The 56,225-nt window shown below is 71.7% G+C and carries 51 protein-coding genes and 2 pseudogenes (2 of these 53 cut by a window edge); 24 read left to right on the top strand and 29 right to left on the bottom strand.

Annotated elements, in window-relative coordinates; translation table 11 throughout:
* The 4 genes from ABZ342_RS18965 to ABZ342_RS18950 all read left to right on the top strand — a co-directional run.
* Positions 1-691, top strand: partial view of an amino acid permease gene (locus tag ABZ342_RS18965; RefSeq protein WP_155541838.1) — the 3' end only. 701 nt of this gene lie to the left of the window's left edge; only the last 691 of its 1,392 coding nucleotides appear in the window; its start codon lies beyond the left edge, outside the window; the stop codon is at positions 689-691.
* Positions 688-1,443, top strand: a complete 756-nt coding sequence (locus tag ABZ342_RS18960; RefSeq protein WP_155541837.1) for a carbon-nitrogen hydrolase family protein — start codon at positions 688-690, stop codon at positions 1,441-1,443. Before ABZ342_RS18965 ends, ABZ342_RS18960 begins: the two co-directional genes overlap by 4 nt.
* The gene (locus ABZ342_RS18955) at positions 1,440-3,131 is read left to right on the top strand and encodes an NAD(P)/FAD-dependent oxidoreductase (protein ID WP_360474407.1); all 1,692 of its coding nucleotides are present in this window, start codon (positions 1,440-1,442) and stop codon (positions 3,129-3,131) included. Before ABZ342_RS18960 ends, ABZ342_RS18955 begins: the two co-directional genes overlap by 4 nt.
* Before the next feature lie 68 nt (positions 3,132-3,199).
* On the top strand, positions 3,200-3,835 hold the full coding sequence (locus tag ABZ342_RS18950) for a TetR/AcrR family transcriptional regulator (RefSeq protein WP_155541835.1): 636 nt from the start codon (positions 3,200-3,202) through the stop codon (positions 3,833-3,835).
* Between the two features lie 97 nt (positions 3,836-3,932).
* Here the strand turns inward: ABZ342_RS18950 and ABZ342_RS18945 are convergent, their stop codons facing one another.
* Positions 3,933-4,676 carry a TetR family transcriptional regulator gene (locus tag ABZ342_RS18945; RefSeq protein WP_155541834.1) on the bottom strand — a complete coding sequence of 248 codons (744 nt, stop codon included), beginning with the start codon at positions 4,674-4,676 and terminating at the stop codon, positions 3,933-3,935.
* Between the two features lie 67 nt (positions 4,677-4,743).
* On the opposite strand from ABZ342_RS18945, the gene ABZ342_RS18940 reads away from it, so the two are divergent.
* Positions 4,744-5,610 (top strand): alpha/beta hydrolase, encoded by an 867-nt coding sequence (locus tag ABZ342_RS18940; protein WP_360474405.1) that lies wholly within the window; start codon positions 4,744-4,746, stop codon positions 5,608-5,610.
* A 46-nt stretch (positions 5,611-5,656) separates the two neighbouring features.
* Positions 5,657-6,082: a hypothetical protein gene (locus tag ABZ342_RS18935; RefSeq protein ID WP_360474403.1), complete on the top strand. Its 426-nt coding sequence runs from the start codon at positions 5,657-5,659 to the stop codon at positions 6,080-6,082.
* A gap of 158 nt (positions 6,083-6,240) precedes the next feature.
* Here the strand turns inward: ABZ342_RS18935 and ABZ342_RS18930 are convergent, their stop codons facing one another.
* Entirely contained in the window at positions 6,241-7,482 is a 1,242-nt protein-coding gene (locus ABZ342_RS18930) for a helix-turn-helix domain-containing protein (protein WP_360474401.1), read from the bottom strand.
* A 111-nt stretch (positions 7,483-7,593) separates the two neighbouring features.
* Between ABZ342_RS18930 and ABZ342_RS18925 the strand changes: the two genes are divergently transcribed.
* Positions 7,594-8,436, top strand: a complete 843-nt coding sequence (locus tag ABZ342_RS18925; RefSeq protein ID WP_360474483.1) for an SGNH/GDSL hydrolase family protein — start codon at positions 7,594-7,596, stop codon at positions 8,434-8,436.
* Here ABZ342_RS18925 and ABZ342_RS18920 read toward each other — a convergent pair.
* Genes ABZ342_RS18920 through ABZ342_RS18900 form a run of 5 tightly spaced genes read right to left on the bottom strand, consistent with a single transcriptional unit; the run spans position 8,426 to position 14,285 of the window.
* Positions 8,426-8,944, bottom strand: coding sequence for a pyridoxamine 5'-phosphate oxidase family protein (locus tag ABZ342_RS18920; protein WP_360474399.1), 519 nt, complete (start codon positions 8,942-8,944; stop codon positions 8,426-8,428). The two genes, ABZ342_RS18925 and ABZ342_RS18920, sit on opposite strands and share 11 nt — an antisense overlap.
* Positions 8,945-8,946: 2 nt before the next feature.
* Positions 8,947-9,930: an LLM class F420-dependent oxidoreductase gene (locus tag ABZ342_RS18915; protein WP_360474397.1), complete on the bottom strand. Its 984-nt coding sequence runs from the start codon at positions 9,928-9,930 to the stop codon at positions 8,947-8,949.
* Complete coding sequence (locus ABZ342_RS18910) at positions 9,927-11,114, bottom strand: acetyl-CoA acetyltransferase (protein WP_360474395.1); 1,188 nt, start codon at positions 11,112-11,114, stop codon at positions 9,927-9,929. The genes ABZ342_RS18915 and ABZ342_RS18910 overlap by 4 nt, the downstream gene beginning before the upstream one ends.
* Positions 11,115-11,118: 4 nt before the next feature.
* On the bottom strand, positions 11,119-12,816 hold the full coding sequence (locus tag ABZ342_RS18905; protein ID WP_360474393.1) for a class I adenylate-forming enzyme family protein: 1,698 nt from the start codon (positions 12,814-12,816) through the stop codon (positions 11,119-11,121).
* Positions 12,813-14,285: a carotenoid oxygenase family protein gene (locus ABZ342_RS18900; RefSeq protein ID WP_360474391.1), complete on the bottom strand. Its 1,473-nt coding sequence runs from the start codon at positions 14,283-14,285 to the stop codon at positions 12,813-12,815. The genes ABZ342_RS18905 and ABZ342_RS18900 overlap by 4 nt, the downstream gene beginning before the upstream one ends.
* A 214-nt stretch (positions 14,286-14,499) precedes the next feature.
* Here ABZ342_RS18900 and ABZ342_RS18895 point away from each other — a divergent pair, with 214 nt between their 5' ends.
* A complete protein-coding gene (locus ABZ342_RS18895; RefSeq protein ID WP_360474389.1) occupies positions 14,500-15,444 on the top strand; it encodes a winged helix-turn-helix transcriptional regulator in 945 nt (314 codons plus the stop codon).
* An 82-nt stretch (positions 15,445-15,526) separates the two neighbouring features.
* Positions 15,527-15,712, top strand: a complete 186-nt coding sequence (locus tag ABZ342_RS18890; protein ID WP_004559232.1) for a DUF5302 domain-containing protein — start codon at positions 15,527-15,529, stop codon at positions 15,710-15,712.
* A gap of 191 nt (positions 15,713-15,903) precedes the next feature.
* Here the strand turns inward: ABZ342_RS18890 and ABZ342_RS18885 are convergent, their stop codons facing one another.
* On the bottom strand, positions 15,904-16,845 hold the full coding sequence (locus tag ABZ342_RS18885) for an MBL fold metallo-hydrolase (RefSeq protein WP_360474387.1): 942 nt from the start codon (positions 16,843-16,845) through the stop codon (positions 15,904-15,906).
* An 84-nt stretch (positions 16,846-16,929) separates the two neighbouring features.
* Here ABZ342_RS18885 and ABZ342_RS18880 point away from each other — a divergent pair, with 84 nt between their 5' ends.
* Positions 16,930-17,877 (top strand): LysR substrate-binding domain-containing protein, encoded by a 948-nt coding sequence (locus tag ABZ342_RS18880; protein WP_360474385.1) that lies wholly within the window; start codon positions 16,930-16,932, stop codon positions 17,875-17,877.
* 76 nt (positions 17,878-17,953) lie between these two features.
* Here ABZ342_RS18880 and ABZ342_RS18875 read toward each other — a convergent pair whose 3' ends face one another.
* The 5 genes from ABZ342_RS18875 to ABZ342_RS18855 form a co-directional block, all read right to left on the bottom strand.
* Positions 17,954-18,757, bottom strand: coding sequence for a serine hydrolase (locus ABZ342_RS18875; RefSeq protein ID WP_360474383.1), 804 nt, complete (start codon positions 18,755-18,757; stop codon positions 17,954-17,956).
* On the bottom strand, positions 18,754-19,827 hold the full coding sequence (locus ABZ342_RS18870; protein ID WP_360474381.1) for a Glu/Leu/Phe/Val dehydrogenase dimerization domain-containing protein: 1,074 nt from the start codon (positions 19,825-19,827) through the stop codon (positions 18,754-18,756). The genes ABZ342_RS18875 and ABZ342_RS18870 overlap by 4 nt, the downstream gene beginning before the upstream one ends.
* A gap of 166 nt (positions 19,828-19,993) precedes the next feature.
* Positions 19,994-21,187, bottom strand: coding sequence for a kynureninase (locus ABZ342_RS18865; protein ID WP_360474379.1), 1,194 nt, complete (start codon positions 21,185-21,187; stop codon positions 19,994-19,996).
* Positions 21,184-21,978: a tryptophan 2,3-dioxygenase family protein gene (locus tag ABZ342_RS18860; protein WP_155541819.1), complete on the bottom strand. Its 795-nt coding sequence runs from the start codon at positions 21,976-21,978 to the stop codon at positions 21,184-21,186. The genes ABZ342_RS18865 and ABZ342_RS18860 overlap by 4 nt, the downstream gene beginning before the upstream one ends.
* Entirely contained in the window at positions 21,975-22,790 is an 816-nt protein-coding gene (locus ABZ342_RS18855; protein ID WP_155541818.1) for a PaaX family transcriptional regulator C-terminal domain-containing protein, read from the bottom strand. The genes ABZ342_RS18860 and ABZ342_RS18855 overlap by 4 nt, the downstream gene beginning before the upstream one ends.
* Positions 22,791-22,837: 47 nt before the next feature.
* On the opposite strand from ABZ342_RS18855, the gene ABZ342_RS18850 reads away from it, so the two are divergent.
* From ABZ342_RS18850 to ABZ342_RS18825, 6 genes and pseudogenes are all read left to right on the top strand, one after another.
* On the top strand, positions 22,838-23,590 hold the full coding sequence (locus ABZ342_RS18850) for a creatininase family protein (RefSeq protein WP_155541817.1): 753 nt from the start codon (positions 22,838-22,840) through the stop codon (positions 23,588-23,590).
* The gene (locus tag ABZ342_RS18845; protein WP_360474376.1) at positions 23,583-25,094 is read left to right on the top strand and encodes a benzoate-CoA ligase family protein; all 1,512 of its coding nucleotides are present in this window, start codon (positions 23,583-23,585) and stop codon (positions 25,092-25,094) included. Before ABZ342_RS18850 ends, ABZ342_RS18845 begins: the two co-directional genes overlap by 8 nt.
* Positions 25,091-25,783, top strand: coding sequence for an SDR family oxidoreductase (locus tag ABZ342_RS18840; protein WP_360474374.1), 693 nt, complete (start codon positions 25,091-25,093; stop codon positions 25,781-25,783). The genes ABZ342_RS18845 and ABZ342_RS18840 overlap by 4 nt, the downstream gene beginning before the upstream one ends.
* Positions 25,780-26,607 (top strand): enoyl-CoA hydratase family protein, encoded by an 828-nt coding sequence (locus ABZ342_RS18835; protein WP_360474372.1) that lies wholly within the window; start codon positions 25,780-25,782, stop codon positions 26,605-26,607. The genes ABZ342_RS18840 and ABZ342_RS18835 overlap by 4 nt, the downstream gene beginning before the upstream one ends.
* Before the next feature lie 47 nt (positions 26,608-26,654).
* Positions 26,655-26,765: pseudogene (locus tag ABZ342_RS18830) on the top strand (transposase); the annotation flags it as partial.
* Between the two features lie 117 nt (positions 26,766-26,882).
* Positions 26,883-26,993: pseudogene (locus tag ABZ342_RS18825) on the top strand (IS5/IS1182 family transposase); the annotation flags it as partial.
* A 185-nt stretch (positions 26,994-27,178) separates the two neighbouring features.
* On the opposite strand, the gene ABZ342_RS18820 reads toward ABZ342_RS18825, so the two are convergent.
* Genes ABZ342_RS18820 through ABZ342_RS18800 form a run of 5 tightly spaced genes read right to left on the bottom strand, consistent with a single transcriptional unit; the run spans position 27,179 to position 30,954 of the window.
* A complete protein-coding gene (locus ABZ342_RS18820) occupies positions 27,179-27,562 on the bottom strand; it encodes a VOC family protein (protein ID WP_196425212.1) in 384 nt (127 codons plus the stop codon).
* On the bottom strand, positions 27,562-28,482 hold the full coding sequence (locus ABZ342_RS18815; RefSeq protein WP_360474370.1) for an SMP-30/gluconolactonase/LRE family protein: 921 nt from the start codon (positions 28,480-28,482) through the stop codon (positions 27,562-27,564). Before ABZ342_RS18815 ends, ABZ342_RS18820 begins: the two co-directional genes overlap by 1 nt.
* Positions 28,483-28,492: 10 nt before the next feature.
* A complete protein-coding gene (locus ABZ342_RS18810) occupies positions 28,493-29,149 on the bottom strand; it encodes a histidine phosphatase family protein (RefSeq protein WP_360474368.1) in 657 nt (218 codons plus the stop codon).
* Positions 29,150-30,205 carry a phosphotransferase family protein gene (locus ABZ342_RS18805; protein WP_360474366.1) on the bottom strand — a complete coding sequence of 352 codons (1,056 nt, stop codon included), beginning with the start codon at positions 30,203-30,205 and terminating at the stop codon, positions 29,150-29,152.
* Positions 30,202-30,954, bottom strand: coding sequence for an SDR family oxidoreductase (locus ABZ342_RS18800; protein WP_360474364.1), 753 nt, complete (start codon positions 30,952-30,954; stop codon positions 30,202-30,204). The genes ABZ342_RS18805 and ABZ342_RS18800 overlap by 4 nt, the downstream gene beginning before the upstream one ends.
* Before the next feature lie 445 nt (positions 30,955-31,399).
* Here ABZ342_RS18800 and ABZ342_RS18795 point away from each other — a divergent pair, with 445 nt between their 5' ends.
* A complete protein-coding gene (locus ABZ342_RS18795) occupies positions 31,400-32,326 on the top strand; it encodes a hypothetical protein (RefSeq protein WP_360474362.1) in 927 nt (308 codons plus the stop codon).
* Between the two features lie 23 nt (positions 32,327-32,349).
* Here ABZ342_RS18795 and ABZ342_RS18790 read toward each other — a convergent pair whose 3' ends face one another.
* A complete protein-coding gene (locus ABZ342_RS18790) occupies positions 32,350-35,310 on the bottom strand; it encodes a LuxR C-terminal-related transcriptional regulator (protein ID WP_360474360.1) in 2,961 nt (986 codons plus the stop codon).
* A 75-nt stretch (positions 35,311-35,385) separates the two neighbouring features.
* On the opposite strand from ABZ342_RS18790, the gene ABZ342_RS18785 reads away from it, so the two are divergent.
* Positions 35,386-35,676, top strand: a complete 291-nt coding sequence (locus tag ABZ342_RS18785) for a nuclear transport factor 2 family protein (protein ID WP_155544312.1) — start codon at positions 35,386-35,388, stop codon at positions 35,674-35,676.
* A 39-nt stretch (positions 35,677-35,715) separates the two neighbouring features.
* Here ABZ342_RS18785 and ABZ342_RS18780 read toward each other — a convergent pair whose 3' ends face one another.
* Positions 35,716-37,350, bottom strand: coding sequence for an acyl-CoA synthetase (locus ABZ342_RS18780; protein WP_155541806.1), 1,635 nt, complete (start codon positions 37,348-37,350; stop codon positions 35,716-35,718).
* Positions 37,351-37,503: 153 nt separating this feature from the next.
* Between ABZ342_RS18780 and ABZ342_RS18775 the strand changes: the two genes are divergently transcribed.
* Complete coding sequence (locus ABZ342_RS18775; protein ID WP_360474358.1) at positions 37,504-39,192, top strand: bifunctional 3'-5' exonuclease/DNA polymerase; 1,689 nt, start codon at positions 37,504-37,506, stop codon at positions 39,190-39,192.
* Between the two features lie 160 nt (positions 39,193-39,352).
* Here ABZ342_RS18775 and ABZ342_RS18770 read toward each other — a convergent pair whose 3' ends face one another.
* The 6 genes from ABZ342_RS18770 to ABZ342_RS18745 all read right to left on the bottom strand — a co-directional run bounded on the left by ABZ342_RS18770 (position 39,353) and on the right by ABZ342_RS18745 (position 48,943).
* Positions 39,353-41,122, bottom strand: coding sequence for a sialidase family protein (locus tag ABZ342_RS18770; protein WP_360474356.1), 1,770 nt, complete (start codon positions 41,120-41,122; stop codon positions 39,353-39,355).
* 112 nt (positions 41,123-41,234) lie between these two features.
* Entirely contained in the window at positions 41,235-45,128 is a 3,894-nt protein-coding gene (gene hrpA, locus ABZ342_RS18765; RefSeq protein WP_360474354.1) for an ATP-dependent RNA helicase HrpA, read from the bottom strand.
* Between the two features lie 117 nt (positions 45,129-45,245).
* A complete protein-coding gene (locus tag ABZ342_RS18760) occupies positions 45,246-45,593 on the bottom strand; it encodes a hypothetical protein (protein WP_230862389.1) in 348 nt (115 codons plus the stop codon).
* Between the two features lie 115 nt (positions 45,594-45,708).
* Complete coding sequence (locus tag ABZ342_RS18755; protein ID WP_360474352.1) at positions 45,709-46,872, bottom strand: lactate 2-monooxygenase; 1,164 nt, start codon at positions 46,870-46,872, stop codon at positions 45,709-45,711.
* 47 nt (positions 46,873-46,919) lie between these two features.
* The gene (locus ABZ342_RS18750; protein ID WP_360474350.1) at positions 46,920-47,483 is read right to left on the bottom strand and encodes a GNAT family N-acetyltransferase; all 564 of its coding nucleotides are present in this window, start codon (positions 47,481-47,483) and stop codon (positions 46,920-46,922) included.
* Entirely contained in the window at positions 47,480-48,943 is a 1,464-nt protein-coding gene (locus tag ABZ342_RS18745) for an APC family permease (RefSeq protein ID WP_360474348.1), read from the bottom strand. The genes ABZ342_RS18750 and ABZ342_RS18745 overlap by 4 nt, the downstream gene beginning before the upstream one ends.
* A gap of 173 nt (positions 48,944-49,116) precedes the next feature.
* On the opposite strand from ABZ342_RS18745, the gene ABZ342_RS18740 reads away from it, so the two are divergent.
* Together ABZ342_RS18740 and ABZ342_RS18735 are read left to right on the top strand one after the other, a co-directional pair.
* Positions 49,117-49,755: a GPP34 family phosphoprotein gene (locus ABZ342_RS18740; RefSeq protein WP_155541800.1), complete on the top strand. Its 639-nt coding sequence runs from the start codon at positions 49,117-49,119 to the stop codon at positions 49,753-49,755.
* A gap of 93 nt (positions 49,756-49,848) precedes the next feature.
* Positions 49,849-51,009: a saccharopine dehydrogenase NADP-binding domain-containing protein gene (locus tag ABZ342_RS18735; RefSeq protein ID WP_360474346.1), complete on the top strand. Its 1,161-nt coding sequence runs from the start codon at positions 49,849-49,851 to the stop codon at positions 51,007-51,009.
* A gap of 36 nt (positions 51,010-51,045) precedes the next feature.
* On the opposite strand, the gene ABZ342_RS18730 is transcribed toward ABZ342_RS18735, so the two are convergent.
* Positions 51,046-52,518: an NAD(P)/FAD-dependent oxidoreductase gene (locus tag ABZ342_RS18730; RefSeq protein ID WP_360474344.1), complete on the bottom strand. Its 1,473-nt coding sequence runs from the start codon at positions 52,516-52,518 to the stop codon at positions 51,046-51,048.
* Between the two features lie 66 nt (positions 52,519-52,584).
* On the opposite strand from ABZ342_RS18730, the gene ABZ342_RS18725 reads away from it, so the two are divergent.
* The 3 genes from ABZ342_RS18725 (at position 52,585) to ABZ342_RS18715 (ending at position 54,973) form a co-directional block, all read left to right on the top strand.
* Entirely contained in the window at positions 52,585-53,175 is a 591-nt protein-coding gene (locus tag ABZ342_RS18725) for a TetR/AcrR family transcriptional regulator (RefSeq protein WP_155541797.1), read from the top strand.
* A 267-nt stretch (positions 53,176-53,442) separates the two neighbouring features.
* Positions 53,443-54,288, top strand: a complete 846-nt coding sequence (locus ABZ342_RS18720) for a chitosanase (RefSeq protein ID WP_155541796.1) — start codon at positions 53,443-53,445, stop codon at positions 54,286-54,288.
* Positions 54,289-54,328: 40 nt separating this feature from the next.
* Positions 54,329-54,973: a L,D-transpeptidase family protein gene (locus ABZ342_RS18715; RefSeq protein ID WP_360474342.1), complete on the top strand. Its 645-nt coding sequence runs from the start codon at positions 54,329-54,331 to the stop codon at positions 54,971-54,973.
* Here ABZ342_RS18715 and ABZ342_RS18710 read toward each other — a convergent pair.
* A complete protein-coding gene (locus ABZ342_RS18710; protein ID WP_360474340.1) occupies positions 54,966-55,949 on the bottom strand; it encodes a PHP domain-containing protein in 984 nt (327 codons plus the stop codon). The genes ABZ342_RS18715 and ABZ342_RS18710 overlap by 8 nt on opposite strands.
* Positions 55,950-55,958: 9 nt before the next feature.
* Positions 55,959-56,225: the 3' portion of a metallophosphoesterase gene (locus ABZ342_RS18705; protein WP_155541793.1), read on the bottom strand. It continues 225 nt past the right edge of the window; only the last 267 of its 492 coding nucleotides appear in the window; its start codon lies off the right edge, out of view; the stop codon is at positions 55,959-55,961.

The raw sequence follows: 56,225 nt of genomic DNA, 5'->3' as shown, positions 1-56,225 counted from the left end.
CGGGTTCGACGCCGCGTCGACCGCCGGCGAGGAGGCGAAGAACCCGCAGCGCGACCTGCCGCGCGCGATCCTGCTCTCGCTCGGGATCGTCACCGTGCTGTACTGCCTGGTCGCCGTGGCCGCCGTCGGCGCGCTGCCGTGGCAGGAGTTCGACGGCCAAGAGGCGGCGCTGTCGCACGTGCTGAGCGTCGTGTCGGGCAACCCGTTCTGGGCCGGCCTGCTCGCCGTCGGCGCGATCGTGGCCATCTCCAGCGTCGTGCTGACCGTCCTCTACGGACAGACGCGCATCCTGTTCGCGATGTCCCGCGACGGCCTGGTGCCTCCCGCGTTGTCCAAAGTGGATGAGAAGTCGGGCTCGCCGCGGATCAACACGCTGGTGGTCTCGGGCTTCGTCGCCGTGCTGGCCGCGTTCATCCCGCTCGGCAAGCTCGCCGACGCCACCAGCATCGGGACACTGTTCGCGTTCCTGCTGGTCAACATCGCCGTCCTGCTGCTGCGGCGGCGCCAGCCCGAGCGGCCACGCACGTTCCGCGTCCCGCTCTCACCGGTGACGCCGCTCCTGGGCGTGCTGTGCTGCGGCTACATGATGTTCAGCCTCGACGGCGCGACCTGGGTCGTCTTCGGCGCCTGGATGGCGCTGGGCCTGCTGATCTACTTCGGGTACGGGATCCGGCGGTCGAGGCTCGCATGAGGGTCGCGATCCACCAAGGTCCGTTCGACGCGCTGCCGGACGCGGTCCGGGCGTCCGGCGCCGACCTCGTCGTCACGGCGGAGATGAGCACGACCGGCTACCACATCGGCGCCCGGACGCACGAACTCGCCGAACCGGCCGACGGCCCGACCGCGGCACGGATGTCCGCGCTGGCCAGGGAAACCGGCGTCGCGCTGGCGTACGGCTACCCGGAGGCGGACGCTGGGACCGTCCACAACAGCGTCCAGCTCGTCGACGCGGCCGGGCGGCGCCGGGCGAACTACCGCAAGACGCACCTGTTCGGCGACCTCGACAAGGCGTGGTTCACCCCGGGTGACGAGCCGGTCGTGCAGGCCGACGTCGCCGGGATCCGGGTCGGGCTGCTGATCTGCTACGACGTCGAGTTCCCCGAGCTGGTCCGGGCGCACGCGCTGGCCGGCACGGAACTGCTGGTCGTGCCGACGGCCTTGATGAGCCCGTACGAGCTGGTCGCCGACACGCTGGTGCCGGCGCGGGCCTACGAGAGCCAGCTGTTCGTTGCCTACGCCAACCGTTGTGACGTCGAACAGGAGCTGACCTACTGCGGACGCTCCTGCGTGGTCGCCCCGACCGGCGAGGTACTGGCCCGCGCCGGAGCGGGACCCGCGCTGATCACCGCTGAAGTCACCCGGGACGCGCTCGCCGCGTCCCGGCTGGAGAACACCCACCTGGCCGACCGGCGGCCCGAACTGTACCGAGGAACCACCGCATGACCTCCGCTGTCCCGACCGCGATCCATCACGACGAACCCGCGGGCCGCCCGATCACGATGTTCGGCCCCGACTTCCCGTTCGCCTACGACGACTACCTCGCCCACCCCGCCGGGCTGGGCTCGGTGCCCGCTCACCGGCACGGCACCGAGGTGGCGGTGATCGGCGGCGGCCCCTCCGGCATCGTCACCGCGTACGAGCTGATGAAGCTCGGCTTGCGGCCGGTGGTGTACGAGATCGCCGAAATCGGCGGACGGCTGCGCACCGTGCGGTTCCCCGGCTGCCCGGACGACGTCGTCGCCGAGATGGGCGCGATGCGCTTCCCGCCCGCGTCGACCGCGTTGTTCCACTACATCGACAAGGTCGGGCTCGACACGGCGCCGTTCCCGAACCCGCTGGCCCCGGAGACGCCGAGCACGGTCGTCGACCTCAAGGGACAGAGCCACTACGCGCGGACGCCGGCCGAGCTGCCCGCGGTGTTCGCCGACGTCGCCGCCGCGTGGGACCGGACCCTGGCCGAGCACGCGTCGTTCGCCGAGATGCAGACGGCGATCCGCGACCGCGACGCGAAGACGATCAAGCGGCTGTGGAACGAGCTCGTCCCGAAGCTGGACAACCAGACGTTCTACGGGTTCCTGTGCGACTCCCCCGCGTTCGCCTCCTTCCGCCACCGCGAGATCTTCGGGCAGGTCGGCTTCGGCACCGGTGGCTGGGACACCGACTTCCCCAACTCCATCCTCGAAATCCTGCGCGTGGTCTACACCGGAGCCGACGACGAGCACCGCAGCATCGTCGGCGGCAGCCGCCAGCTCCCGCTGCGGCTGTGGGAGCACGCGCCGTCGGACGTCGCTTTCTGGCCCGCCGGAACGTCGCTGGCTTCGCTGCACGAGGGCGGACCGCGTCCGGGCGTCACGCGGCTGCACCGCACGGCGCCGAACAACATCACGGTGACCGACGCGTCCGGGCACATCCGGACCTACCCGGCGGCGGTGTTCACCGCGCAGAGCTGGATGCTGCTGTCCAAGATCGAATGCGACGAAGCGCTGTTCCCGATCGACCACTGGACGGCGATCGAGCGCACGCACTACATGGAGTCGTCGAAGGTGTTCGTCCCCGTCGACCGCCCGTTCTGGCTCGACCCCGACCCGGCGACCGGCCGCGACACGATGAGCATGACGCTGACCGACCGGATGCCGCGCGGCACGTACCTGCTGGGGTCCACTCCCGACTCGCCCGCGGTGATCTGCCTGTCGTACACGTGGGCCGACGACTCGCTGAAGTGGCTGCCGCTGTCGGTGACCGAGCGCGTCGAAGTGATGCTGCAATCGTTGCGCGAGATCTACCCGGGCGTCGACGTCCGGCGGCACATCATCGGCGACCCGGTGACGGTCTCGTGGGAGGCGGAGCCGCACTTCATGGGCGCGTTCAAGGCGAACCTGCCCGGGCACTACCGCTACCAGCACCGGCTGTTCACGCATTTCATGCAGGACGTCTTGGCGGAGCGTCACCGAGGCTTGTTCCTGGCGGGTGACGACGTCTCGTGGACGGCGGGCTGGGCGGAGGGCGCGGTGCAGACGGCGCTGAACGCGGTTTGGGGCGTGCTGCACCACTTCGGTGGCGAGACGGACCCCGCGAACCCGGGTCCTGGGGACTGTTTCGAGGACCTCGCGCCGATCACGCTCCCGGACTGAGCGTGACCCGATCGTGGTACCCGGCAGACTGAGCTGCCCTGCTCAGCGGGCCATGCGACGATGGGACCATGAACACCGAGCCGGCGCCGAGATGGCGAAGACTGGAACCGGACGAACGGAAGGAACAGATCTTCGCTTGCGCGGCGCGGCTGTTCGGTGAACGTCCCTACTCCGAAGTGTCCACTTCGGACATCGCCGCGGCGGCCGGTGTCGCGCGGGGGTTGATCAACCACTACTTCGGCACCAAACGCGAGCTGTACCTGGAAATCATCCGCCGCGCGTTGACCGTGCCGCGCCTCGCTGTCGAAATCCTGCCGGAGGGGCCGCTCGATCTGCGGGCCGACGTCGCCATCGAGTGGTTCCTCGACATGGTCACCAGCCAGGAACGGATGTGGCTGGCCGCGATCGCGCCGGAGGGCATCGGGCGCGATCTCGAGGTCGAGCGCATTCTCGAAGAGGCCGACCGCGAGTCCGCCGATCGCGTGCTCGAAGCCGTCGGGCTGTCCAGCGAAAGCGAACACGGCCCCGAACTGAACGCGCTCGTGCGCGCGTTCGGCGGGATGGTGAAGTCCGCCGGCCGGGAATGGCTCGTGCGCGGGTCGCTGACCCGCGCCCAGGTGCACCTGCTGCTGTCCAAGTCGCTCGTCACGCTGGTCGGCGAGATCTTCCCGGCGATCCAGGCGGAACCGGGCGATCCCGCGTAGACCGAAGCCCCCGGCGCCACGAGGGGGAGGAGGGCGCCAGGGGCTCCGGGTCAGCGGACGAACCGCCGACGCACGCTCACGGTACGCCGGAGCGCTGTCAAGTCGCTGTCAACCCTTCGCCGCCCGATTCGCGAAGTTCTTCCAGCCGGTGGGCGAGCCCGTCGAGACAGCGCCGGACCGCGTAGTCGTACACCTGGGCGTAGTACCCGGCGGCGAGGTCGGGATCGCCCATCAGGTCGTGCATCGCGGCACCCAGCTCGGCCATCCCCGGCAGGTCCGCCCGCTCGCGGTAGGTGGCGTACTCCTCGGTGTTGTCGATCCGGATCGCGAGCGCGCCGTCGCGGTCGTCCTCCATCGCGACGAACTGGCACGCGGTCATCAGCAGCAGGTTGTAGGCCATCGGGCTCTCGCGGCCGAAGCCGGCCTTCAGCAAAACCCCGATGCCGGCGTCGATGCTGCGCGTGGCCGCCTTGACGGACGGGCCGAACAGCGCGAGCCGTCTCGCACAGCCCGGGTAGGACCGCAGGACCGCGCGCAGGCTCGCCAGCAGCTCGGTGAACCAGTCCTGCCACGGCAGTTCCGGGTCGGGCAGCTCCAGCAGGCCGACCACCCGGTCGACGACGGCGTTCACCACCGCGTCCCGGTCACCGACGTGGTGGTAGATCACCGCCGGATAGGCCTCGACCGCGCGGGCGAGCTCCCGCAGCGTCCAGTTGTCGAGGCCGCGTTCGCCGGTCAGCGTCGTCGCCGCGGTGATGATCCGGTCGGCCGTGAGCGCCGGCAGTCCCGCCGCGGCTCGCGACCGGGGGCGCTGTCCGGTACCCGAGGATGAGGTCGGCATGGGGCGTAACGGTAACCGCACGGGTGGGACCGGTGCCAGCGCCGCACGGGTACGGCAGGATCGGGACATGGCACGCGCACAGGCCGGCGATATCGAGCTCGAGTACGACACCTTCGGCGATCCGGACGGTCCGCCGCTGGTCCTGGTGATGGGCCTCGGTGCCCAGATGATCACCTGGGAGGACGGGTTCTGCGAGCTGCTCGCCGGCCGCGGGTTCTTCGTCGTGCGCTACGACAACCGGGACGTCGGGCTCTCCACCTGGCTCGACGAGCTGCCCGCGCCGGACCTCGCCGCGCTGGCCGCCGGCGACCTGACGACGGCGCCGTACCGCCTTTCGGACCTGGCCGACGACGCGATCGGGCTGTTCGACGCGCTCGGCATCGCACGCGCGCACGTCGTCGGCGCGTCGATGGGCGGGATGATCGTGCAGCAGCTGGCCATCGACCACCCGGACCGGCTGCTGTCGGTCACGTCGATCATGTCGACCACCGGGGACCCGTCGGTCGGGCGGGCCGAGCCGTGGGCGCTGGCGCTGCTGGCCCGGCCACCGGCGTCGACCCGCGAGCAGGCGCTGGCCGACAGCGTCGACGGCTACCGGCGGCTCGGCTCCCCCGGCTACCCGGACGACGAGGCGTTCCTGCTGGCCAAGGCGACGCTGCACTACGACCGTGCCCGCCACCCGGTGGGCACGCTGCGCCACGCGGCGGCGGTGCTGGCGTCCGGCGATCGGACGTCGGGTCTGCGGTCCGTGCGGCTGCCGGCCCTGGTCGTGCACGGCGACGCCGACCCGCTGATCGACGTCAGCGGCGGCAAGGCGACGGCGGAGGCGATCCCGGGCGCGGAACTGCTGGTGATCCCGGGCATGGGCCACAACCTGCCGCGCGCGGTGTGGCCGGTGGTCGTCGACGCGATCGGCCGCGTGACGGGTCAATAACGCGTCAAGATCCCGGGGCCGGGGCGTAGGGAATGTGTCCTGGCTCATGCTCCTGGCGCTCTCGCGGCGTTTCCTGGACGGCATGAGTGGTGGCTTCGGGTTCCCGTTCGGCTGTGTGTCCGCGGTGGGCGCGGTGCTGGTGGCGGAGCTGTGCGGGGCGACGGGTCATCCGTGGTACGCGCTGGTCACGCTGGGCGCGGTGGTGCTGCTGACCGCGTTCTGGAGTTCGGTTGCCGCCGCGATCGGGGTCGCGGCGGTGGCGTGGGCGCTGGACTCGGGGTTCGTGCTCGGCCGGGCCGGCGAACTCACCTTCACCCCGGCTGCCGCGGTGGCCGCCCTGGCCTTCGCCGCGCTCGTCGCCTCCGGCTCCCTCGCGCGGCTCATCTCCCGCACTCCGATGCCGGTCCGCATCCCGGCCCCGCGCCGTCCGGCCGAGGTCCCGGCTTCCCAGGCGACAACCGCGGCGAGCTGACCCGGGTCCGGGAGGCCCGCCGTCCGTGTCGTCCATCCAGGTACGCGAGTTCGCCGTTCCGGTACACGGACTCGCGTGCTCGGAAGGGCATCTCGCATGCTCGAACGGACGACACGCGTACCCCGGCGGACGACACGCGTACCTGGGTGGACGACACGTCAAACCGTGCGCGGGAGCGAAGCTCGGCGGGCCGCCAGGGCCGCGATGATGCGCGGGAGGCCGGCCGGGTGGAGCGGGTCGATGTCCGTCAGGTCGCGGACGCGGCGCAGGCGGTAGTCGACCGTGTTGGGGTGGACGTGCAGGCGGGCCGCCGTGCGGCGGCGGTTCGTGTCCAGCTCCAGGTACGTCGAGAGCGTCTCGACCAGCTCCGGGTGCGCGTCCAGCGGCGCGAGCACCGCCGCGAGCCGGTCTCGGGCCTCGCCCGGACGGGTCAGCTGGTACTCCACCAGGACGTCGTCGAGGCGGTACAGCCCCGGCGGGCGGCCGAACCACCGCAGCACGTCCAGCACCTCGCCGGTCCGCCCGGCCACCTCGCGAACCTCCGACGGCGCCGCCGTGTCGGCCGCGGCCAGGACGTCCACGCCCGCCGCGCGCCCGGCCGTGCCCAGCAGGGAACCCCACTCCCGGACCGCCGACAGCCGCCCGGCCAGCGGCAGCAGCACCAGCCCGCCCGGGCCGTCCAAGGAGGCGAGCACGCCATCGCCGCAGGAGTGTTCGAACGCCGCCAGGAACCGCCGCAGCTTCCGGCGGATCGCGATGTCGGCGTCGATGCCCGGGGTGGCCTCGTCGGCGTGCGGGCCGAGCTCGACGCTCAGCACCAGATATCGCGCCGGCAGTGCGATGCCGGCGCTGCGGGCGACGGCGTCGACGGGACCGCCGTCGGCCAGCACCGAAAGCAGCGTCCGGCGGGCGGTGTGCTCCTGCCCGATCTTCGTGCGCAGCTCCTCCAGATAGCCGCGCGTGACGGCGCCGGTGACGGTGCCGACGAACGCGAGCGTCCGGTCCGCGACCTCCAGCAGATCGGCGACGTCCGCACTGCCCGCGTCGGCCGAGCCGACGGCGAAGATCTCCCGCGTGCCGACGTGGTAGGCGGCCAGCACCGCCTCCAGCGGGAAGCCCTCTTCGGCCCGGCGCACCGCCGACGCGCCGATCTGCCGCAGCTCGGCGGCGTTGAGGTCGCGGTCCTCGCGCAGGCACCGGGCGAAGGCCCGCACGGTCTGCTGGGTGATCCGCGCGATGTCACCGGCCAGCTCCTCGACGGGGAGCCGCCGGTAGTCCGCGACCTCGGCCTGGATCCGCGCCAGCACCCGGGCGACCAGGTCGGGTTCCTCCCGCGTGAGCCGCTCGTGGACGCGCTGCCCGCCGAGGGTCAGGTCGCCACCCGGCTTGTGCTCCGTCACAACCGATCCCCTCGTTCTCTGCCCGGATTCCCAATCAATCCGGGCACCCTCGGTGCCGATGGTGTCACGGAGACCAACCATCGGCACAACGTCAAGGAGGACGGCGTGCGAGTGAGGACAACGGCGTTCATCACGATCTTGGTCGCGGCTCTGGCGACGACCGCGGGCACGGCCGAAGCGAGCGTCGCCGGCGAGTACGTGGCGCTCGGCGACTCGGCCGCGGCCGGCCCGCTGATCCTGCCCCCGGACCTCTCGTCCCCGGGCTGCCTCCGGTCGCTCGCGGACTACCCGCACGTCGCCGCGAAGCAGCTCGGCGTCCCGCTCGTGGACGTCACGTGCTCCGGGGCGACGACCGCGGACATGTACGCACCGCAGTCGACGGAGACCGGCGCGGTCCCGCCGCAGCTGGACGCGCTCGGCGCCTCCACGAAGACGGTCACGCTGACCATCGGCGGCAATGACGTCGGCCTGGTCGGCGCGGCGACCAGCTGCATCAACCTCCTGCCCGGCATCAACCCGGACTGCGTCGACCGCTACACCGCCGGTGGCCACGACCAGCTGGCCGAGAAGATCGCCGCGTTCGAGCCGACGTGGGGCGCGCTGCTGGACGCGATCCACGCGAAGGCGCCGAACGCGGCCGTGTTCGTGGCCGGTTACGGCACTTACCTGCCGCGCAAAGGGTGCTGGCCGATCGCGCCACTGACTCCCCGCGACGCGAACTACATCCAGGGCAGCGTCGACAAGACGAACGCCGCCCTGGCCCGGCAGGCCGCGGCGCACCACGCGCGGTACGTGGACGTCCGGACGGCCTCGATCGGGCACGACGTCTGCAAGCTGCCGGGAGTCAAGTGGTTCGAGAGCGTGATCCCGACCTCGGTCGCGGCGCCGCTGCACCCGAACGCCACCGGCATGCGCCACATCGGGGCGCTGGTGGCCGCGGCGATCAGCGGCTGAAGTCCCAGCGGCTCGCGCCGTACGGCTCGGCACCGGCGACGCCGATCGCCCGGGTGAGCAGGAGCCGGTACAGGAACCACGGCGCGGGTCCGGCGCTCGGCGCCATGAACGGCGCGGTGAACCCGCCGCTTTCCACCGTCGCGGGCCAGCCGCCCTCGCGGTAGACGGCGGCGACCCGGTCGAGGGTGGCGGGATCGGCGACCTGCTCGGCCTCGCCCTCCAAGGTGAGGTCGAGTCCGTTCAGGCGTACCGAGACGCTGCACGCCGGGTTCGCCGCGAGGTTGCGGGCCCGGCGCGTGCCGGGCCCGCTCACGAAGTACAGGGTGTCGTCGACCCAGATCGCGCCGACCCCGGCGGCGTGCGGCCGGCCGTCGGGACGGACGGTCCCGACGAAGAAGGTCAGGTTCTCCTTCGGGGTCTGGGTCGCGAGGAGGTCGCGCGCCCGGCTCCACGGCAGTGCCGGAAGCCCGTTCCGGTCGAGGTTCTTGGTCTTCGTCGGCTCGTTCATGCCTACGCGTCGAACGGGACGACCGCGGATCGACACGCGGCGAGAGTTTTCGCGCCGCCGGGGTCGTCGTCGCTGGTGGCGGGCACGATCGCCAGCTCGTCGATCCCGGCTTCCGCGTACTCCCGCGCCTTCGCGGCGACGTCCTCGCGCGAACCCAGCAGACCCACCGTCGCGATCGCCTCGACCGGCACCGCGGCCAGCAGCTCACGCGGGTGCGGACGGGTGCGCGCGAAGTCCACCAGGCCTCCGAACCCGGCCTCGCGGAACATTTCGCCGTATCCGGGCGCCGCCAGGTACCCGACGACACCGCGGCGCAGCTGCTCGATCTCCGCCGGACCCGGATCCACCGCGCCGACCACCCACGCAGCGACCGGCGGCGGCGCGACCTCCGCCCGCGCGGCCGCGTCCCGCAGCCCCCGCACCAGCGAAGCCGCGGCAGCGGGACTGACCAGGTTGACCACCATCCGGTCGGCGTGGCGCGCGGCGACGTCGAGGGCGCGCGGCCCGAACGCGGCGATCGTCACCGGCGACTTCGGGGCGGCCAACCGCAACCGGTAGCCCCGGGAGCCCACCACCGCGCCGTCCACAGTGGACTTCTCGCCGCAGATCAGCTGCCGCACGGCGATCGCCGACTCCTCCAGCGCCGTGGCGGCGCGGGCCCGGGACCGCCCGTGCCAGCCGCGCACCACGACGTCGCTGGACGTGCCGAGCGCGACCCCGGTCGGACGTCCGGTCAGCGCGGCGACCGACGCGACGCCCATCGCGATCGTCGCCGGGTCCCGGACCGTCACGGCCAGCGGTCCGAACGTCAGCGACAGCGAAGACGTCGCCGCGCCGATCGCGGTCCCCAAGGCGAACGCGTCCCACGTCGCCATCTCGCCGATCCACAGCTCCCGGTAACCCGCGGCCTCGGCGGCGCGCGCGGTTTCCAGCGCCTCCTCCGGCGGGCGGTCCTGCCAGAGCCCCAGCGACACCGAAAGCCTCATGCGGTGACCACCATCGTGACGACCGTGGTGAAGGAGCCGCCGACGTTGAGCGTCAACGCCGTGCGCGCGCCCTCCACCTGCGTCTCGCCCGCCGTCCCGGTCACCTGCCGGGCGACGTCGTGCAGCATCCGGACGCCGGTCGCGCCGACCGGGTGGCCGAGCCCGAGGAGGCCGCCGCCGGGGTTGATCCCGGCTGTGTCGAGGCCGCCGTCGGCGATGAACTCGCCGCCGTCGCCGGGCGGTGCGGCGCCGAGGTGCTCCAGTGCGACCAGCCCGGTGATCGTGAAGCAGTCGTGCAGCTCGACGACGTCGAGTGCGTCCGGCCCGGCCACGCCCGCGCGCTCGTAGGCGTCGACCACCGCGCCGCGCAGGTGCGGGAAGAGGTACTCGCCGCCGGACGCGAGCTTCTCCGCGAGGCCGATGTGGGAGGTGCGGTGCCCGAAGCCCGCGATGCGCGGGAAGCCGCCGCCGAGCCGCTGCGCGAACGCGGGCGAAGCCAGCAGGACCGCCGCGGCGCCGTCGGTGATCCGGCCGCAGTCCTGCTTGCGCAGGCGGCCTTCGATCACCGGGTTCAGCTCGTCGTCGGGCCCGAAAGCCCCGGCCGGGAACCGCCAGTCGCGGGCCTGGGCGAGGGGATTCCTTGCCGCGCGGTCGAAAGCGTGCGACGCGAACTGCCCGAGGTGCTCAGGGTCGAGTCCGTACCGCTCGTCATACGCGGAAGCGACGTCGGCGAAGAGCGCGGGCCACGGGAACTTCGCGGCGACGGCTTCGTGCCCGGCCCACGCGGCGGAGCCGAGGTGCTCGGCGGCCCGCTGCCCGTCGACGTTGCGCATCAGCTCGACCCCGACGACCAGCGCCAGGTCGTAGCGGCCCGCTTCGATGTCCGCGCACGCGGCGAGGACCGCGGTGCTGCCGGACGCGCAGGCGGCTTCGTGCCGGGTCGACGGCACCCCGTCCAGCTCCGGCACCGCCGCGACGAGCAGCCCGCCGAGCTGGGCCTGGCCGGTGAACAGCTCCGCGGCGAGGTTGCCGACGTGCGCGACCTCGACGTCGTCGGCCGAAACCCCGGCGTCCGCGAGGGCGGCGGGCACGACCTCGGCGAACAGCTCGAGGATCCCGCGCCCCTCCTTCGCGTAGTTGCGCGCGAAGTCGGTCTGCGCCCCGCCCAGCACGAACACGGTCATGGCCTCACTCCAGACTTTCCCGCAGCTGCCGCTTCAGGATCTTCCCCACCGGGTTCCGGGGCAAGGCGTCGGCGTACTCGAGCCGTTCCGGCAGCTTGAACGCGGCCACCTTCTTCTCGCGCAGGTACGCGACCAGCTCGTCGAGCGACGGCTTGCGCGCGCCCGGCACGACGACCGCGCACACCCGCTCGCCCATGACGTCGTCGGGCACGCCGACCACGCCGACGTCGGCGACGTCCGGGTGCCCGGCCAGCAGGCCCTCGACCTCGGCGGGCGAGATGTTCATGCCGCCGCGGATGACCAGGTCCTTCATCCGGTCGACGTACTTGAGGAACTCCCCGCGTTCGCCGGCGATCTCGAAGACGTCACCGGTGCGGAAGTGCCCGTCCTCGTCGAACGACGAAGTGTCCAGGGGTTCCCCCATCGACGTCAGGTAGCCGGCGAACACCGTCGGCCCGGCGATGTGCAGCTCGCCGGGGCGCCCGGGTTCGGTCACGTGCTCGCCGGTGACCGGGTCGTGCAGCCGCACCGACGTCCAGCCGGCGACGGGCGTCGACCACGTGACCTCGGAGGCGTAGTTCGGGAAGTAGCTCGCGCGCTGGTCCGGGTCCGGGATGTCGGCCGGGCCGGACAGCAGCGCGGTGCCTTCGTTGGAGCCGAAGAAGTTGATGATGTCGATGCCGTACCGCTCGGCCCAGGTGCGCACGAGCCACGGCGAGAGCGGCGCCGATCCGGACCCGATCTTGCGCACACTCGCGATGTCCACTCCGGACAGGATCTTTTCGTTGTGCAGCAGCATGGTCAGCAACGCCGGTGGCGCGAGCGTGTACGTCACGCGCTCGGCCGCGAGCTGCCCCAGGAACACCGGCAGGTCGAACGGGTGGTGCGGGACGAACACGGCGCCGGTCAGCAGCCACGGCAGGAACATCCCGCCGATGCCGGCCATGTTCGTCATCGGGAACGGCGACAGCAGGACGTCTTCGGGCGTCAGGCCGGCCGCCTGGGCGCACCCCGCGGCCGTCGCGAGCCAGTCGCCGTGGCAGCGCGGGACCGCCTTCGGCTCGGCTTCGGTGCCGGACGTCCAGCAGATCGTCACGCAGTCGTCGACGTCGGTGTCGAGTTCGGACAGATAGGCGTCCAGAGTGGATCGCTCCGCAGTGGACAGTGGATCTTCGGGCCAGGCCAGGGCGCCGGCCGGTTCGTCGTCCCCCCGGGCGACGACGAACCGGACCGACGGCGCCGCAGCGCCGATTAGCCCAAGGGCCGCCCCGGCGAGCTCGTGCTCGCCGTATCTGGATGCGGTCACCACCGCGACAGCCCCGGTGCGCCGGCACATCGGACCCATCTCGTGCTCCCGGTAGGACACCGGGAACGGGGTGACCACGGCACCGATCCGGACGATCGTGAGGAACGCCTGCACCAGGGCCGAGCAGTTCGGCAGCTGCACGGCCACGACGTCACCTGCTCGCACCCCTCTGGCGAGCAGGAACGCGGCCAGGACGTCGACGCGTTCGTCGAGCCGGTTCCAGGTCCACCGCACCGGGTCGCGTCCGACCAGTGCGGTGGTGTTCGGTGGATCGACCAGCGCGAGACCCTCCGGGTCGGCACTGACCCGCTCCTTCACGAGCCGGTCGATCGTCTCCGCACTCCACCATCCCCGCGCCCGGAAGTCCCGGGCGCGACCCTCTCGATGGCATCTCATGAACGGAGGTTTTCCAGCTGGTCCGCCCGGACCCAGGTCGCGTGAAAACCGAGCGGGACCCGCTGGGGCAACAGGACCCTGGCCACGGGTCCGGCAGCGAGATCGGCGGCGTCGAAGATGTCCAGTTCCGAGCGTCCCTCACGCTCGTCCTGCACGAACGTCACCAGGTAACCGTCCGCCGAATCGACGGATGCGCCATCGCGGGGTGCGAAGGGCGCCTCACTGCCCCACCGACCGGGACCGAACCGGTATTCGGTCTTGGAGCCGGCAAGATTGTCGTAGCGCACGAGCCCGTCGAACTTCAGCGTCGACTCGGGCGAGATGTGCACCGCGTAGGAGAACCGGTTCGCACGACCGACGCCTCGGGAGTCGACGGTCGGGAACTCGGTGTTGGCGTCGTCGAGCGGCGCCTCGTGGCACGCGCCGGTCCGCAGGTTGAAGCGGTAGCGGTGCAGCTGGGCGTCGAGCCGCAGGTAGGAGAGCATCTTCGCGAGCGGCGTGTGCGCATCCGGCCGAGGGGCCGGCTTCTGCACGCGGCAGACGTCGAGGATGACTTCGTCGCCTTCTTCCCAGGCGTTGACGACGTGGTAGATGTAGCACGGGCTCGCTTCGAACCACCTGATCTGGCTACCGTCTCCGTAGCGTGGCATCACGCCGAAGCGGCTCGGCATCGAGCGGTCGAAGTGCAGCTTGTGGCGGCCCTGCTTCGCCGCCTGCAGGTCCTGGACCAGCGGCAGGTCCATCAGCACCGCGTAGCGATCGGTGATGGCCATGTCGTGCGGCAGGCGCGGGCCCGGCAGCTCGATCTCGGTGGTGGTGACGACCCGGCCGTCCGCGCTGATGACGCCGTAGCGCAGGTAGGGCGGGCGCGGGCCGTAGTCGAACCAGAACAGCTCGCCCGTGGCCTCGTCGACCTTGGGGTGGGCCATCATGTCGCCGACCAGCGTGCCGAGGAAGTCTTCGGCGCCGAGCGTCTCCAGCGAGAGCGGGTCGACGCTGTACGGCGAGCCGCACAGGTACCAGGTCGCGAGGACGCGGCCGCGGTGGAAGATGACGTCGGTGTTGGCGTTGTCCTTGAGCCCGAGGCCGTGGTGGTTGCCGAACGGGTTGTCCGCCGGGTTCTCCATGACGCCGGTCCAGAGGCCCTTGCCGGCCGCGGACTCGGCCTCGAAGGCCTTCGTGCGGACCCAGCGGTTGCGGTAGCGCGCCTTGCCGTTCTCCAGGTGGACGGCGTGGATCATGCCGTCGCCGTCGAACCAGTGGTAGCGGCCTTCCGGGGCGAACCGCGGGTTGGGGCCGTTGCGCAGGTAGACGCCGTTGAGGTCCGTCGGGATTTCGCCGATGACCTGCAGGTCTTCCGCGTCGATCTCTTCTCCGACGGGGGCGTACACGCCGAGCAGGTAGGGGTTGGCCTCGCCGGTGTCCGCCGTCCGGGCCACCATCAGCGGCTGTTCGGAGGTGCTGGTCATCGGGCTTCTCCCTGGCTGTCGGGCTCACCGCGCTGGCTGATGGGGATGAGACTATGATTTGTGTAGTCAGGTGTCAATAGGCTTCTTTAGGTGTAGTCAGGTGTACGCTGAGGCCGTTACTTAGCAAGGGGGAAGTCCGGTGACCGAGGCGACGGCACAGTCATCTTTCGGGGGTTCCGGGTGGCAGAGCCCCCGGCCCGGGGCGGAGCCCCGGATGACAGAGCGCATCCGACCGGCGGGGGATCCGCTCCGGAGAGCGCTCGAGCTGGTCGGTGACCAGTGGACCCTGCTGATCCTGCAGGGCCTCTTCCTGCGCTTCCGGCGGTACGAAGAGCTGCGGCTGCGGCTGGGCATCTCGCCGACCGCGTTGTCCGGGCGCCTGCGGGACATGGTGGAGGCGGGCATGCTCACGCGCGTGCCCTACCGCGACGCGCGCCGCACGCGGCACGAGTACCGGCTCACCGAGCGCGGCCTGGAGCTGTGGCCGCTGCTGATCTCGATCTGGGCCTGGGAGCGCGAGTGGGTCGACGGCCGCCGCGAGGTGCTGCCGACGCTGATCCACCTCGACTGCGAGCTGGCTACATCAGCGCCGCTGGGCTGCGGGGCGTGCGGCCGCCGCGTCGACGCGCGCGACGTCCGGGCCACCCGGCTCGACACCACGGGCGTGGCGGCCGCGACGGCGTCCAAGCGGTTCCGCCGCAAGGACGCGGAGTCCCTGGCCAACGACCCGATGATGTTCTTCCCCGACACGATGGAGTTGCTGGGCGACCGCTGGTCGACCGGGCTCCTGGTGTCGGCGCTGCTCGGCTGCCGGCACTTCTCGGAGTTCGAGCGCGAGCTGGGGATCGGGCCGAGCGTGCTGTCGGCCCGGCTGAGCAAGCTGGTGGAGGTCGGCGTCCTGCGCACGGGCACGGCGGCCACGCGCACGGACGCGCGCGACTACCGGATGACGGCGAAGGGGCTGGCGTTCTTCCCGGCGCTGGCGTTCATCGCGGAGTGGTCGCGCGGCTTCGAGGTGGCGGGCCAGGAGCCGGACATCACGCTCCACCACGTCGAATGCGGCAACCGGCTGCAGCCGATCCTGCTGTGCGACCACTGCGGCCGCCCGCTGACCCGCAAGTCCGTGCAGTTCGGCGGGGTGCCGTCCCCCAAACGCTGATGACGTGACGTAATCGACTCGCCAAGTGGTTTGTCTGATGCCAGGCTGGAGCGGTCACACGTCGTCAGTTCCGGAGGTAAGCATGAGTGAACCGAATCCGTCGCCCAGCGGCGAGGAGGACGACGTCAAGCGCAAGTTCCGGGAAGCGCTGGAGCGCAAGCAGGCCCACGCCCGCTCGGGCGCGTCCCACGAGAACGGCGGCGGCAAGAACCAGCACGCCCACGGCCCCGCGGCCAACAAGCGGACTTTCCGCCGCAAGAGCGGCTGAGATCTGTTGTCGGCGAAGGCCCCCACTGCTCGCGGTGGGGGCATTCGGCGTTCCGGGGGCCGGACAGCTCCCCCGCCCTTCCCTTGGGGGGCGTCCCCGGTCCCAGTCTATCGGCGGTCAACGACGAAACCGCCCGGCGAGCCGCCGGGCGGTTTCGTTGTCCACAACGCAGTGGGGCTGTGGACAAGCCGCTATGGCACAAATGAACCCAGGTGGTCCAGCACCACGAACTCGCTCGCCGGCGAAGCCGCCGCCACCGCCTTCCGCAGTACCTCCAACCCCCCGTTGGGGTCGTGGGCCTGGCCCAGCGGCAGATCGAAGTCGTCCCAGTGGGTCGCTGCCACCATCCGCGGGTTGCCCAGCGTGCGCAGCAGCCTCGGCACGTACTGAGTCACCTTCGCTCCCCCCACCGGCAGGAGCACCACGTCCGGGCGCAACCCCGCCAGCTCGGACTCGACGTAGTTCGAGCCGCCGAAGTTCACCACGCTCGCTCCGCCGCCGGTGACGCAGTACGCCAGCGTGCCGCCTTCGAGCAGGTCCGAGATCACCCGGGGACGGTCCCGGCGGGACAGCGGCCGCGAACCCGGGAACGGCACCTGGGCTCGCGCGCCCACCGCCGAGTGCAAGGACCGCAAGATCCGGATCGAGTACCCGTCGAACGTCAGGTCCTCACCGCCGGACGCGATCGCCAGCTGGTCCTCCGGTGCGCCCAGCGCCGCCATGAGACTCAAATGGGTCTCGGTCCCGTAGACCGTCGCTCCCGTGCGTTGGGCCAGGTAGGGGACGTCGGTGAGGTGGTCGTAGTGGCCGTGGGTCACCAAGATGTGGTCGGCGTGGAGGAAGCCGCGGTCCAGGTAACCGTCGATCAGCTCCTTGTTCACCGACAGCGGCGTGCGCGGGTCGGCGCCCGCCGGGGTGTACGTGCCCGTCTTGAACCTCGTCAACCACGGGTCGATGAGGATCGTCTTGGTCCCGACGCGGATCTCCCACCCGTTGTTCCCCCACCACCGCAGCGTCATCTGCGACGTCCCCCGTGGCGCCGCCGACGCCGAAGCCGCCGGCACCCCGGCGAGGATCGTGGCCGCCGCCGCGCCCGCGCCGAACAGCCCGCGTCTGCTGAATCCTTCGCTCATGACGGGCACTCGACCACGAGCCCGGCCGCGCTGTCCAAGATCGAGACGTCGGCATGTCGATATGCGGACGGGTATCGTCGCAGCGTGGATCACCTCCGCTCGCTGCGCTACTTCCTCGTCGTCGCCGAGGAACTGCACTTCGGCCACGCCGCCGACCGGCTCGGCATCGCCCAGCCGCCGTTGAGCCAGCGCGTGAAACGGCTCGAAGCCGAGCTGGGCGCGAAGCTGTTCGACCGCGGCCGCCGCGTCACACTCACCGAAGCCGGCGAAGTGCTCCGCACCGAAGCCCGTGACCTCCTGAGCCGCTGGGACCGCATGACGGCGCTCGTCGCGAAGGCCGACCGCGGCGAGACGGACGCCCTGCGCGCGGGTGTGCCGCCGGAGCTGCCGGGACGGGTCCTCGCGGCGATCCTGACGAGGTTCGCCGGCGAGTGCCCCGCCGTCCGGCTCGACCTGCAGGAGCTGACCACCGCCGAGCAGACCCGGCTGCTCGCCGACCGGTCGCTGGACGCCGGGCTCCTCCAGCTGCCGGTCGACGTCATCGGGCTCGACCTCGGGCCCGCGATCGACACGCCGCTCGGCGTGCTCCTCCCCCGCGACTCGCCGCTGGCCCGCCACGCCGTCCTGACCTTGGCCGACCTCGCGGGCGAAGGCCTGGTGCACGCCCCGCGCGCGGCGGCCCCCGGCAGCTACGACGCCCTGCTGCGCACCTGCTGGGAGCACGGCTTCCGCCCGGCGGCCGTCCGGCACGCGCGCAACCCGGAGTTCGCGCTCGGCCTGGTCCTGGCCGGCCACGGCGTCGCGTTCGAGCCCGCAGCCCGCAAGGAACCGCGGGTGGTCTGGCGGCCAATCGACGGCGAGGTCCTGCACGCGCGGATGGCGTTCGCCTGGCCGTCGTCGAGTCCGCACCCGCAGGCGGCGAAGCTGGCGGAGATCGCGGCGGGTGTGCTGCGGGACGACGGCGTCTCGCGGCTGGTGCCGCCGGACCCGGGCGGCGCGCGGCCGTGGGACGTGTTCTACGAGCGCAGCTGAGGTGGTGGGGGCATCACGCGTGATGGGACAGGCATCAAGCGTGATCAGAGGGGCATCACGCGTGATCGGACGGGCATCACGAGCGGAGCTGATCGACCGCCGCGCGGGCCGCGTCGCCGATCGCGCGGTCGATGTCCGGGCGGCGCAACGTCTCCGCGCCGCCCACCGTGAACACCGCCACCGCGTACGCCGTCCCGTCCGGGTACGTCACGACGCCGATCTCGTTGCGGATGCCCGGCATCGTCCCCGTCTTGGCCGCCACCGCCACCTCCGGGGGAAACCCCGCGGTCAGCCGGTGCCAGCTGACCTGGGCCGACATCCACGCCAAGACCTGCGCACCCGGCCCGGGATCGCTCCACAGAGCCGAAAGCAGAGCCGTCATCTCCCGCGGCGTCGAAGCCGAGGTCCGCAAGGGATCCAAGGCACGCAACGGAAGTCCGGCGGCGGTGTCGTCGATGATCGTGCGCAGCAGATCCCGGGGCGCGCCGATGACGGAAGTCCGCGTCAGCCCCAGCTCCGCCAGCAGAGACCGGACGTTCGCCACGCCCACGCGGTCGAACAGCAGGTCCGCGGCCGTGTTGTCCGACACCGACAACGCCAGCAGCGCCGCGTCCCGCAGGCTGTACGAAACGTCGTCCGCGAAGCCCGCCGAGCCGCTGCCGCCCAGCCGGTCGGCCGCCGTCGCGTGCACCCGGTCCGTCGGGTCGAGCTGGCCCGCCGCCACCTGACGGGCGAACTCGTACGCCAGCGCCACCTTCACCACGGACGCCAGCACGACCGGCGAGTCCGCGTCGACATCGACGGATGCCGGAGAACCGAGACGGCGGGCGTGCAGGAACCCCCGCACGCCCGCCGCTTCGAAGATGTCCGAAAGGGTCACCCGGTCATGATGGACCGCAGCCGCCCGACCTCCGCCATCCGGCGCTCCGCGAGCCGGTCGGCCGCCGTCGCCGGGGGGACGCCGTCGGCGTCGGCCAGCGCGAACACGGCCTTCGTCGTGTCGTAGATCGCCGTCGTCTTGCGCTTGGCGCGCTCGAAGTTGAAGCCGTGCCTCTCGTCGTCCACCTGGATCACACCACCGGCGTTGACCAGGTAATCCGGCGCGTACAGGACGCCGCGGTCGGCCAACTGCTTGTCGATGCCGGCGTGCGCGAGCTGGTTGTTCGCCGCTCCGCACACGATGCGAGCGCCCAGCACCGGAACCGACGCGTCGTTCAACACGCCACCCAGTGCACACGGGGCGAAGACGTCCAGCTCGGCCCGCAGCAGGGTGTCCACATCGGACACGACCTGCACGCTCGGGTAGATCTCGAGCGTGCGCGAAATCGCCGGCGCGTAGACGTCGGTGATGGTCACCTGCGCGCCGGCGTCCACGAGGTGCCCGACGAGGATGTGCCCGACCTTGCCGACGCCCGCCACGCCGACGCGCTTGCCGGCCAGGTCCGGGCTGCCCCAGAGGTGCTCGGCCGAGGCGCGCATGCCCTGGAACACGCCGAACGCCGTCAGCACGGACGAGTCGCCGGCGCCGCCGTCCTCGGGCGAGCGGCCGGTGACGAAGTCGGATTCGCGGGCGACGATGTCCATGTCCTGCACGTACGTGCCGACGTCGCACGCCGTGATGTAGCGGCCGCCCAGGGACTGCACGAAGCGCCCGAACGCGCGCAGCAGCGCTTCGGACTTGAGCGTCTTCGGGTCGCCGAGGATGACGGCCTTGCCGCCGCCGAGGTCGAGCCCGGCCAGCGCGTTCTTGTACGCCATGCCCTTGGACAGCGCGAGCACGTCGTCGAGCGCGTCCGCTTCGGTGGCGTAGGGGTGGAAGCGCGTCCCGCCCAAAGCGGGTCCGAGCGCCGTGGAGTAGATGCCGATGATGGCCTTGAGGCCACTGGCCTGGTCGTGGCAGTACACGACCTGTTCGTGCCCGGTGCCCCGGGCGAACACTCCTTCGGTCACGGTGGTGACTCCTTTGTCTCCCGCGCCCGGTTCGTGGCCGGGACGCGCTTCACGTGGTCGGTGGGAGCCCGGCGCGCGGAGGTCGTCCGCCCGCGGGGTGCCCGGCACCAACCTAGATCCCCCTTGATCGCCGGACCAGTGGCGGTCCTGCGATACGGACCGGTAATCAGCCGCGGGCCACCTTGCCGAGAGCGTTCATCGCCGTCTCGAGCTGGGTGTCGGAGAGGTACGGCGCCGGGCCGAAGCGCAGGTACGGTCCCCGGCTGTCGGTGCGGACGCCCTGGGCGGCCAGTGCCGCCTGGAGCCCGGCCGCGTCGGCGCAGCGCAGCGAGAGGAACCCGCCGAGCCGGTCGAGCGGCGTCTCGCGATCCCGCGTCACGACGTCGCCGGGCAAGCCGAGCGAGTCGAACACCGACGCGAGCAGGCCCACCTGGTGCTGCGACACCTCGCGCAGGAACTCCGGCGTCAGGCCCTGCTCGGCGAAGAACCGCTGGACCCGGGCGCCGCGGTAGTGGCTGGCCGGGTCGTAGGTGGCGCCGGCGAACCGGTCGCCGCCGGTGGCGTAGGCGACCTTGCCCGGGTCGCGCTCGTCGGCGAGCGCCCCGAACTCGGCGTACCAGCCGGTGATCACCGGCCGCAGCTCCTGGGCGTGCGCGGGCAGCCGCAGGAAGCAGTTCCCCTCGCCGAGCTGCAGGTACTTGTAGCCGCCGCCGAGCACCCAGGCGTTGGTGAGCCCGAGGTCGTGCAGCGGGAACGGGACGACGCCGAGCGCGTGGTAGGCGTCGACGACCAGCTCGATCGACCGGTCACGGCACGAGTCGGCCAGGTGCGCGAGCCCCGGGACCAGCCGCGACGTCTCGAACAGCACGGCCGAGACGAGCACCGCGGCGGTGTTGTCGTCCACTTCGGCGGCGACGCGCTCGGCGAGCGTCGTCACCGGCTCCAGCGGCACCCGGATGACTTCGACGCCCTCCTCCTCGAGGCGGGCGAGCTGGCGGCGCAGGGTGTGGAACTCGCCGTCCGTGGTGACCAGGCGCGGTCTTCGCGGCAGCTCCATCGCCGAGAGGAACCGCAGCACCAGGTCGTGCGTGCTCGCGCCGAGCGCGTACTCGCCGTGCGGGTCGCCGAGCAGCAGGCGGAACCCCGCGCGCAGCTCGTCGGCCTTCGCGAACGCGCGCCCCCACTTCTCGTCGACGTCGCGGGCGGCGTCCGCGAAGGACTCCCGCAGGCCCTCCTCCGCGACGTCCGGCCACGCCTGGTGCGAGTGCCCGGACAGCAGCAGGCGCTCGGCGACGCCGAAGCGGGAGTAGTGCGGGGCGAGCGCGTTGTCGTCCGCGCGCAGGTCGTCCAAAGTGGTCACAGTCGGCTCCGTACGGCCCAGAGATCCGGGAACATCGGCTGGAAGAGCGTGGTACGCAGGTAGGTCGCGCCGGAAGATCCCCCCGTCCCGGTCTTGTCGCCGATGGTGCGTTCGACCATCTTCACGTGCCGGTAGCGCCACTCCTGCATCCCTTCATCGAGATCCACCAGACATTCCGCGACGACCGACGGTCCGCCGTCGTCGCTGTACACGTCCAGCAATATCGCCTGCAGGGCCGGGGACGGCTCCACCGGTCGAGTGACGTCTCGGTCACACTCGACCGCATAGCCAGAAACCTTGAGATACGTGAGAAAAGAGTCGAACAACGACGGCCGCGCCATCGCCTCGGCGATGCCTTTCCGCTGCTCGCCGCCTTCGGGGTAGTGGGCGAACACGCGCTCGTCGCGCCGCCCGAGCACGGCTTCCAGCTCCCGGAACTGGGCCGACTGGAAGCCGCTCGAAGCGTCCAAACGGGCGCGGAAGCTCGTGAACTGGCTGGGGGTCATGGTTTCCAGGACGTCGATCTGCGCGACGGCGACCTTGAGGATCGTCAGGATCCGGCGCAGGACCCGGATCGAGTGCGCGGTGTTCCCCTTTTCGAGGTTGCGCTGGAGGAACTCCGCCTCGTGGAGGATCTGCTTGAACCACAGCTCGTACACCTGGTGGATCACGATGAACAGCAGCTCGTCGTGCTCGTCGGACCGCGGGCGCTGGGCGTTCAGCACGTCGTCCAACGCCAGGTACGAGGTGTAGCTCAGGGCTTCCTGGGTCGCTTGGCTGGTTTCGGTCATCCCTTGGTCACCTCGTCGAAATGGCGCTGAGCGGCCGGAGCCAGCGCGGTGTACAGATCGTGGAACAACTCGACCGCCGCCGCTCGCCGATCCGGTGCGGGCACCAGGTCGGCGGGCAGTTCGGGGTCGAGCGACGGGAACGCCCGGAACGTGTGCACCAGGCGCGTGTGGACGGCGAAGGCTTCGACGTCCGGGGGGTCGGCCCCGGCGTAGCCGCCGAACTGCTCGACGAACGCCGTGTAGCGGGCGGTGAGGTCGTCGAGGTCCCAGGCCCGGCCGGCGAAGCGGCGGACGTCGAGCGCGGCCGACGGCCGCCCGAGCAGCAGCCCGGCGTGCTCGGTGACGTCCAGCTCGCCGAGCAGGGCGACGACCTCGGCCTCGCGGTCGTGCGGGGCGATCCAGGTGCCGTCCTGGTAGGGGCCGAACCCGAGGAACCGCAGCCGCCGCACCAGGCGTTCGCGGGCCTGGCGGCGGCTCTCCGGGATGCTCTGCCAGAGCACGGTCCACTCGCCGGCGGCGCGCTCGCGGCGGCCGAGGGAGAAGATCCGGTGGTCGCCGTCGGCGAGCAGGGCGATGGTGCGGCGGGTCAGCGAGTAGTGCACGGTGCGTCCCTCGCGGTGGCGCTGGAGGAGGCCGCGGCGCACCACGCGGGTGAGCGCGATCCGGGCCGCGCCGTCGGAGAAGCCCAGCTCGGCGAGCGCCGCGACCAGGCCGCCCGACCACACCCGCCGGGTTTCGCGCGGGTGCACGTAGCTGCCCAGCAACGTCACGACCAGCTCCTGCGGGCTGGCGTCGAAGGCATCTCCGGGCATGCGGCAACTCTATACACCTCAGGCCGCTGCGGTGTAGCTTGATTTGCGTGACGTACTTCGCGGACCTCAGCTCGCGGCAGGTCGCCTCGTTGCCGGACGACGGCCGCGTGCCGGTGCTGCTGCTCCCGCTGGGCGCGATCGAGCCGCACGGGCCGCACGCGCCGCTGGGCACCGACCCGCTGATCTCGCGCGGGATGTGCGAGCGCGCGGCTTCGCGCCTGGCCGCCGACGAGGACGTCCACGTGCTGGTGCTGCCCGAGGTGCCCTACGGCGTGACGCGGTTCGCGGCCGGGTTCGCCGGCGGCGTCCACATCGGCGAGGAAACGCTGCACTCGCTGCTCGTCGACATCGGGTCCGCGCTGATCGGGCAGCGGTTCAAGCGGATCTTGCTGGTCAACAACCACTTCGAGCCCGCGCACCTGGTCACGCTGCGGCGCGCGGTGGAGACGTTGAACTTCGCCTACGAAGGCCGCGTCGCGCTGCTCGACCTGGTCCGGCGGCGGCACGCGCAGCGGCTGACCGACGAGTTCCGCTCCGGCGAGTGCCACGCGGGCCGCTACGAGACGTCGCTCGTGCTGGCCGACCGGCCCGAACTGGTCGACCAGCCGCTGATGCGGACGTTGCCGCACGTGCCCGTGAGCCTGGCCGCCGCGCCGGAAGACGGCGGCTTCGCCGAGATGGGGATGACCGAGGCGTACTGCGGTTCGCCGGCCGAGGCGACCGCCTCCGAAGGCGAAGAGACCTTCTCGACGTTGACCGACCTGCTGGTGGAAGCGATCCGGGAGCTGGCCCGTGAGTGAGCCGTTCAACCTCGCCACGCACTTCCTCGACCGGCACGTCGCCGCGGGCCGGGGCTCGCGGACCGCGCTGGTCGTCGGCGACCGGTCGGTGAGCTACGACGAGCTGGCGCGGCTGGCCAACCGCATCGGGAACGTGCTGCTCGACGCCGGTGTCCGAAGAGGACAGCGGGTGCTGCTCGCGCTGAGCGACGGCGACGAGTTCGTCGCGACCTGGTACGGCGCGCAGAAGATCGGCGCGGTGACCGCCGAGGTCTACCCGTTCCTGCAGCCCAAGGACTACGCGTACTACCTCGGCTACACCGAGGCCGTCGCGGTGATCGCCGACGCCGTCACGCTGCCCGCCCTGCGCGAAGCGGGCGCCACCGGGCTTCTGGTCACCGGGGTGCCCGAAGACGAGCTGCTGCCGGGCGAACGTCCGTTCCGGTCCCTGGTGGATGCGGCGCCGGATGCCCTGGAAGCCGCACCGACCACTGTGGACGACATCGGGATCTGGAAGTTCACCACCGGCAGCACCGGCGCGCCCAAGGCGTGCGTGCATCCCTTGCGCAGTGCGAAAGAGAGCTTCGAGCGGTACGCCGTGCAGGTGCTGGGACTGCGGGAGGACGACCGCGTGCTCGCCGTGCCCAAGCTGTTCTTCGGCTACGCGCGCGACCTGGTGGCACTGTTCCCGTTCGGCGTCGGAGCGGCCGGGATCGCGTTCCCCGAGCGCAGCACGGCGGACCTGGTGTTCGAGCTGATCGCGCGGCACCGCCCGACGGTGCTCGTCAACGTCCCGACGATGATGAGCGCGATGGTCGCGCACCCGGACGCGGCGTCGCAGGACCTGAGCTGCCTGCGGATGACGACGTCGGCCGGCGAGGCACTGCCGCCGGAGCTGCACCGCAAGTGGGACGCGATGTTCGGGGTGCCGGTGGTGGACGGGATCGGCTCGTCCGAGGCCTACCACATCTACCTGTCGAACCGGCCGGGCTCGGCCCGGCTCGGCACCCTCGGGACGCCCGTTCCCGGGTACACGGCCGAAGTCGTCGACGAACTCGGGAACCCTTTGCCCGACGGGGAAATCGGGCCGCTGCGGGTCACCGGGCCGACGATCGCGCTGGAGTACTTCGGCGATGCCGAGAAGTCCGCGAAGACGTTCGACGGCGACACCTTGACCTCCGGTGATCTGTTCAGCCGGGTGGACGGGTACTTCCGTCACCACGGGCGCGCCGACGCGCTACTCAAGGTCGGCGGGGTGTTCGTCGCACCCGGCGAGATCGAAGACTGCTTGCTCGGGCACCCTTCGGTGGTGGACTGCGCGGTGGTCGGCCAGGAGGTCGACGGCCTGGTTTTACCGCGCGCCTACGTCGTGACGCGGGCCTCGGTGACCGCCGACGAGCTGAAGGACCACGTGAAAGCCCGGCTGGCCAAGCACAAGTACCCCCGTGAAGTGGTGTTCATGACCGAACTTCCCCGCACGGCCAACGGAAAACTCGACCGGCGCGCACTGGCGGGCCGCTCGTGAGCCGCCTGGTCGTGGTCACCGGCGGCACCCGCGGCATCGGCGCCGCGATCGCCGCGCGGTTCTCTTCCCTGGGTGACACCGTGCTCGCGCCGGGGCGCGCCGAATGCGACGTCACGGACGAGGACGCCGTCGCCGCCTACTTCGCGGCGGCCGGGCCGGTGGACGTGCTGGTGAACAACGCCGGGATCTCCGCCAGCGCGCCCCTGGCGAAGACTTCGCTCGACGACTGGCGGTCGCAGCTCGAGGTCAACGCGACCGGCGCGTTCCTGTGCACGCGCGAGGTGCTGCCGGGGATGCGCTCCCGGGACAGCGGCCGGATCGTGACGGTGGCGTCGACCGCGTCGCACGTCGGCTACCGCTACACGGCCGCGTACACGGCGTCGAAGCACGCGGCGGCCGGCCTGATGCGGGCGGTCGCGGCGGAGCTGGCCGGCACCGGCGTCACGGCGAACGCGGTCTGCCCGGCGTTCGTCCGCACCGACATGACGGCGACCTCGGTGGCCCGGATCCAGGAGCGCACGGGACGTTCCGTGGATGACGCCGAGTCCGCGCTGGCGGCGGCGTCCCCGCTCGGCCGGCTGCTGGAACCTTCGGAGGTGGCGTTCGCCGTCGCCTTCCTGGCGGCCCCCGAAGCCGCCGCGATCAACGGCCAGACCCTCGTACTCGACGGCGGAGGAATCCAGTCATGAGCCCGTTCCGCGCGACCGCACCGCTGACGAAGGAGTGGGAGCACTTCGAGTTCACGGTGGACGACGGCGTCGCGACCGTGACGTTCACCCGGCCGGAGAAGCTGAACGCGCTGACGTTCGACGTCTACGCCGACCTGCGGGACCTGGTCGTCGAGCTGCCGCAGCACGACGACGTGAGGGTACTGGTGATCACCGGGCAGGGCCGCGGGTTCTGCTCCGGCGGCGACGTCGAGGAGATCATCGGCGAGCTGCAGAAGTTCGAGACGGCGGAGCTGCTGGAGTTCACGCGCATGACGGGCGCGGTGGTCAAGGCGCTGCGCGAGTGCCCGCTCCCGGTGATCGCGGCGGTCAACGGCGTGGCGGCGGGCGCGGGTTCGGTGATCGCACTGGCGAGTGACTTCCGGCTGCTGGCGGAGTCGGCGAAGTTCGCGTTCCTGTTCACGAAGGTGGGCTTGGCGGGGGCGGACATGGGTTCGGCGTATCTGCTGCCGAGGCTGGTGGGCCTGGGCCGCGCGACCGAGCTGCTGATCCTGGGCGACAAGGTGTCCGCGTCCCGGGCTTCGGAGATCGGGCTGGCCACTCAGGTGGTCCCGGATGCCGACTTGCCTTCTGTCGCTACGGCCTTGGCCCGTCGGTTGGCGGACGGGCCGGCGCTGGCGTACGCGACGACGAAGGTGCTGCTGACCCGCGAGCTGGACATGGACCTGGGGAGCGCGATCGAGCTGGAGGCGATGACCCAGGCGCTGCTGATGACGGCGAAGGACCACAAGGAGTTCTACGCGGCGTGGACCGCGGGACGCGAACCCCGGTGGACCGGCCGCTAGGGCCTGTCCTCACAGCTGGTGCGGGTGATCTGCTTTGACCTTGGGCTGTGGTGCGCAGGCATGAGTTGACTGATGAGCAGTGGCAGGTGATCGAACCGTTGCTGCCAGAGTCGGGCGCGAAGGGTCGCCCGCGGGTGGATGACCGGCGGGTGATCAACGGGAAGCTGTTCAAGGCCAAGACCGGCGTCGCGTGGCGTGACCTGCCTGACGGTATGGACCGTGGAAGACGATCTACAACCGTTCTGGCGCTGGTCACGCACCGGCACCCTGTCCGCGCCATCGGCCGCTCCCGCGGCGGACCCACCACCAAGATCCATCTCGCCTGCGACGGCCACGGACGGCCGCTGCCGATCATGTCGACCGGTGCCAATGTCAACGACTGCACCATGTCACGCAGGTCATGGCAAGAAACGAGTTTCGCCGGTCCAGCCCAGGTCGTCCGCCGACCCGGCCGAGCAGGGTTCTGGCGGACAACTTCCGTGCCATCGCCACCCGCTTTGACAAGACCGCGACGTCCTACCGAAGCACGATCGACCTGGCCACCCTGCTCCTCTGGCTTCGAGGACAGGCCCTAGGGCACGATCTGGCCGAGCCCGATCAGGTTGCCTTCGCTGTCGCGGAACCACGCCGCGCGCTCGCCGCTGCCCTTGCTCGGGTAGTTCCCGCGGACCTCGACGATGCCGTCGTCCCCGTAGTCCTCGAAGACCACCCCGCGCTCGCGCAGGCCGGCGACGGTCGCTTCGAGGTCGTCGACGTAGAACCCGGCTTGGGTGAAGGACCCGTCGGACACCCCGGCCGAGGCGTACAGGCAGAAGACTCCCGACGGGCTTTCGTAGCGAAGCCCGCCTTCGCGCTCTTCCGACGGTTCGAGACCCAGCTTTTCCCGGTACCAGCGCCGGGCGCGGTCGAGGTCCTGGGTCGGGAGACGCGCTTCGAACCGGAGGTTGGTCAGCATCACCCGAGGGTAGCCGCCGTCACCGCGATCGCGTCCTCCTCCAGCGACCCGAAGTACAGCTTCCCCCGCCACTCGCGCACGCCCACCAGCATGTGGAACCCCGGGATCTCGCCGCGGAACTCCCGTTCCACCTTGCCGTCCGCCGCGACGCCGATGACCCCGACCTCGCGACCGGGGCTGGGCTGCAGCGACGTCGGCAACGCCCGGACCCCCGCCCGCAGGAACGACGGCAGGCGGCGGACCACGTCCAGCGCCGGCACGCGCGGGGACGCCTGGGTGATCCAGATCAGCCCGTCCGAGCCCGTCGAGATGTTGTCCGGGAAGCCCCACAGGTCCTCGATCAGCGCGTCCCGGTGACCGTCCGACAGCCGGACGCGGGACACGCTGAACGCGCCCGTCTCCGCCACCGCCACGAACGACTCGTCCGGGGCCAGTGCCACGCCGTTCGCGAACTGCAAGCCGTCGAGCAGCAGGTCGATCGAACCGTCCGGGGACCTGCGCAGCAGCCGGCCGCCGGCCGTCTGCTCGATCAGGTCGTCGCGCCAGTTGTCGATGCCGAAGCGACGCGACGAGTCCGTGAAGTAGATCGTCCCGTCGGCCGCCACCGCCGCGTTGTTGCAGAACACGAAGTCCAAGCCCAACGCCGAAGTGGCCAAGGTCGACACCGCGCCGCCGGCCAGCGGCACCACCAGCAGACCCGCCCGCGCGTCGCAGATCAGCAGCTCGTCGTCGCCGTACAGCTCCAGCCCCAGCGGCCGCCCGCCCGTGTCGGCGATGACGTCGATGCGCCGGCCGTCCGGGGACACGCGCAGGATGCGCCCGTCGTCGACGCCGGCGTAGATCCGGCCTTCGCCGTCCACCACGACGTCCTCCGGGCCGTGCCCGTTCACCGGGATGACCGTGACCTCGCCGAACCGCATCGAACGTCTCCTACCGGTAGGTGAGCAGCGAAGCCGCGTCGGCCTCGAAGTGCGGGTGTTCGTTGAACGACAGCATCGTGACGCCGCCGCGGCCGGACACCAGCTTCGTGATGCCGCCGTTGACCGTGACGCGGTTGAGCTTGAGCAGTCCCACCTCGGGCGTCCCGAGCAGCAGCCCGCAGATCGTCGCGATCACGCCGCCGGAGGTGAACACGACCGCGTGCTCGCCCTTGCCGAGCGCCGCCACCAGGTCCGCCAGCGCGCCGCGGCAGCGTTCGAGGAACGCCGGCCACGTCTCGGCGCACGGCCCGTCGGCGCCGGCCGTGGTCCACGCCCTCAGCGCCGCGTCCAGGACCCCTTGGTACGCACGGGAATCCTCCTGCGGCGCGCCTCCGGCGTGGTGCCGCGCGATGTCGACGTGGTCGTACTCGTTCCAGCGCGGGTCCTCGACGACCGGGACGTCGGAGCCGAGCACCTTCAGCGCCGTCGCCGCCGTGTCCCGCTGCCGCGCGAGCGTTCCCGACCGAACCTGGTCGAAGGAGACGTTGCGCCGCAGCAGTTCCGCACCGACCACAGTGGACTGCTCGAACCCGCGCGGCGACAGCGCGTCGTAGTCCTCGGCGCCGAACGACGCCTGTCCGTGCCGGACCAGGTAGATCGCGCCCACTCAGACCCTCCCCTTCGCGATGATCTCGCGGCAGCGCCAGTCGAGGTACCCGACGAACTGCCAGAAGTCCTTGAACGCCGGGTTGCGGGTGGCGCCGTCGTGGTAGCGCCGGTACAGCTGCTGCAGCACCGCGGCGAGCCGGAACAGGCCGTAGACTTCGTAGAACCGCCAGTCGCCGATGGCCAGCCCGGTCTTCTCCGCGTACCGCGCGACGAACTCCTCGCGCGTGAACGTCCCGGGCAGGTGCGTCGGCTGGCGGCGGCTGGCCTGCATGACGTCGTCGTCGCCGGCCTGCACCCAGTAGGCGAGCATGCTGCCCAGCTCCATCAGCGGGTCGCCGAGCGTGGCCATCTCCCAGTCGAGGACACCGGTGATGTTCAGCGTCGACGGGCCGTCGAGGACCAGGTTGTCGAGCCGGTAGTCGTTGTGGATCAGGCAGATCTTGACCTCGGCGGGCTGGTTCGAAGCCAGCCACTCGCGCACCTCCGCGAAGTCGCCGACGTTGTCCGTGCGCGCCGCGGTGTAGCGGTCCGACCAGCCGCGGATCTGCCGCTCGACGTACCCGGCGCCCTTGCCGAGGTCGGCCAGCCCGGCCTTCTCGACGTCGACGGCGTGCAGGTCCACCAGCCGGTCGACGACCTTGCCGGACAGCTCGCGCGCCTGCTCCGGCGTCAGCGTCATGCCCTCGGGCAGGTCGCCGCGCAGGATCAGGCCGTCCAGCTTCTCCATGACGTAGAAGTCGCCGCCGAGCACGGCCGGGTCGTCGCCGAACGCCAGCATCCGCGGCACGTACGGGAACACCGGCCGCAGCGCGTGCTGCACGCGGTATTCGCGCCGCATGTCGTGCGCCGACGCCGCCTTGTGCCCGGCGGGCGGGCGGCGCAGGATCAGCTCGCGGTCCGGGTAGGTCAGCAGGTACGTCAGGTTCGACGCGCCGCCGGGGAACTGCCGGACGCCCGGCGGCTCGTCGCCGAGGCCCTCGACCCGCGCGGCCAGCCAGGCGTGCACCGCGGCCGCGTCGAAGGCGTCTTCCTCGCGCACCTCGACGGTGGTCACGCGAACCTCCGCAGGACCGCGGCCGGCGCCACGCGCATCACGAGGCTCATCGGCACCCACGGCCACGCCGGGACGTAGGCCCGCGCCCGCTCGGCCTCGACCGCCTTGACCATCGCCCGCGCGCCGCTCTCGGCCCTGGTCAGCAACGGGTTCCGGCCGATCCGGTCGTTCATCTCCGACTCGATGTAGCCCGGCCGGATGTCGGTGACCTTGATGCCCTTCGGCTTGAGCTCCAGGCGCGTGCCGTCGACGAACGCCGAGATCCCCGCCTTCGAAGCGGCGTACGCGGTGAGGTTGCGCGGCAGGCCGCGGATCGCGCTGAACGACGAGACGACGGCGAGGTGCCCGGCGCCCTGCTCGCAGAAGATCCCGGCGGCGGCCTCGATCTGGGCGGCGGCCGCGACGAAGTTGACCTCGAGGGTCTGCCGGTTGGCGTCGAACCGCCCCTTCCCGACCGGCTGCCCCTTCCCGAGCCCGGCGTTCACGATCACCCGGTCGAGGGACCCCAGCTCGGCGCGGAACTCCTCGAAGACGGTGAAGACGCTGTCGTGGTCGGTGACGTCGAGCTTGCGCGTGACGACCTTGATCCCGGGGTGGGCCGCGGTCAGCTCGGCGGCCAGTTTTTCGAGCCGGTCGGTGCGTCGCGCGCAGAGGGCGAGATTGCGGCCTTTGGCCGCGAACTGCCGGGCCATGCCTTCGCCCAAACCGCTGCTCGCGCCGGTGATCAGGATGTTCTTCCGGATCGTCATGAACGGGATGCTACCCGGAAGTAATAAGACCGGTGGCCCGGCGCTGGGGGCGTCGCCGGGCCACCGGTCATCGCGCGGCCACCCCGGCCGGTCGCACAACGCGGCCGGGTGAGCCGGAGCCGTTGTCCACGGCCGGCGCCCGCATCCGGATGGGCCGTGAGGGGGAGGCGGAGCCACCGGCGCGGGCAAGTCATACAAGCGCGTCCGCCCAGGCCGGGGCAATGGTTCACAGTTGCCAGTACTAGCCCGTTCGCCTGAGCGGACGTCGTGGGCCACCCCGCCGAGGGGGTGGCGGCTCCGGTCGCGGCGCCGTCCGGCAGCAGCGACGGCGTAAACCGGCGCCCGGGGCAAATCGGTCGCGGACCGTGTCCGCTCACCTCCGGTCGGATTGGTAACGTGCACCGTGTCGGGGATCGTCGGGGGACGTTACGGGGCGGGTCGGCACATGGCGGGCAGCACGGCGGGCGGTCAGCAGGGTGAGCGCACCGCGTTCGCCACCCACCTGCGCGCGGCCATCGCCACCAGCGGGCTCTCCCTCGACCGGATCCAGGCGCGGCTGCGTGCCCGCGGCGTCGTCGTCAGCGTCACCGCCCTCAGCTATTGGCAGTCCGGCAAGCGCCAGCCGGAGCGGCAGAGCTCGCTCTCCGCGGTGCGCACGCTGGAAGAGATCCTCGACGTCCCCGCCGGCTCGCTGCTCGGGCTGCTGCCGCCGCCGAGGCCCCGTGGCGGCGCCGGGAAGCGCCATGTGGGCGGCGAGCCCATGACGTTCCCCCGCGAGACGCTCCAGCCGTTGCTGGACAAGGTCGGCGCGCCGGACGCGCTCGAGCGCCAGCACCCGCTGAAGCTGGTCGGGCTGCACGACCTGTGCGAGATCGCCGCGGACGGCGGCCAGCGCGCGGTCACCGCGCGGGCGGTGTTCCAGGCGGGCGCGGACGGGCAGGACCGCTGGCTGCTCGTCTACACCCAGGACGACCCGGCCGCCGGCGCGCCGGAGCTGCACGCCGTGCGCAACTGCCGGGTCGGGCGCGCCGAGACCGACGAGGCCCACGGCCTGATCGTCGCCGAGCTGATCTTCGACCAGCCGATCGACCGCGGCGAGACGCACCTCATCGAGTACACGCTGACCAACGGCGGGCCGCCGTACCCGGAGTGCCGCAACACCTACTACCGCGAGTTCCGGCGCCCGGTGCGCGAGTACCTGCTGGAGGTCCGGTTCGCCTTGGGCACGGCACCCGAGCGTTGCTGGCAGTACGCCCGCAACGGCGCGGGCGGCGCGGGCACCCGGCGCCCGCTCAAGCTCGACGGCGGCGACGGCGTCCACGCGGTGGCCCTGGACTTCGGCCCGGGAGTGTTCGGCATCGACTGGGACTGACGTACCCGTACTCCGAAGGTACGTCACTCGCGGTGGGCGGCCGCCGCGGTGGCCAGCTCCGTGCGGTTCGCGATGCCCAGCTTGGCGTAGACGTGGGCGAGGTGCGTCTTCACCGTGCCGCGGCTCATGAACAGCCGGGCGCCGATCTCCGGGTTCGTGCAGCCCTCGGCCGCGAGCTTCACCACCTCCCGCTCGGTCGGCGTCAGGCTCCCCCAGCCACTCGACGGGCGGCCGCGCGCACCCCGCGTCCGGCGGACGAACGCGACGACGTCGTCGAGGCTCATCGGCGGTTCGTCCGTCGCCAGTCCGAGCGCGTCCAGCGACTCCTGCTCCGCCGGGCGACGCGGAAAGCCCAGGTCGGCGCGGACGCGGGAAGCCGAGACGAGCACCCGGGCGGCGTCGGCGTCGCGTCCGGTGCGGGCGAGGAGCGTCGTCAGCGCGTCCAGGCTGCCCAGGACGCCCAGGCGGAGGCCGTGGTCGAGGCGCAGCGCCAGCGCCTCGTGGTGCAGCTCGGCGGCCTGCTCCGGCCCGGCGAGGTACCCCTGCCGGTCCAGTGCGTCGGCCAGCGCCGACCGCAGGCCCCAGCGCCGGGTCAGCTCGACGGCGGTGGCCAGCACCTCCGCCGCCTCGTCGGTCCGGCCGAGCGCGCGCAGCACGGCGCCGCGTTCGGCGAGCCCCTGCGACGCCATGTACGTCCCGGGAACGGCTTCGCGCTCGAACCAGCGCGCCGCCTCCTCGAACTCGCCGCGACGCCGGTGCAGCTCGCCCATCACCCCGGCCATGCCGGGCACGAAGACGTCCCCCGCGGTTTCGAGGAGCCGCAAGAACGGTTCCATCACACGGAACCCGGCGTCGACGTCACCGGCCAGGCAGTGCACCATCGCCAGCCGGCACAGCGTCGTGTTGACGCGGTGGAAGTCCGCGAGCGGCGCGGCGACCTCGACCGCGCGCTCGGCGAGTTCACGCGCCCGCGGCAGGTCCGCCGACGCGAGCGCGATCGCCGACCGCGCACTGAGGACGGTCGACGCGAGTCCGCGGTCGCCTCGGCGAAGGAGTCCTTCGGCCGCTTCGGCGAGCAGAGGGTCGGCTTCGTCGTGACGGTCGCGGGCGTGCGCCACGATTCCGCGCAGCATCAACGCACTGTCGCGCGCGAAGCCGTCGGTTCCCGCGGCCTTCTCGGCTTCGAGCGCGACGTCCCAGGCGGCGTCGAAGTCCGTGTAGAGGTGCCCGAGGGCGGTCAGCGAGAGGCACCGCGCGCGCAGTCCCGCTTCGCCGGCTTCGGTGGCGATTTCGAGGCCCAGGCGGGCGGCTTCGACGTCGAACGGCGCCGTCGTGTCCGCGACGAGGCCCATCCCGGTGAGCAGCCGGGCCTGCAGCGGCGAGCGCTCGTCCGGGCAGCGGGCCACCGCGCGCTTCAGGTACGCCAGGCCCTCGTGGCCGCGGCCGCGCAGGTTCCACAGCCACGCGACGGCGGCCGCGAGCCGACGGCCCCGGGTGGGATCTTCCCGCGCCAGCCCCCATTCCAGGGCCGCGCGGAAGTTGTCGCACTCCGGTTCGACCCGCGCGCGCCAGGCGTCCTTGTCCCGGTCGAGGTCCGGTTCGGCGGCTTCGGCGAGGGCGAGGAAGTGGTCGAGGTGGCGGTCGCGGACGGCGTCGGTCTCGCCCGCCTCGGCCAGCCGGGCCGCCGCGTACTCGCGCAGGGTCTCCAAAAGCCGGTAGCGGCCGTTTTCGGCCAGCACCAAGGACTTGTCGACCAGCCGGCCCAGCGCGGCCGGGCCGCCCGCCGCGTCGAGCGTGAACCCACCGGCGAACACCGAAAGCCGCCGGAAGACCACGCGGTCTTCGTCGTCGAGCTGGTCGTGGCTCCACGCGATCGACGCGGCCAGGGTCCGCTGCCGCGCCGGCACGCCGCGCGGGCCGCGGGTGAGCAGGGCGAACCGGTCGTCGAGGCCGGCGTCGATCTGGTGCGGGGTAAGGGTTCCGAGCCACGCGGCGGCGAGCTCGACGGCCAGCGGGATGCCGTCGAGCCGGGTGCAGACCGCTCGGACGGCGGCCGCGCTCGAAGTGTCCAAAGTGAACAGTGGCCGGACCGCGCCCGCGCGTTCGACGAACAGCGCGACAGCCTCCTCGACGGCCAGCGGCGGCACCCGCCACACCGTCTCCCCCGGCACGCCGAGGGGTTCCCGGCTGGTCGTCAGCAGCGCGACCTCGGGGCAGGACCGCAGCAGTTCGACGGCGAGGTCCGCGACGCCGTCGAGGACCTGTTCGCAGTTGTCGAGGCAGAGCAGGACGCGGCGGTCGCGCAGGTCCGTCGCGACCGAGCGCGCGGCGCCCGCGTGGGGCTCCACCGGCACACCGAGCACCGCGGCGACCAGCTCGCCGACCTCGGCGCGGCCGGTGACGGCGTCGAGTTCGACCCACCACACGCCATCGGGCCACCGCCCGGCCGCGGCGGCCGCGACCTGGGCGGCCAGCCGGGTCTTGCCGCTGCCGCCGGGCCCGGCGAGCGTGACGAGCCTGCCGCCGGCAAGCCGTCCTCCGACCGCGGCGGCCTCGGTCTCGCGGCCGACGAACCCGGTGAGCTGCACCGGGAGATTGTTCGGGACGGCGTCGAGCGAGCGGAGCGGAGCGGGGGTCCCGCCGAGCTGGAAGACCCGCTCCGGCGCGGTGAGGTCGGGCAACCGGTGGACGCCGAGGTCGTGCAGCGAGACCAACGCATCCCCCGCACCCAGCGCTGCGGCGGCGGACGCCGAGATGAGGGTCCGGCCGTCGGTGGCCAGCTCTCGCAGCCACCTGCAGCGCCGGACGGCGGGTCCGGTGGGCGTGCCGTCGTCGCGGACCAGCGCTTCGCCGGTGTGGAGGGCGGCCGGACCGCCGGTCAGGGTCGCCAGCGCGTCTTCCGGCGTCGCGAAGACGGCTGGGGGCGCGTCCCCGGCGCAGAGGATCGTGACCGTGCCGGCGGGGCGGAGGTTCGTCTCGGTCATGGCCCGGCCAGTCTGCCAGCGATCTCGGCCAGGTGGCAGATGTCCCGGCGCGCGGCGGCTGCGACCTTTGACGGTGTGGAGACGTTCGAGGAGCTGCTGACCCGCTGGCGGGACGCCGAGTCCCGCGGCGCCGGCACCGCGGCCTTCCTGGCCGGTGACTTCCGCGGCGACGGCCCGGACGGGCGCGTGCTCGACCGGGACGCCTGGCCCGGCCGGGCCCCCGCGGGCGCGTTCCGGTGGACCGACCTGCGGGTGACGCCGTCGGTCGGCGTCGCCACGGGTCACCGCGACGGGGCCGGCTGCACGGTGGTGGCCGCGCGGCGCGGCGGACGCTGGCAGATCGTCAACGTCCAGCGCGGCTCATAACTCGCTTTTCGGGGGGTCCGGGTGGCGAAGCCTCGGTTGTCACTGCAACTTGGTCCGGAGCACCTTCCCGGTCGCGTTGCGAGGCAGCTCGTCCAGGAACTCGACATCGCGGGGCACCTTGTAGCGCGCCAGGTTCGCCTTCACGTAGTCGCGGACGCCCTCGACGTCGAGCTTCGCGCCGTCGGCCAGCACGACGAACGCCTTGAGGCGCTGGCCGAACTCCGGGTCCTCGACGCCGATCACCGCCGCTTCCAGCACGTCTTCCCGCTCGACCAGGAGGTTCTCCACCTCGATCGGGAACACGTTCTCGCCGCCGGAGACGATCATCTCGTCGTCGCGGCCGTCGATGAAGAGCAAGCCGTCTTCGTCGAAGTGGCCGACGTCGCCGCTGGAGAGGAGGCCGTCGATGATCTCCTTGTGGCGGCCGTCGGTGTAGCCGCCGAAGCTGAGGCCGCTGCCGACGAACACCCGGCCGGTCACGTGCGGCTCGGTGATGCGACCGCCGTTCGCGTCGTAGAGCGCCACCTTGCAGCCGACCGGCGCGCGGCCGACCGTGCCCGGCGCCTTCGCCCAGTCTTCCGGCGTCGCGACCGTCGCCACGGCGACCTCGGTCGAGCCGTAGAGGTTGTGCACGACCGGGCCGAACGCCTCGTTCGCGCGGTTGCCGAGGTCCGGCGACAGCGCCGAGCCGGCGACGAAGATGATCCGCAGCGCCGACGTGTCGTACTTCTCGCGGACGTCCTTCGGCAGGTCGACGATGCGCTGCAGCATGGTCGGCACCAGCACGAGCGCGGTGCACTTGTGCTCGGCGACGCCGCGCAGCGCTTCCTCAGGCGTGAACTTGCGGCGCATCACGACCTTCGAGCCGAGCGCGAAGGAGAGGATGAACTGCGAGAGGCCGGTGCCGTGAAACAGCGGCGCGCCCATGTAGGTGGCTTCGTTGGACCGCAACGGGATCCGGTCGAGGAACTGCGCCGACGCCAGCGCCGAGGTGTGCGGCCGCGGCGCGCCCTTCGGCGTTCCGGTGGTGCCGCTGGTCAGCAGAACGAACCCGCCCGGCTTGGCGGGCGCGGGCCACGGCCGGTCGTCGGTGCTGGCGATGATCTCGGCCAGCACCGGCACGTCCCGGTCGCTCAGGTCGCTGTCCGGGTCGACCCAGGCCAGGTAGCGCTCGACGCCGTCGGGGATCGCGTCGAGCAGGCCGGTGAACTCCTGGTCGTACACGATCGCGGTGACGCCCTCGCGCTTGGCGACGTCGGCCAGCTGCGGCTTGGCGAAGCCGGTGTTCATGAGCAGCAGGCGGACGCCGAGCTTGCCGGCCGCGGCCATCGTGATGACCAGGCCGCGGTGGTCGCGGCACAGCGCGGCGACGACCTGGCCCGGCTTGATCCCCCGCTCGGACCAGGCCCTGGCCAGCGCGTTCGACTGGTCGTCCAGCTGCTTGTAGGTCAGCGGCCCGAGCTCGTCGACGATGCCGACGGCGGTCGGGTCGCGGCGCGCGGAGATGTGGTTCGCGCCGGCGAACGGGCCGAACTTGCGCAGCGCGACCAGCGACCGGACCCCTTCGTCGAGCCGGGGGAAGGGGACGAGACCGGCCCGGCGCATCACGTCCACGCTGCGCGCTGTCTCCGCCACCTTGTCCGCCACCTGCGTGGCGAGCTCGACCAGGCTCATCCGGGCACCTCCGTTGCTGCGGGGAAGAGAGTCCACGCCGACGGCGGGCGTACCGGCGGTATGGGAGCTACTGGAGAGTAAACCAACCGTACGCCGAGTGCACCAGCCCGCGACCGCGCGAAAACTGTCGGTGGTGGGCGTCATGATGTCTTCGTGCAGGTGATCGCCGGGCGGGAGGAGGACGGGAGCTTCACCGTGCAGTCACCGTCGTCGACGGCGAACGGCCTGGACGACGCGGGTTTCGCGGCGCTGGCCCGGGAGCTGGAGGCGTCGCTGCGGCCGCGCTGGGTGTTCCCGTCGGTGGAGCTGCTGTACCCGGTGCTCGTCGCGGCCGGGGTGCGGGTCGAACGCTGCTACGACCTCGCGCTGGCCGAGGGGCTGCTGCTGGCGCACGAGGGTCAGGAGGGGCAGTCGCGGAGCCTGCGCGCGGCCTGGGCCAGGGCGAACGGCGAGGAAGCGCCACCCGACTCCGCGGACGTCGAGCTGGCGCAGCCGACGCTGTTCGAGACCAGGGTGCCGACGCTGCCCGAGGGCGTGACGGTCGTCACGGCGGTCCGGCGCGTGCTCGCGGAGCAGGAGCGGCGGGTGGCCGCGGCCGAGTACCCGGACCGGATGCGGCTGCTGCTCGCGGCGGAGTCGGCGAGCGCGCTGGCCGCCGCGGAGATGTCGGCCGACGGCCTGCCGTGGCGCGCCGACCTGCACGAGGAGCTGCTGGTGTCCCGGCTCGGCCCGCGGGTGCGCGCCGGGGAGCGGCCGAAGGTGCTGGTGGAGCTGGCGGCGAAGATCAGCGAGGCGTTCGGCGGGCGGCCGGTCAACCCGGACTCGCCGCCGAGCGTGGTCAAGGCGCTGGCCTGGGCCGGGATCGAGGTGCCGGCCGCGCGGAAGTACCTGCTGAAGGGGATCGACCATCCCGCCGTCGGGCCGTTGCTGGAGTACAAGGAGCTGTCCCGGCTCTACGCGGCGAACGGCTGGGCGTGGCTCGAGGAGTGGGTCGCCGACGGCCGGTTCCGGCCGCACTACGTCGTCGGCGGGGTGGTGTCCGGGCGCTGGGCCAGCCGCGGCGGCGGGGCGCTGCAGATCCCGAAGGTGCTGCGCACGTGCGTGCGCGCGGACCCGGGCTGGAAGCTGGTGGTGGCCGACGCGGCCCAGCTCGAACCACGGGTGCTGACGGCGTTGTCGGGCGACCGCCGGCTGGCCGACGTCGCGGCGGCGACGGACCTGTACGCGCGGCTGGGCGAGGCGCTGTTTTCGGGCGCCCGCTGGGTCCCGGCCGCGGGCGACGACCGCGACGACCGGGCGCGCGCGAAGATCGCGATGCTCTCGGCGATGTACGGCGGCACGTCCGGCGAAGCGGGACCGCTGCTAGCCTTGCTGCGCCAGCGTTTCCCGGACGCGGTGTCCTATGTGGAGCACGCCGCGCAGGCGGGCGAGCGCGGTGAGCGCGTCCGCTCCCGGCTGGGCCGGACGTCTCCCGCGCCGTCGGCGGCTTGGCGGGCGCTGACCGGCGGTCTGGCTTCGGACGAGGCCGGGGAGCTGAAGGCCCGCCGGGCTTCACGCGGCTGGGGCCGGTTCACGCGCAACTTCGTCGTCCAGGCCAGCGCGGCCGACATGACGGCGGTGATGCTGGCAACGCTCCGCCAGCGCCTCCCGGCCCCGGCCCACCTGGTGTTCTTCCAGCACGACGAAGTCATCGTCCACACCCCGGCCAAGCTGGCAGAGGAGGTGTCTTCCGCGATCACGGACTCGATCGCGGAGGCGGCCCGCATGCTGTTCGGCCCGGCCTGCCCGGTCCGCTTCCCGATGCAGGTCGCGGTGGTCGACACCTACGCCGACGCGAAGTAGCCGTACCCGGACGGACGACACGCGCACGCAGATGGACGACACGCGTACCCAGCTGGACGACACGGCCGGTCGGTCGTGTCGTCCGTCCAGGTACGCGAGTCGTCCGGCCGGGTACGTGTGTCGTCCGGCCGGGTACGCGTGTCGTCCGGCTGGGTACGCGTCAGCCGAACATCGAGAGCGTCTGCGTGCCGACGTCCTGGTTCGGCAGGGTCTTGCCCGGGTTGCCGCGGAAGTCGGTCCAGACCGGGTGCAGGCGGAAGTCGGTGCCGACCGCCGCCGCGGTGTAGTCGCCGATGAACACGCCCTGCAGCTCCTTGCCGGTCACCGCGCCCGTCGAGACGAACTGGACCTGCGGGTTCGCCGTCTGCGTCGTGATCCGGCGGATCGGGGACGAACGGTCGCCCCAGCCGGTGGCGTAGGCGTAGTCGAGGCCGATGCCGTGCGGGTCGTACGCCCGGGTGTAGAACGTGACCGCGACCCGTCCGGCCAGCGCCGCGACCGCCGGGAACACCTCGTCGGCGCCCGTGCCGATCTTCACGGGCTTCGACCAGCCGTGGCGGCCGTCGGACCCGCTCAGGAACGCGTCGCCGTTCGTCTTGACCGACTCTCCGTCGCGGTAGACGCCGTTGCGGTCGTCGGCCCAGGTCACCCACAGGTGATCGGTCACGCGGTCGTAGGTCAGCTGCGGGAAGCTGTTGACGCGGAAGTTCTCCCCGGTCAGCGCGTTGTTGGCGACGTCTTCGTCGACCGGGAAGTCGAAGTCGAGCGCCACCTCCGTGTTCCGGAACGTGCGTCCGCCGTCCCGCGAGGTCGCCACGACGACGGCGTCGTGATCGGCCGGCTGGTCGCACGCCGCGGTCGCGCACACCGACGTCTCGTAGGCGATCTGGAGCGTCTTGTCACGGGTGACGACCGGGTTCGAGCCGCTGCCGTAGGGCGTGATTCCCCCGTGGAAACCGGACAGTGACGGCGAAACCCGGCGCATCGGCGACCACGTCCGGCCGAAGTCGGCCGACTTCGACAGCACGATCGGCGACTCGGTGAACCCGCCGTCGGCGTCGTAGGTGAACTGCGTCCAGGTCACGTAGACGTCGCCGGACACGGGGTCGGCGGCGATCCACTCCTTGTCGTTGAAGATGTTCGTGGGGGTCGGCGTGCCGGCCGGCGTGAGGCCGTCGAGGTGCAGGATCGCCGGGTCGCCGAAGCTGCGCCCGCCGTCGTGGGACACCGACACGGCGATGCCGCTGGCGAGCTGCTGGTCGTCGGGAACCGCCGCCCGGCTGAACAGGAGCGTGGCGTAGTAGACGGTGTTGTGCGGCCCGAACGCGACCGCCGGGTCACCCGCGGCGTCCATGTAGGACAGTGGAGCCGGCGCGCCGGTCGGGAAGTTCAGGTGCGGCAGCTGGACGTTCGCCCAGGTCCGGCCGCCGTCGAACGACGTGTAGGCGAAGCCGCCGGAGTCGTTGCGCGCCTCGCGGGTGTTGTAGAGCCGGTAGTCGTTCGAACCGGCGACGATGTTGCGCGGGTTCTCGGGGTTGACGGCGACGGTCGTCTCGTTCTGGGCGGTGCTGCAGCCGGTCTGGCTGCCGGTGGGCACGATCGTGTCGCCCGCGATGACGTCGTTGTTGGGGGCGAGCGGCCGGTAGGGGTTCGGCTTGCCGATGTAGGTCTGGCAGAGCGCGGACAGCGCCGGATCGTCGCCGTCCTCTTCTTCCTCCTCGGCGAACTGCTCCTTCAGCAGCGGATTCGGCACGTCGTGCCGAGCCTCCGCCGCGATCTTGTGCTTGCTGTGCAGCGGATCCACCGGCAGCGGCGAACCCCCGCCCTCGGCGGCGTGCGCGGCCGGCGCGAGGACGACGGCGAGCGGCAGGACGAGCGCGGTGAGCGTGGCGAAGATTCTGCGCTTGGCGGACGAAACACCTGAGGACATCGGAAGATCCTTTCCCAGGAGGTCTTCAGCCGTCCCAGGCTTGACGCCCGTCCGCGCGCGGTCAACCGACGGAAGTTCGGAACCACCCGAGCCGGGACATACCCGGCGAGCCTCACGCCAGCGCGTCGTCGATGGCCTTCGTGATCCGTTTCAGCGACACCGGATGGGCCGTCCCCAACGTCTGCGCGAAGAACGAAACCCGCAGCTCCTCGATCATCCACCGCACCTCGTCCAGCGCCGGTGACGAAGTCCCCGGTGGCAGTGAAGCCAGCGCGTCGCGGTACTCCGCGGTGATCCAAGCGATGTCGGCCGTGCGCTGCAGGTCGCGGGTCGGCTCCGAAGCCAGCTTCTCCAGCCGGCGCAGGATTCCCTGCAGGTAGCGGACCACGTTGCGCAGCCGCGAAGCGCCCGTCGCCGTCACGAAACCCGGGTACACCAGGCCCGACAGCTGGGCCCGGATGTCGGCCAGCGACTCCGCCGGACCTCGCGCCGACGGCAACGCCACCTCGACGTCGTTCGCCGCGCGGAGGATCTTCTCCACGTCGGTCAGCACGTCCAGCACCACCGGGTGCAGGCCCGCGCGGACCTTCTCCAGCAGCACCTTGAAGCCGGTCTCGTCGAACACCGGGCCGCCGCCCGCCGTCATCAGCGCGTCCACCGCGCAGTCGACGCAGTCCTCCAGCAGTGCCGCCACGCTTCCGTGCGGGTTCCGGTTCAGCACCAGCTTCGACGAGTTCGACAGCGACCTCGTGATGAACTTCATCGGCGAGTTCAGGTTCAGCCGCAGCATCCGCCGCGTGCCCGCCCACATCGCGTGCCGCTGCTCGGCCGGCGTGTCCAGCAGCCGCACCGCCACCGACGCGCCCTCGTCCACCAACGCCGGGTACGCCTTGACGTCGTGGCCGCGCTGCGTCGACTCGAACACCTCCGGCAGCGAGCCGAACGCCGGCTTGGTCAGCCCGGCCTTTTCGAGCGTGTTGGCCGCCTTCGAGATCGTCTCCCGGACCTTCGGCGCCAGCTTCCGTTGCAGCGCCTCGATGTCCTTGCCTTCGGCGACGCGCTTGCCGCGCTCGTCGACCACCCGGAACGTCATCTTCAGGTGCTCCGGCACCGACGAAAGGTCCCAGTCCGCGTAGGGTACCAGCACCCCGCGCAACGCACGCAGCTCGCGGCCGAGCACCTCCAGTAGCGGACCGTCCGAAGGGGACACTCGCGAAAGGACGTCCCGGGCCGTGTCCGGCGCCGGGACGAAGTTGCGCCGCAACGCCTTCGGCAAGGACTTGATCAGCTGGGTGACCAGCTCCGAACGGAGGCCCAGCACCTGCCAGTCGAACCCGTCCGGCGTCACCTGGTTCAGCACCGGCAGCGGGATGTGCACGGTGACGCCGTCCGCGTCCGCGCCCGGCTCGAACTGGTAGGTCAGCGCGAAGACCTGCGTGCCCTGCGTCCACGAGTCCGGGTAGTCACCCTCGCGGACGCCGCCCGCGGTCTCGTTGATGAGCATGGACTTCTCGAACGAGAGCAGGTCCGGCTGCTCGTGGCGCGTCTTCTTCCACCAGCTGTCGAAGTGGCGCACCGAGACGACGTCCGCCGGGACGCGGGCGTCGTAGAACTCGTACAACGTCTGGTCGTCGACCAGGATGTCGCGCCGGCGGGCCCGGTTCTCGAGGTCCTCGACCTCGTCCAGCAGCGCCCGGTTCTCGGCGAAGAAGTGGTGGCGCGTCTGCCAGTCGCCCTCGACGAGCGCGTGCCGGATGAACAGCGCCCGCGACATCTCCGGGTCGATCCGGCCGTAGTTGACGCGGCGGTCGGCGACCAGCGGGACGCCGTACAGCGTCACCCGTTCCGTCGCCATCACCGCGCCCTGCTTGCGTTCCCAGTGCGGCTCGGAGTAGGTGCGCTTGACGACGTGCCCGGCCAGCGGCTCGACCCACTCGGGCTCGATCCGGGCGTTCACCCGCGCCCACAGGCGCGACGTCTCGACCAGCTCGGCCGACATCACGAGCCGCGGCTGCTTCTTGAACAGCGCCGACCCCGGGAAGATGCCGAAGCGGGCACCGCGCGCGCCCAGGTAGTCGCCCTTGGCCGGGTCCTTCAGCCCGATGTGCGAGAGCAGCCCGGCGATCAGCGACGTGTGCACGCGCTGCGGGTCGACCGGGGTCGTGTTCGTGTTCAGCGAGATGCCGAGCGGCTTCGCCAGCTGCCGCAGCTGGCTGAAGATGTCCTGCCACTCGCGCAGGCGCAGGTAGTTCAGGTACTCGGTGCGGCACATGCGGCGGAACTGGTTGCCGGACAACGCCTTCTGCTGCTCGGCGACGTACTCCCACAGGTTGAGGTAGGCGAGGAAGTCCGACGTCGGGTCGGCGAACCGCGCGTGCTGCTGGTCGGCCGCCTGCTGCTTCTCCGCCGGCCGCTCCCGCGGGTCCTGGATGGACAGTGCCGCGGCGATGATCATGACCTCGCGGACGCAGCCGTTCTTCGCCGCCTCCAGCACCATCCGGCCCATCCGCGGGTCGACCGGCAGCTGCGCGAGCTTGCGGCCGATGTCGGTGAGCCGCCGGTCGCTGTTCCCGGCGGCCGCGCTGTCGAACGCGCCCAGCTCCTGCAGCAGCCCGACACCGTCGGTGACCTGGCGGCGGTCCGGCGGCTCGACGAACGGGAACGCGGCGATGTCGCCCAGCCCGAGCGACGTCATCTGCAGGATGACCGACGCGAGGTTCGTCCGCAGGATCTCCGGATCGGTGAACTCGGGCCGCGCCTCGAAGTCCTCTTCGGAGTAGAGGCGGATGCAGATGCCGTCGGACGTCCGGCCGCAGCGGCCCTTGCGCTGGTTCGCCGACGCCTGCGAGATCGGTTCGATCGGCAGCCGCTGCACCTTCGTGCGGTGGCTGTAGCGGGAGATGCGCGCGGTGCCCGGGTCGACGACGTACTTGATGCCCGGCACGGTCAGCGACGTCTCGGCGACGTTCGTCGCGAGCACCACCCGGCGCCCGGTGTGCTGCTGGAAGACGCGGTGCTGGTCGGCCGCCGAGAGGCGCGCGTAGAGCGGCAGGACCTCGGTGTTGCGGAGGTTCGCCCGGTTGAGCACGTCCGCGGTGTCGCGGATCTCGCGCTCGCCGGAGAGGAACACCAGGACGTCGCCCGGGCCCTCGGCGCACAGCTCTTCGACGGCGTCGAGGATGCCCTGGGTCTGGTCGCGGTCCGGATTGCCGTCGGGGTCTTCGGGGTCGACCAGCGGCCGGTAGCGCGTCTCGACCGGGTACGTCCGGCCGGAGACCTCGACGATCGGGGCGTCGTCGAAGTGCTTCGAGAACCGCTCCGGGTCGATCGTCGCCGAGGTGATGATGACCTTGAGGTCGGGGCGGCGCGGCAGCAGCTGCTTGAGGTAGCCGAGGATGAAGTCGATGTTGAGGCTGCGTTCGTGAGCCTCGTCGATGATCAGCGTGTCGTACTGGCGCAGCGAGCGGTCGGTCTGGATCTCGGCCAGCAGGATGCCGTCGGTCATCAGCTTGACCAGCGTGTCCTGCCCGGACTGGTCGGTGAACCGCACCTTGTAGCCGACGGTGTCGCCGAGCTCGGTCTTCAGCTCGCTCGCGATCCGGTCGGCGACCGTGCGGGCGGCGAGGCGCCGCGGCTGGGTGTGGCCGATCTGGCCGCGGATGCCGCGGCCGAGCTCGAGGCAGATCTTCGGCAGCTGGGTGGTCTTGCCCGAGCCGGTCTCCCCCGCGACGATCACGACCTGGTGCTTCGCGATCGCCGCGCCGATCTCGTCCTTGAGCTTGCTGACCGGCAGCTCTTCGGGGTACTCGATCTTGGGCACGTTCTCGCGGCGCGACGCGATGCGCAGCTCGGCCTTGTCGATGTCGGCGGAGATCTGCGCGAGGGCGGCGTCGCGGTCACGGGCTTTGCGGGCACCGTCGAGCCGCCGGCGCAGCCGCTGCTCGTCGCGCGGCATCAGCTCGGGCAGGCGCGCACGCAGCGCTTCGAAGGGGGATGACGTGGACATGCTTGCACCGAGGATAGCCGTGCGTGACGAGACCGGCCTCCCAATATCCCCGCCGCGTGACCGGGCGCACGCGAAAGGCCTCCGCACCGGGAGGTGCGGAGGCCTTCGGAGCCGGACTCAGCCCTGCTGGCCGGGCTGCTGCGGGTACTGCTGCTGGGGCTGCGGCTGGCCCTGGAACTGCTGGGGCTGACCCTGGTACGGCTGCTGCTGACCCGGGAACTGGCCCGGCGCCGGCGGCTGCTGGGCGAACTGCTGCTGCGGCTGCGGCGCGGACTTGGCGCGGTTCATCGCCACCGAACCGCCGATCAGCGCGACGCCGACCAGGCCGAGCACGATGCCGAAGCCGGGCTGCATGTCGGTGGCCCAGGACAGCAGCCGGAACTCGTAGTCGAACTGCTCCAGCACGAGCGAGCCGAAGCCGAGGACGGCGAACAGGATGCCGATCCGCATCATGATCGAAGACATGGAAAACCCCCAACAGGAAAGGAAAACTCGAGCCGGCCGCCCCGACGGCCCGCAATGGGACTCGAACAGTAGCCGCCGCTTCCCGAGCTGTCCCCGGTTTTCCCGTTTTGTTATCTCACGTCCGCCGGAGCGAGTCCGGGCCCAGGTCGGCGAGGGTGCGGTGGCCGGAAAGTCCCATGGTCAGGTCGAAGTCGGCCAGCAGGCTCCGCAGCACGTGGCGGACGCCGTCCTCGCCCGCGTGCGCCAGCCCGTACACCCACGGCCGGCCCACCAGCACCGCCCGCGCGCCCAGCGCGATCGCCTTCAGCACGTCCGCGCCGGTGCGGACGCCCGAGTCGAAGAGCACCTCCATGCGGTCGCCGACCGCCGCGACGATCCCGGGCAGCGCTTCCAGCGCCCCGATCGCGCCGTCGACCTGGCGGCCCCCGTGGTTCGAGACGACGATGCCGTCCATCCCGGCCTCGGCCGCGCGGCGCGCGTCGGCGACGTGCTGGATGCCCTTGAGCACGATCGGGCCGTCCCAGTGCTCGCGCAGGAACGGCAGCTGGTCCCACGTCCGGTCGGTGCCGGTGATCATGCCGATCCAGGTCAGGATGGCCGTGCCGCGGTCCTCCTCCGGCGTCTTCTCCAGCCGGGACAGGAACACGGGGTCGGTGAACGGGACCGCGAGCCCCTCGCCCTGCAGGAACGGCAGGTACGACTGGTCCAGGTCGGACGGCCGCCAGGCCAGCGTCCACGTGTCGAGCGTGACGACCAGCGCCGTGTAGCCGGCCGCCTTCGCCCGGGCCAGCAGGCTCGCGCAGACGTCCGGGTCGCCGGGCCAGTACAGCTGGAACCAGCGCGGGCCGTCACCGTTGGCCTCGGCGACGTCCTCGATGCCGGTCGACGACGCCGTGGACAGGATGAACGGGAGGCCGGTCGAGGCGGCGGCGCGAGCGGTCGCGGACTCGGCGTCCGGGTGGACGATCGACTGGACGCCGACGGGCGCGACGGCCACCGGCGCGGCCAGCCGGGTGCCGAGCACCGTGGTCGAGAGGTCGCGGTCGGTGGCGCCGGTCAGCATCCGCGGCACGACGCGCCAGCGGTCGAACGCCTCACGGTTGGCGCGCGCGGTCGCGCCGGAGCCGGCCGAACCCGCGACGTAGGAGAACGGGCCGGGCGCCATGACCTCACGGGCCGACGCTTCGAGCTTCGTCGCGTCGGTCGAGCACGGCGGCAGCACCCCACCGAGTCCCTGCAGGTAGAGCTCGTTCTGGTAGCTGCCGAAGCGTTCGGTCACGGCTTCCTCCTCGCGTTCGAACGCGCACTGTACTCGTCGGTAACGGCTCAGGCCGGAGGACGCCGCATCGGCTGCATCGGCGGTCCGCCGGGTGGCCGGAACGCGGGCCCGTGGTCGCGGAAGCCGAGCCGCCGGTAGAGCCGCGTGCTGTCCGGCGAGCTGGCCTCCAGGTAGGTGGGCACGCCCTCGGCGTCCGCGCGGTCGAGGCCGTGGCGCAGCAGCCGCCCGCCGATGCCCCGGCCCTGGTGTCCGGGCCGGACGCCGACGAACTGCGCGTGCCAGAGCGGTCCGGCCGGCTCGACGGCCGCCATCAGCCCGAGCAGGACGCCGAGCCGATCCGCTTCGGCCGCGTCGAGCCCCTCGATCGGCTCGTCGTCCCCGCCCGCGGGCAGCCAGATCACCGCGGCCGTGTGGTCGCCGGTCACGTCGACGTGCCCGGCCGCGAACCCGGCTTCGACGAGCGCGCCGAAGAACGCCGGGTGCGAGACGGCGCGGCGGCGTCCGGCGTCCGGGAACACCCAGCGGCTCACCGGGTCGTCCTGGAACGCCTCGACGAGGAGCTCGACCACGATGTCCACTTCGGACGGATCCGCGGCGCGGACGTCGCTCACCGCGTCTCCGCGAGTTCGTCTTCGCGCAGCGGACCGCCGATCCCCGCGTAGACGTCCGGACGCCGGGTGCGCAGCGCCTCGGCCCGCAGGAAGCCGGCCAGGCCGGCCAGCGCCAGCAGCCCCGGCAGGCCCCAGCGCAGCGACGGGATCGAGCCCGCCGGACCGAGCAGGACGTCGAAATGGACGATGATGAGCACGAGGATCGCGGTCAGCGTCACCGCCGCGATCGCGGGCGCGCCCGCGCGCCGCCACCACGTCTCGCTGCCCGGGCGGCGGCGGAAGAACCCGATGACCGACAGCGAAACCGCGATCATGATGATCGTGACACCCGTCGAGGCGGTGACGCCGGTCCAGGTGAACAGGTCGGTGAACGGGTCGCGCCCGGCCAGCGCGAAGACCGAGACGACGACGATCCCGATCGAGGTCTGGACCAGCGAGCCGCCGATCGGCGCGCCGGTGCGTTTGCTGGTGCGGCTGAAGCCCTCCGGCAGGAGCCCTTCCCGGCCCAGCGCGAAGAAGTAGCGCGCCACGGCGTTGTGGAGGCTCAGCAGCGCGGCGCACTGGCTGGTCAGGAAGAGCAGGTACGCGGTGTCGGCGAAGGCCGGGCCGACGTACTGCCCGCCGAGCCCGAACAGCAGGCCCGGCCCCTCCGCGGTGGCGCGCTCGACGATGTGGTCCGGCCCGGTCGCGACCGCCATCCCGAGCGAAGTGACGATGTAGAGGACCGCGGTCAGGCCGATCGCGATGAAGGTCGCGCGGCCCACCGTCCGGCGCGGATCGCGGCACTCCTCGCCGTAGGTGGCGGCCCCTTCGAAACCGACGAAAACCGCGATGGAGAAAGCGAAAACCGCGCCGACGCCCGCCGTGAAGAGACTCGACGGCTCCAGGGGGACGACCGAAACGGACCCACCGGCCGGGTGGCCGAACATGGCGACGTTCAGCACGACGAGCACCGCGACCTCGAGGGCCAGCGCCACGCCGAGCACCTTCGCGTTGAGGTCGATCCGCAGCACGCCGGCGGCGCCGACGGCGAGCACCGCCAGCAGCGCGATCGGCCACCACGGCAGGTTCCAGCCGAACGTCGTGTTCAGCCAGGTGGAGACGGAAAGGCCGAACAGGCCGAAGACGCCGGTCTGGATGGAGCTGTAGGCGAGCACCGTCACGTAGGCGACGGCGGTGCCCGCGGAGCGCCCGATCCCGTGCGCCACATAGGGGTAGAACGCGCCGGCGTTCGTGATGTACCGGCTCATCGCGGCGTACCCGACGCCGAACAGCGCGAGGACCGGGGCGAGCAGGACGAACGACAGCGGCACGCCGACGCTGCCGGTCACCGCGTAGGTCGCCGAGACCCCGCCGGCGATCGCGTACAGCGGGCCGGCCGCCGCGACGACGAAGAAGACGATCTGGGCGGCGCCGAGCCGCCTCCGTCCGAGGCCGGGCCCCGGTGATTGGGTACGCATGAACCTTCCCCCGCGCCGTAGGTGATCTTGGGCGCGGCGCCCCAGAGTAGGGGGTCCGCACGGGAGGGCGGTACGTCCGTTCGGGGTAAACCGTGACGGCGCCGAAACCGCGCGAAGCCGGACCGCTATCTTCGGCATCCTCACCGCGACCGCCCAGGGGGCCTTTTTCCGTCATGCGCCGGCTCACCTTGGTCGATTCCTTCTTCTTCCTCGGACACGACGAGTTCACCGGCCGCCCGACGCTCAGCCGGACGTCGCTGGGCATCGGCCTCGCCGGCGCGGCGTTGTGCGACCTGCTCTTCACCGACCGGATCACGGTCGAGAACCGGAAGGTCCGCGCGATCGCGGGACGGCCGCCGGGTATTCCGACGGCCGATCACGTGTTTTCCGAAATCGTTTCGGAAACGGGAACGCACAGCGTGCGCGAGTGGGTGGACCACCTGCGCGGGGAACTGCCGTCGATCGCGGCGGACAACCTGGTCGCGCTCGGCCTCGTCCGGCGGACACCCGAGCGGGTGTTCCTCCGCCGCCACCGCTACCCACCGGCGGACTTGCTGGTGTCGACGGCGGCCCGCAGCAAGGCCCGGGCGGCGGTGTTCGGCGTCGACCGGCCCGACCCGCACGCGGCGTGCCTGGCGCTGCTGGCGTGGACGGCGGGGGTGGACGACCTGTGCGAGCCGGAACTCGGGCGGGCGCAGGTGCGGGGGTGGATGGAGGACACGCACCAGGGGCTGCCGCGGCGAATCGCGGATGTGGTCGCCGGGGTGGCCGCGGTCGCGGCGGCGGTGGTTTACACCGGGGATCGGAAGTGACCGGCGGGGGTGCGACCGGCCGCTGGATCAGCGACCCGAAGTGACCCGCGGGTAACCTGAGCGCGTCCGCCGTCGACGTCCCCTGGAGGAGACATGCGCGCGTACGACGTGGTCCTGTTCGGCGCCACCGGGTTCACCGGGGGTCTCACCGCCGAATACCTGGCGCGCCACGCGCCCGCGGATCTGCGGTGGGCTCTTGCCGGGCGCAACCTCGGGAAGCTCGAAGCCGTCCGGGCGCGGCTCGCCGGGATCGACGACCGCTTCGGTTCGCTCGACCTGCTCGTCGCCGACTCCGGCGATCCCGCGTCGCTCGCGGCCGTCGCCAGGGCCACCAAGGTCGTCATCACCACCGTCGGCCCCTACCTCACCCAGGGCGAGCCGCTGGTGGCCGCGTGCGCCGCGGCCGGGACCGACTACGTCGACCTGACCGGTGAGCCCGAGTTCGTCGACCGGATGTACCTGGCGCACGACCGCCGGGCCCGCGAGACCGGCGCGCGGCTGGTGCACGCCTGCGGCTTCGACTCGATTCCGCACGACCTCGGCGCGTACTTCACCGTCAAGCAGCTGCCCGAAGGCGTGCCGCTGAAGATCGACGGTTACGTCCGGGCCAGCGGGATGCCCTCGGGCGGCACGTTCCTCAGCGCGCTGACCATCATGTCCCGGCTGCCGGCCGGGGCGCGGATCGCGAAGGAACGCGCGGCCGCCGAGCCGCGGCCGGCCGGGCGGTTCACCCACGCGCCGCTCGGACGGCCGCACCGCGTCACCGATCCCGGCTGGTGGGCCGTGCCGCTGCCGACGATCGATCCCGAGGTCGTCCGCCGGTCGGCCGCCGCGTCCGAGCGCTACGGGCCGGACTTCACCTACCGGCACTTCGCCGCGGTCAAGCACCTGCCGGTGCTGGCGGGCGGCGCGCTCGGGATCGGCGCGCTGTTCGCCGCCGCCCAGGTGCCGCCCGCCCGGCGCGGACTCTCGCGCCTGCTGGCCCCCGGAAACGGCCCGAGCCCCGAACGCCGGGCCCGGTCGTGGTTTTCCGTGCGGTTCATCGGCGAAGGCGGCGGCGAGCGCGTCGTCACCGAGGTGTCCGGCGGCGATCCCGGTTACGACGAAACGGCGAAGATGCTCGCGGAATCGGCGTTGTGCCTCGCGACCGACGACCTCCCGGAAACGGCGGGCCAGGTGACCACGGCGACCGCGATGGGCGACGCGCTGATCGACCGGCTCACCAAGGCGGGGATGCGATTCGCGACGCTGTGACGCTTTCCCGGCGCCGAGCGTGAAGCGCCCCGGACCTCACTCGCCGGATACCGCGTGGACCCGCCCGATCTCGTAGTCCGCCTCGTCGAACGAGCCCACCGCCGACCGCAGCCGGCCCGTCGAAAACGGCCAGCTGAAACTGTTGCGCCCGTTGACATCCGTGTAGTAACTCGAACAACCGCCCGACTGGTACACCGTTCCCGGCAGCGCCGCCTGGACCTCCGCGTTGAACGCGTCCTGGACCGACGGCCGCACCGACAGCGACGTCCAGCCCGAGCTCAGCGTCCGGGTCACCGCCGCCACCGTGTGGCGCAGCTGGGCCTCCATGATCATGAACGCCGACGAATGCCCGGTCCCCAGGCTCGGCCCCAGCAGCAGGTACAGGTTCGGGAACCCGGCCACCGTCGTCCCCGCGTACGCCTGGGGGCTGCCCTTCCAGTGGTCGTCGAGACTGCGGCCGCCGGCGTCGAAGAGCCGCGACGAAACCGGCATGTCGAGGATGTGGAAGCCCGTGCCGAAGATGATCGCGTCGACCTCGGCCGACGATCCGTCCGCGCCCAGGACGCGGTCTCCGACGACCGAACGCACCGCCGTCGGATGAACGTCCACATGGGACAGCGTCAGCGCCCGATAGTACGTGTTCGACATCAGGAGCCGCTTGCAGCCGAGCGTGTAGTCCGGCGTCAACGCCTTGCGCAGCAACGGATCCCGCACCGACAGCCGCAGGTGGGCGAGCCCGATCTTCTGCACCTGCCGCAGCAGCCACGGGTGCCGGAACCCGAAGCCGAGCGTCTCCATCGCCGCGTACTCGGCGCTGCGCAACGCCCGCTGCAGCGCCGGGAACCGCCGCAGCAGGAACCGCTCGACGCCCGGGACGTGGTGGTCCGGCTTCGGCAGCACCCACTGCGCCGTGCGCTGGAACAGGTGCAGCCGGCCGACCTCCCCCGCGATGCGCGGGACGAACTGGACCGCCGACGCTCCGGTGCCGATCACCGCGACCCGCTTGCCCGCCAGGTCGTAGCCGTGGTTCCAGCGCGCGGAGTGGAAGACCTCGCCCGGGAAGTCCGCGAGCCCCGGCAGGTCCGGGATCAGCGGCTCGTGCCACGGCCCGGTGCCCGCCACCAGGACCCGCGCGGTGTACGGGCCCCGGGACGTCTCCAGCTCCCAGAGGGAGCCGGTCCACTGCGCCCGCGTCACCTCGACGCCGTAGCGGATCTTGTCCGTGACCCCGAACCGCGACGCGGTGTCCGCCAGGTACGCCCGGATCTCGGCCTGCCCGGCGAACGCCCGCGTCCACCCCGGGTTGGGCGCGAACGAGTAGGAGTACAGCGCGGACGGGACGTCGCAGGCGCAGCCGGGATAGGTGTTGTCGCGCCAGGTCCCGCCGAGCGAACCGGCCTTCTCCAGCACGGCGAGGTCGTCGACGCCGGCCTGGCCGAGCCGGATGGCCGCCCCCAGCCCGGACGCCCCGGCACCGACGACGAGGACAGCGAAGTGGCGTTGGTCCATTTTCGGAGACTAGCAGTATTCGAATACTAGTGGTACCCCGATTCCCGGGCTGGCTAGAGTGGACGCATGGCCCGACTCACCCGCGCGGAAAGCCAGGCGCGCACCCGCGAGCAGCTGATCGAGACCGCCAAGCTGCTCTTCCTGCGCGACGGCTACTCCGTGACGTCGCTGGAAAAGGTCGCGGACGAGGCCGGGTACTCGAAGGGCGCGGTGTACTCGAACTTCCGCAACAAGGACGAGCTCTGCCTCGCGGTGCTCGACCGGATCCACGACGAGCAGGTCACCCTGGTCGCCGAGGCACTGGTCGGCGCCGACGGCGTGGACGGGCTGCTCGCCGCGTTCCAGACCTGGGCCGAGCGCAGCATCGGCGACGAGGCGTGGACCGCCCTGGAGGTCGAGTTCGCCACGAACGCCCGGCGCAACCCGCACGTGCGCGCCGAGCTGGCCGCGCGGGACAAGGCCATCCGCGACACCATCGCGGACCTGCTCGCCGGCTACGCCGAGCGGTTCGGGATCACGCTCCCGATGCCGGCCGCCGACGCCGCGACGGCGTTGCTCAGCCTCGGCATCGGCCTCGGCGTCCAGCGGGCGATCGACCCGACGATCCCGGTGAACGTGCTGCCGGACGTCATCCGCCTCTTCGCCGGCGCGCGCTGATCCCGCCGAAATAGCCTCTTTTCCGTTCGCGGATTTACCTATTTGCCGAATCCGAGTCCACTGAGGACGGAAACGCGCTGTTCAGGAACGTGAACATCTTCCGCCTCTTGTGAAGCCGTTCACCCTTCGCTACCGTGGCGCTACGCCGCAGCACCACCCGATGCCCCGAAGGCGACGGCTACGCAGGCCGCCGAATTCCGGGCTTCGTCCGCCATGCCCGAAAAGCCGTGCTCCCCCACGGCAAGTTCCGCGGAAAGGGTTTTCCCCATGAGCAAGAAGTTGCGGCCGGTCTTCATCGGCGCGCTCGGCGCGGCCTCCGTCGCCGCCCTCGTGATCACCACTCCCGCCCTCTCCACGGCGGCCCCCGCCCCACTGGCCGCGACCAGCGCGACCGCCCTCGCCACCGGCGACCTCTCCGCGCCGGCGAAGAAGGAGATCGCGATGAAGCTGGTCTCCAGCGCGGAAAACTCCTCGCTGGACTGGAAGGCGCAGTACAAGTACATCGAGGACATCGGTGACGGCCGCGGCTACACCGCGGGCATCATCGGGTTCTGCTCCGGCACCGGCGACATGCTCGAGCTCGTCGAGGCCTACACGGACGCCGTCCCGAACAACCCGCTCGCCAAGTACCTCCCCGCGCTGCGGAAGGTGAACGGCACCGACTCGCACAGCGGGCTCGGCTCGGCGTTCGAGAGCGCGTGGAAGCAGGCCGCGGCCACCACCGCGTTCCAGGACGCGCAGAACAGCGAACGCGACCGCGTGTACTTCAACCCGGCGGTGAGCCAGGGCAAGTCGGACGGCCTCAGCAACCTCGGCCAGTTCGCCTACTACGACGCCATCGTCATGCACGGCCCCGGCGACAGCTCCGACAGCTTCGGCGGCATCCGCAAGACGGCGATGAAGAAGGCGAAGACGCCGGCCCAGGGCGGCAACGAGACGACCTACCTCAAGGCCTTCTTCGACGCCCGCAAGGTCATCATGAAGCAGGAAGAGGCGCACGCCGACACCTCCCGCGTCGACACCGAGCAGCTGGTGTTCCTCAACGCGGGCAACTTCGACCTGCACACCCCGCTGAAGTGGAAGGTCTACGGGGACAGCTACACCATCAACTGACACCCGGCGCGGCCGGCGTGGCACCGGTACCCTCTCCCGCATGCGCAGGAGATCCCTCGGTGCCACGCTGGCCGCGGCCGCGCTGCTGACCGGTGCCGCCACACCCGCGACCGCCGCCGCGCCGCCCGCGGACCCGGGCCAGCTCATCACCGTCCGCGCCCGCTCGGCGGGCGACGCCACCGCCGTCCTCACGGCGTGGCAGCGCACCGGCGGCGAGTGGACGAAGGCGTACGGCCCGATCCCCGCCCACGTCGGGAAGAACGGCGTCGGGCAGGCGAGCGAGTCGACCTCCCACACCCCCGCCGGCGTCTGGCCGCTCACCGAAGCGTTCGGCATCGAGCCGGCCCGGACCCGGCTGCCCTACCGCGAGGTCACCACCTCGGACTGGTGGGTTTCCGACGTGGCTTCCCCTTACTACAACACGCATTTCACGTGCGCCCCCGGCAGCTGCCCCTTCGACGAGGCCGCCGGCGAGAACCTCGGCGAGGCCGGCTCGGTCTACGCCCAGGCCGTCGTCATCGACTACAACCGAGCGCCGGTCGTACCCGGCGCGGGCTCGGCTTTCTTCCTGCACGTCACCGACGGGAAGCCGACCGCGGGCTGCGTCGCGATCCCCAAGCCCGACCTCGAAGCCCTCCTGCGCTGGCTCGATCCGGCGAAGCACCCCGTCATCGAGATCAGCTGAGCAGGTCCGCCGCCGTCCGGGTGTTGATGATCCGTTCCGGTCCGATGCCCGCCTGGATCGCACGCTCGCAGCCGTAGCCCAGCCAGTCGAGCTGGCCCGGCGCGTGCGCGTCGCTGTCGATGGCGAACTCGCAGCCGATCTCGGCGGCCAGGCGCAGCAGCTTCATCGGCGGGTCGAGGCGTTCCGGGCGCGAGTTGATCTCCACCGCGACGCCGTTCTCGCGGCACGCGGTGAACACCGCCTTCGCGTCGAACTCCGACTCCGGACGTCCGCGGCCGGCGACCAGCCGCCCGGTGCAGTGCCCCAGCACCCGGGTGTGCGGGTTCCGGACCGCGGCGAGCATCCGCCGCGTCATGTCCTTCGCCGGCATCCGCAGCTTCGAGTGCACGCTCGCGACGACGAAGTCCAGCTGCCCCAGCAGGTCCTCTTCCTGGTCGAGGGCGCCGTCGTCGAGGATGTCGACCTCGATGCCGTGCAGCAGCCGGAACGGCGCCATCAGCTCGTTGGCGCGTCCGACGATCTGCATCTGCGTCCGCAGCCGGTCCGGCGAGAGCCCGTTCGCGACGGTCAGCCGCGGCGAGTGGTCGGTCAGCACCATCCACTCGTGGCCCAGGTCCCGGCCCGCGACGGCCATCTCGCCGATCGAGCTGCCGCCGTCCGACCAGTCGGAGTGGGTGTGGCAGTCGCCGCGCAACGCCGAGCGCAGCGGCTCGCCGTCCGGCAGCTTCTTCTCGACGATCTTCTCGCGGTAGGCCGGGTCGCGGCCGGCCAGCGCGTCCTCGATGACGCCGGCGGTGGCCTTGCCGATGCCGGGCAGCGAGGTGAGCGTGCCGTTCTCGGCCATCTGCGCCAGCTGCTCGGCGCCGACCTTGTCGGCGGTCGCGGCCGCGCTCCGGAACGCGCGGACGCGGTAGGTCGGTTCTCCCGCGCGTTCGAGCTGGAACGCGATCTCCCGCAACGCCCATGCCGGATCCATGGGACCTGTCTACCCTTTCCGGGGCAGTTCGTGCAGCTCGACGTCCGTCAGGGTGCCGCGCTCGATGCGGCAGGTCTGGTAGGTGCAGAACGGCTGACGGCGGCGATCCGTCGGTGAACCGGGGTTGAGCAGCCGCAGGCCCGCCGGGGTCGTCGTGTCCCAGGGGATGTGGCTGTGCCCGAAGACCAGCACGTCGGTGTCCGGGAACTGCGCGTCGCACCGCTGCTCGCGGCCCTGCTTCGCGCCGGTCTCGTGGATCACGGCCAACCGCACGCC

This window comes from Amycolatopsis sp. NPDC005961 (assembly GCF_040629235.1).
Taxonomy (GTDB): Bacteria; Actinomycetota; Actinomycetes; order Mycobacteriales; family Pseudonocardiaceae; genus Amycolatopsis; species Amycolatopsis camponoti.
The sequence above is the reverse complement of the archived record's forward strand: the minus strand, read 5'-3'. Positions and strand labels throughout refer to the sequence as shown.

Excerpts from the sequence above, each read along its gene's own strand:
- ABZ342_RS18960 (WP_155541837.1), top strand. The coding sequence starts at position 688 with ATGAGGGTCGCGATCCACCAAGGTCCGTTCGACGCGCTGCCGGACGCG.
- ABZ342_RS18955 (WP_360474407.1), top strand. The coding sequence starts at position 1,440 with ATGACCTCCGCTGTCCCGACCGCGATCCATCACGACGAACCCGCGGGC.
- ABZ342_RS18950 (WP_155541835.1), top strand. The coding sequence starts at position 3,200 with ATGAACACCGAGCCGGCGCCGAGATGGCGAAGACTGGAACCGGACGAA.
- ABZ342_RS18945 (WP_155541834.1), bottom strand. The coding sequence starts at position 4,676 with ATGCCGACCTCATCCTCGGGTACCGGACAGCGCCCCCGGTCGCGAGCC.
- ABZ342_RS18940 (WP_360474405.1), top strand. The coding sequence starts at position 4,744 with ATGGCACGCGCACAGGCCGGCGATATCGAGCTCGAGTACGACACCTTC.
- ABZ342_RS18935 (WP_360474403.1), top strand. The coding sequence starts at position 5,657 with ATGCTCCTGGCGCTCTCGCGGCGTTTCCTGGACGGCATGAGTGGTGGC.
- ABZ342_RS18920 (WP_360474399.1), bottom strand. The coding sequence starts at position 8,944 with ATGAACGAGCCGACGAAGACCAAGAACCTCGACCGGAACGGGCTTCCG.
- ABZ342_RS18915 (WP_360474397.1), bottom strand. The coding sequence starts at position 9,930 with ATGAGGCTTTCGGTGTCGCTGGGGCTCTGGCAGGACCGCCCGCCGGAG.
- ABZ342_RS18910 (WP_360474395.1), bottom strand. The coding sequence starts at position 11,114 with ATGACCGTGTTCGTGCTGGGCGGGGCGCAGACCGACTTCGCGCGCAAC.
- ABZ342_RS18905 (WP_360474393.1), bottom strand. The coding sequence starts at position 12,816 with ATGAGATGCCATCGAGAGGGTCGCGCCCGGGACTTCCGGGCGCGGGGA.
- ABZ342_RS18900 (WP_360474391.1), bottom strand. The coding sequence starts at position 14,285 with ATGACCAGCACCTCCGAACAGCCGCTGATGGTGGCCCGGACGGCGGAC.
- ABZ342_RS18895 (WP_360474389.1), top strand. The coding sequence starts at position 14,500 with ATGACAGAGCGCATCCGACCGGCGGGGGATCCGCTCCGGAGAGCGCTC.
- ABZ342_RS18890 (WP_004559232.1), top strand. The coding sequence starts at position 15,527 with ATGAGTGAACCGAATCCGTCGCCCAGCGGCGAGGAGGACGACGTCAAG.
- ABZ342_RS18885 (WP_360474387.1), bottom strand. The coding sequence starts at position 16,845 with ATGAGCGAAGGATTCAGCAGACGCGGGCTGTTCGGCGCGGGCGCGGCG.
- ABZ342_RS18860 (WP_155541819.1), bottom strand. The coding sequence starts at position 21,978 with ATGACCGAAACCAGCCAAGCGACCCAGGAAGCCCTGAGCTACACCTCG.
- ABZ342_RS18855 (WP_155541818.1), bottom strand. The coding sequence starts at position 22,790 with ATGCCCGGAGATGCCTTCGACGCCAGCCCGCAGGAGCTGGTCGTGACG.
- ABZ342_RS18835 (WP_360474372.1), top strand. The coding sequence starts at position 25,780 with ATGAGCCCGTTCCGCGCGACCGCACCGCTGACGAAGGAGTGGGAGCAC.
- ABZ342_RS18820 (WP_196425212.1), bottom strand. The coding sequence starts at position 27,562 with ATGCTGACCAACCTCCGGTTCGAAGCGCGTCTCCCGACCCAGGACCTC.
- ABZ342_RS18815 (WP_360474370.1), bottom strand. The coding sequence starts at position 28,482 with ATGCGGTTCGGCGAGGTCACGGTCATCCCGGTGAACGGGCACGGCCCG.
- ABZ342_RS18800 (WP_360474364.1), bottom strand. The coding sequence starts at position 30,954 with ATGACGATCCGGAAGAACATCCTGATCACCGGCGCGAGCAGCGGTTTG.
- ABZ342_RS18795 (WP_360474362.1), top strand. The coding sequence starts at position 31,400 with ATGGCGGGCAGCACGGCGGGCGGTCAGCAGGGTGAGCGCACCGCGTTC.
- ABZ342_RS18790 (WP_360474360.1), bottom strand. The coding sequence starts at position 35,310 with ATGACCGAGACGAACCTCCGCCCCGCCGGCACGGTCACGATCCTCTGC.
- ABZ342_RS18780 (WP_155541806.1), bottom strand. The coding sequence starts at position 37,350 with ATGAGCCTGGTCGAGCTCGCCACGCAGGTGGCGGACAAGGTGGCGGAG.
- ABZ342_RS18770 (WP_360474356.1), bottom strand. The coding sequence starts at position 41,122 with ATGTCCTCAGGTGTTTCGTCCGCCAAGCGCAGAATCTTCGCCACGCTC.
- hrpA (WP_360474354.1), bottom strand. The coding sequence starts at position 45,128 with ATGTCCACGTCATCCCCCTTCGAAGCGCTGCGTGCGCGCCTGCCCGAG.
- ABZ342_RS18760 (WP_230862389.1), bottom strand. The coding sequence starts at position 45,593 with ATGTCTTCGATCATGATGCGGATCGGCATCCTGTTCGCCGTCCTCGGC.
- ABZ342_RS18745 (WP_360474348.1), bottom strand. The coding sequence starts at position 48,943 with ATGCGTACCCAATCACCGGGGCCCGGCCTCGGACGGAGGCGGCTCGGC.
- ABZ342_RS18740 (WP_155541800.1), top strand. The coding sequence starts at position 49,117 with ATGCGCCGGCTCACCTTGGTCGATTCCTTCTTCTTCCTCGGACACGAC.
- ABZ342_RS18735 (WP_360474346.1), top strand. The coding sequence starts at position 49,849 with ATGCGCGCGTACGACGTGGTCCTGTTCGGCGCCACCGGGTTCACCGGG.
- ABZ342_RS18730 (WP_360474344.1), bottom strand. The coding sequence starts at position 52,518 with ATGGACCAACGCCACTTCGCTGTCCTCGTCGTCGGTGCCGGGGCGTCC.
- ABZ342_RS18725 (WP_155541797.1), top strand. The coding sequence starts at position 52,585 with ATGGCCCGACTCACCCGCGCGGAAAGCCAGGCGCGCACCCGCGAGCAG.
- ABZ342_RS18720 (WP_155541796.1), top strand. The coding sequence starts at position 53,443 with ATGAGCAAGAAGTTGCGGCCGGTCTTCATCGGCGCGCTCGGCGCGGCC.
- ABZ342_RS18715 (WP_360474342.1), top strand. The coding sequence starts at position 54,329 with ATGCGCAGGAGATCCCTCGGTGCCACGCTGGCCGCGGCCGCGCTGCTG.
- ABZ342_RS18710 (WP_360474340.1), bottom strand. The coding sequence starts at position 55,949 with ATGGATCCGGCATGGGCGTTGCGGGAGATCGCGTTCCAGCTCGAACGC.